We start from the raw sequence: 57,671 nt of genomic DNA, 5'->3' as shown, positions 1-57,671 counted from the left end.
AACATACGAGTACGGACAACAGCTTTCCTGTTTTCCAGTTCCGCCATAGGTAATTTAGAAATCTCGTCTTCGGTAAGCCCCAATTCATTACTACCCAGAATAACACCCACCGTCCACACCTTCGAATTAATACCTTCTTTAATATCCGCTATCGTATCACCATATTTTAATACGCAGTCGACCGAAGAGACAGCCAAATCTATCATGTTTTGGTAAACCATATACGGGTAAGGACGCCCAGCAGGTAACCGATCTGAGGTTACACAATTGTCTATCACATAACCTTTCCGAGCCGCAGCAGGGACTACCACGTCCATCATCGCTTGGGTATATCCGGTTGTCGAACCAACCTTGATGCCCTGACTCCGCAACTGCATAATGGTTTCGACGATGCCGGGAATAGGTTCCGAATAATCTTCCAAAGTAGCAAACAATACACGCTGAAAATCATTATAACGACCTTGTACATCACTGTCGTCATAATCTCGTCCAAACTTCAAGCGAAAATCCTCGGCCACTCGTTCTATCGCAAATAAAGCTCGAATTTCTTCTATTTTCGTCAACCCCATAAATGCCCGCGTTTCTTCCGGGGTGACCTCCAAACCAATATTTTTGAAACTTTCGACAAAAGCAGCAACGGGAGCCATGCAACCATAATCGACGGAGGTCCCTGCCCAATCCATGATAATACACTCTACTTTCTTCATGATTCTTAGTGATTTATGATTGTTTTTATTTATTTTACCTGTTGAGTATTCGCAATCTTAGGTGATAGTCCGAAACAGTTTTGCGTAATAAATAATCTGTTCTTTCCAACACAAACTGTACGTTCACGGCGATAACGTGCCAGCAAATAGACGAGTGCCCCCATAAACGCCATAGCACAAATAACTCCTACATATCCCGACATCAGATTATAGAAATGCAACCAATCGATATTTGGCTTAAAACACTCTTTCAACACCAATACCAATACCGTACCCATATAACCGATAAAGTCAAGTGTTATAATAAAAAAACCTACGTTTCCTCTAATACGGAAACAAGCGATGAAACGTTCGAAAAAGAGCGTTTGAAAACTGAGATATACCGTATAAAGGGACAAACTTTGCAGGAACAGCCATGTAGTAGTAGACAATTCGAGCGTATTGTAATTGAAGGCTATGAAACTAAGTGTCAATGTACCGCAAGTAACTAATACAAGCAGTGCACACAATACTTTCATATCGTTCTTTACCAATGACATTATACCAAAAACACAAAGAATAACAAGTGTCACTGTCGCATCTATTTTGGCAAAAGCCCACGAAGATAAACCGCTGGCCTCCACATTAATGATCTTTACTAAAAAATCTTCTTTGATATCCTGTAAAACAGTGATAAACAAGTTCGCGAAAAATAGCAGTAACAATACCGGCATAAAACTTTTGAAAATATGCATGCGCCCCTCCCGGTTCAACGTCACTCGCTCAATTCGTAACTTCTTGTCTTCCTCTGTCGGTTGAGGAAGACGTGTCATCAACCAACCCAATAACGATAACAAAGGAAAAGCAAAAGCACCAATGAAAGCAGGCATCCAAAACTCACTAATATGCAGATTTTCCATAACAAACAAACCAATGGATTTTGCCGTACCCGAACTAATAGCGATACTCAATCCCATAAGACTGGCCAACAGGTCGGTGACACGGCGACCTTCCAAAAAACTGAATATCACACCCCACATGCAACCCAATGAGAGTCCATTAAAAAAGAGAGCAAATACATTGAACGGCCGGGGAAGCAAACCAAACAACACAAGAGATAATTCGGCAACGGCTACCGACAAAATGATAAATCGTAACCGGTTTTCTTTTTTCAATTCCGAAATTACCTTAATACCTATTAATTTCGATAGAAAGTAACCAAAAATCTGTACAATGCTTGTTACGGTTTTATAGTCCATGCCAAAAAAATCGAGTCCATCGAATGTTGCCGCCGTAAACGGTTTACGTAAAGCATATACTAACGAATAAGACAACAAAGCCGCACCGCCCGCCCAAAAGATAAAAAGTACATCGGATAACTTTCGGTTAGAAGAAATACCTTTTTTTAGTTCATTTATATTCATCAGATCTCTTATATTCTTGATTTCATCGACAAATGTAACGCAACTTCAAAAGCCTAAAAATGATTTTTTATTATTTATAAACACCATATTTTCAGAGTTTTATAACGTAACATTAATGAAATATTTATGCAATGAAAACATAATAGAAGTTTAGTTTCTTTGTATAATTATTTTAAGGTTCGATAGAAATTTAATGCTTATGAACGATTTGCTTGACATATATAAACGAATAGAGTATTTACGGAATCAAGGTGTAAAAATGAAGGAAATCGCCGACTATACCAACATGGCAGCCAGCGTATTGTCTTCTTTATATTCCAGCGTATTACCCACCTATTTGAGTGGTGTCAATAAAGGAGAAAATGAAGAAGATGCATTGGATTATGCCCTTTCACAAGTGAACAATATATCAAAAAAGAGGTTGTTAGGCAATTTACAAGAACTGAAAACACAACTTTTCCGATTGGAACCCAATACCGGTGTAGAAGAAAAAGCAAATCCTTTTTTAAACATGCTAACCGAAGAAATGCAAAACTCGGTGCAAGAGGTATATAATTACAGCGGAATTTATATCAGTTACAGTTTATCGTCCTCATCGCATTCATTGAAAGTAGAGCCTTATCTAATCTCTGCTTCCGAAAACAACTCTTACGTAAGAGTAATGCACATGAACACATATAATACGACTCATTGCGGCATAGGTATGTTCAGCAATCATCAAAATGCCTACATTATGTTCAATGAACGGGAAATGCCGCAAATGGCTTTATTTACCATTTATCTACAATTACCTATGTATGATTTTCCCCATATGCTGAAAGGTCTCTACCTATGTTTAGATTATAACCGCAATCCTATTGCACGGCGCATCCTTTTCATCAAGCATTCCGACAGTACTAACATCGACGATTTCCTACTTTTAAAAGGTCGCCTCGTATCACCCGAAGAATTAACCGACGAGATACGTCCTTATTACGATTATACTTGCCAGCCGGGAGACTACATCAAAACATGCAATGTCCCTTCTCCATTACTGAATGCAAAAGATCTGGACAGAGAAAAAAGAATGTTGGAAATTTAGTATCCGGTACACACGAAAAAAAGTTTTTATCTCTCTGTTCCATTGCTTCGAAGAGTGATTAAAAACAAAAAGTTTAAGAAAACCGGTTGATAATCCTCGCAATTTCAAGCACATCGGATTCGTTTAGATAAGCCGACATCGGCAGACTCAATACCTCATCGGCAAGCTGTTCGGCAATAGGCAGAGGCAATCGATTGTATTCTCGATAACACTGTTGTTTGTGTGGAGGTATGGGATAATGAATGAGAGTGCCCACCCCTTCCGATTCCAAATAGTTTTTCAGCCGGTCCCGCTCAGAACATCGTACGACATACTGATGCCAAATGTGTTCTCCCTCACCTCCCGGTTCGGGAAGTACGATTTCCTTGCCATGTATATGTTCGGAATATGCCTTTGCGACAGCGACCCTACGGCGATTATCCTCATCGAGATATTTCAATTTCACCGATAAGAATGCAGCTTGCAAATCGTCCATGCGGCTGTTCACCCCCTTATAAAGATTCACATACCGCTCTGCCGAGCCGTAATTACCTAATGCTCGAACCACTTCGGCCAGTTCCCCGTCATCGGTCGTCACTGCTCCCGCATCGCCCAATGCGCCCAAATTTTTGGTCGGATAGAAACTCAATCCGGCGGCATTGCCCAAAGCTCCGGTGTGAAACGAGCCCTGCAATCCCGCCACCGGCGAAACCGCACCGAAAGCCTGAGCGTTATCCTCTACAATTTTCAACCCGTAACGGGCAGCTACGTCTTTCAGACATTCGTCCCAACAAACCCGACCGTACAGATGGACGACCATAATCGCCCGCGTGCGAGCTGTTACAGCCCGCTCCACCAAAGAAGTATCGAGATTGTAAGTGTGTACCGACGGCTCGACGAACACAGGTACGAGCCCGTTGTCGGTAATAGCGAGAACCGAAGCCACATAGGTATTCGAGGGCACGATCACCTCGTCGCCCGGCTGCATGACACCCATCTCGATGTATGCACGTAACATTAATCGCAAGGCATCCAACCCATTTCCCGTAGCTACCGCATAGCGACAACCCAGATATACACATAATTGTTCTTCCAACCGGGACACGTACTTCCCCCGGATATACCACCCGCCCTCGATAACTTCGGCGGCGATGGTCTTCATCTCCTCCATATAAGGAGCATTGGTTTCTCGTAGGGATAATTGGGGATATTTCATCTATCGGCTAATTTCTTTAAACTCTTGATAATCGCGAATATAATCCGACTCTTCGTAATAATCGGAAGTCAGCACCAAACAGACCGACCCCGACGAGAAATTATTGAGTACCCGCCAGATACCCGGCACGATAAGCAGCCCGTAGGAGGGTCGGTTCAAAGTCACCGTACGGGTGGAGATACCGTCGTCGAGAATTACATCGAACGATCCACCGGCCGCCACCAACAACTGGTAAAGTTGCTTGTGTGAATGACCGCCCCGTTCCTCTCCGCCCGGCACATCATACAGATAGTACACCCGTTTCACGGCAAAAGGCAGGTCGATGTCATTCTCCACCACAGTGATGTTTCCGTTCTCTCGCTCGTGCTTGGGCAATCGTATCAGTCGGCAATCGTCCACCGAAGCTCTTTTACTCATCATTCCTTCCTTTCAATAAAGTGCGGTACTCTTCAAAATCTTCTATATAATCGCCGGCATCGTACAAGGTCGACGACAATACCAATGCCAGCGAATTGGTCGAGAAGTTATCCAGCTCGCGCCACATCATGCGGGGCACATACAAGCCGTAATACGAACGCGCCATGTGATAGCGCCGGGTCTCCGTGCCGTCATTCAACACGATATCGAAGCTGCCCGACAAGGCTACGATAAACTCCTCCTGTTCTTTGAAAGCGTGGCCGTTGCGATGCTCGTCACCCGGCACATCGTACAGCCAGTAAGTACGCGCTATCTCGAACGGAATATGCCGTGCACTCTCGATGAACGACAGGTTTCCCCGCTTGTCTGCCACTTTGGGCAACTCGATCCATCTCACCCGGTCAAAGCTCATCATTCGCCAGTCTTATCAAATATTGCCCATACTGGTTTTTCTTCATCGGCTCGGCGAGTCCGAGCAAATGTTCCTTGTCGATCCACCCCATGCGATAAGCGATTTCTTCCAAAGAGGCCACTTTCAGTCCTTGTCGGTGTTCGATGGTCTCGATAAAGTTCGATGCCTCGTACAGAGATTCATGCGTACCGGTATCGAGCCAAGCGAAACCTCGTCCCATTAACTGTACGCCAAGAGCCTGCGATTGGAGAAAGGCTTGATTCACCGAAGTTATTTCCAATTCTCCCCGTGCAGACGGTTTCACCTGCTTGGCAACCTCCACGACGCGGTTGGGATAAAAATAGAGTCCGACCACGGCATAGTTGGAACGAGGCTTTTCCGGTTTCTCCTCGATACTGATCGCCCGTCCGCTTTCGTCGAACTCGACTACACCGTAACGTTCGGGATCGCCCACCCGGTAACCGAACACCGTTGCCATTCCTTTATCGGCATCGGCAACGGCCTGTCTCAACATGCGGGTAAAGCTCTGCCCGTAAAAGATGTTGTCGCCCAACACCAAGCACACGGTGTCGTTCCCCACGAACTTCTCCCCGATGATAAACGCCTGCGCCAGTCCATCGGGCGATGGCTGCTCGGCATACTCGAAACGCACGCCGAACTGTCCGCCGTCCCCCAACAACCTCTTGAATCCGGGCAAATCGGTAGGAGTGCTGATAATAAGTATCTCACGAATACCAGACAACATCAATACCGATATGGGGTAATAAATCATAGGTTTGTCATACACCGGAAGCATCTGCTTCGATACTCCCCGAGTAATGGGATACAATCTCGTGCCGGAGCCTCCGGCCAATACTATGCCTTTCATCGTTCGTATCTTATTAGGGCAATCAACGATTGCCGTACATTTGTTCGTAATATTTCTGGTAATCGCCGCTGACTACTTCGTCCACCCAATCTTGATGATCGAGATACCAACGCACAGTTTTCTCTATCCCCACGGTAAAGGGGGTCTCGGGATACCAGCCCAATTCACGGGCAATCTTCGACGGATCGATGGCATAACGCATGTCGTGCCCCGGACGGTCGCCCACGAAAGTAATCAAATCCTCGTTAATATTCTTCACATCGGTCTTCAATACCCTACGATATTCCGGTTCTTCCCGCATGATACGGGCAATAATATCGATGATGAGCTTCACGATATTGATATTCTGTTCTTCGTTGAATCCGCCCACATTATAGACTTCGCCGATACGGCCGCGTTCCAATACGGCATCGATAGCCTTAGCGTGGTCTTCCACATAGAGCCAGTCGCGCACATTGTCGCCCTTACCATAGACCGGGAGTTTCTGACCGGCCAATATATTCTTGATAATCAGAGGTATCAATTTTTCCGGGAAATGATAGGGACCGTAATTGTTGGAACACCGGGTAATATTCACCGGCATGCCGTAGGTTTCGTGGTAAGCCCTCACGAACATATCGGCACTCGTCTTCGAAGCCGAATAAGGAGAACGGGGATCGAGCGGCGTCGTCTCCGTAAAGAACCGCTTGCCATAAGTATGCAGGTCGGTACGTCCGGTCACCACTTTGCGCACATCGGCATCGGTGATTTCCAACGGCTGCGGGTCGGTATAGTCCTTAGACAACGAACCGTAGACCTCGTCGGTCGATACTTGCAAGAATTTCTTTCCCTCGGCATAGAGAGGCTTCCCTTCGGAATCTTTTCCCCTATACCAAGCCTTACGGGCGCAATCGAGCATATTCTGCGTGCCCAATATATTCGTTTCCAAGAAGAGCTGCGGATTGGCTATACTGCGGTCTACGTGCGATTCGGCCGCAAAATTGACCACATAATCTATATCGGTTTCGGCAAAGATGTTCGCCACCAATTCGGCATTGCGTATGTCCCCCTTCACGAACCGCACTCTCGAATCGGCTATTTCGTCTTTAATAGTACCCAGATTCCCGGCATACGTAAGTTTGTCCAAAACGACCACATATATATCTTCTTCGTACTTTTTCAACAAATATTTCAAAAAGTTCGCCCCAATAAATCCGGCCGCACCGGTGACCAAATATCTTTTCATAACCTGAAATTTAAAATTCGCTGCAATTTACAACTTTTTTAAGAAATAATCCAATACGAAATATTTAGAAACTGTTTTAATTTTTTTCAAGCGACATTCGAGAACCTCTTCGAGGGTATTCACTCAGACTTCCCCCTCCAATATAGTAATACTTTTAGCAGTCGATGGGAGAAATTCACCTTATAAATATATAATTAATTATAGTATAATATTACTATTTATGGGGTAAATCATAAAAAACCAATTTTCTCACTAGGGATTAAACCTTCATATTAGTTATAAAATATATAAGCGATTACATACCGTTAGAAATAACCCATAATAAAATTATATAAAAGACAACCGTTCGTTACTAATATCATTAAAAAAATAAACAAACACATTTAATTACCCATTAAAAACACTTTATGTATGAAAAAATCTTTATTTAATCCGTTACTGCTTTTAGCAGGTCTACTTGTTTCAAATCTATCCGTAGCACAGGTTACTCCTATTTCAGGGGTCGTCGAACCCGAAATAAGCACAGCGGAATCCCCCAAATGGTATACAATGATGTCGTCCCACCTCACGGCTTCCGATCGACAAAACCGATTTATGAAATGGGACGGTTCGAATTTATGTACCGACCAGCTAACCACACCGCCAACCGATGCTGCTTACATCTGGCGTTTGGAAAAGGCGGACGGAGGCGACAATTACTGCGTACTGGTTCATTCGAGCGGTATGCGCATTGTTGTTCCAGTAGAAGCTACCGCTATCAACAATACGATGTTAGAGATGAGTGCAGACGAGGGTGCTGTTTGGGTACTGGCCACATCTGCTTCCACGGGACAACAGCAGTGTGCCGATAAACAATACTGTCTGGATTACACCGGGATTTCGGAAGCCGCTTATCTGAACGCCGCAGATACGTCATGGGATTACGGTGTAACCGTTTATGAAATGGGAACACACCAAGCCTCGGGCTGGTTTTTCTATCCGGCTCAATACACCCCTCCAACGGCTACCAAAACCGTCTCAGTAAAATCGGCAGACTCGGCAAAAGGAGCGGTATCCATAGAAGGAAAAGAGTCGACAAGTGTAGAGGTTCCTGAAACGGAAGCTCTTATCGTAAAAGCGGCCGCAGCCGACAACTATATGTTTTACAGATGGGTGGAAGAGGGAACTGAAACTGTTATAAGTTACAGACACACTTATTCTTACGAAGGAACAGAAGATAAAACTCTCGTCGCCGAATTCGTCGAAAAGGATTATCCCATCATGACCCGTTTCTACGTCACGGACCTTAATCAACAGAACCGTTATTTAGGCTCTGTTTCTTATACCGCAGGCGATAAAACCAAGACTCTGTTTACCTGCGCAACCCAAGAAGAACTCCCCTTCACCGAATATAAAAAACTACATACACCACAAGTAGAAGGAGCTGTTATCGACAAGACCGAAAATCCGATCCGCCTCGAAGAGGGTGTTGAAAACTTCTCCATGAATTTCAAGCAGTATAACGAGGATATCACCTATAACAACGGATATAGAGACATCGTATGCGAGCCTGAAATCGTCTGGTCTTACCAAACACTCTACATAGACTGGAACAACGATAAAGAATTCAGCGGCGAAAACGAGATTTACGCTGCCGTAGGCAATAACTCAGGCGACAATACTTTCGACGATCCTGACGGCAATGTTACAGAAGGTTGGGACAGAACGATAACCGTTCCGGCCGAAACCGCTCCCGGAACCTATCGCATGCGCGTCGTTTACATGGGGCCCGATCCCTGGTCCAACGACTGGCCCTCGAAAGTCTTTACCGAATTCTATAACGAGATAAGAAACGGTATTGCCTATGATTTCGAAATCGCCATCTCTCCGGCATCGGGAATCGAAGGAATAGCTTCCGGTAAGGTTTATTACGATGCTCACGCCGGACTCTTGATTTCCCCCAATCCCACCCAAACCACCGTTTATAATTTGTCGGGACAGATTGTCTTGCAAGTAAACAATGCAACAGAAATCTCTGTATCGGCCCTCGAAAAAGGTGTGTATATCGCAAATGTAGGCGGAGAAATGATCAAATTCATTAAATAACTTTGATATAAAAGCATAGAATAAAATTATATTGTCCTATGCTTTTGTATTTATATCCAATAGATAAGACATGAATATATTCTTTAAATTTCTGGCAGCGGCCACCGTTGCTACAATGACAATACCGGCAATAGCCGCCGACGATTCGAGTAACGACTACATTTCATCGAACCCTTTCGAAACCATGATACGGCTGGGGCGTATCAGCGAAAAAAGCCCCATATACCAAATGCCGGCCGGATCTGCCAACGGAGGCTATATCTCTTCGGCAACGACCTCGGGCGATGCTGTCATCTACCCGTTGGGATATGCAAAACCGAACTCTCCCGGCAGTTATTTCGCCATAGTGTCGAAAGAGACTTCCTTATTGATCGCGGGCGAAACTTTCGAGTTCAATGCGACTATGACCGTCGATCCGTCGAACTATACCCTCTCGACTTACACCGACTGGAACCGCGACGGTGTATTCGAAAAGGAATCACGACCCGCCCAAGTAGCAGCCTCCACCAAAAGTTTCGTACAGACCATAGCGATACCCGAAAACGCAGAACTCGGAAAAACTCGCATACGCATAAGAATCGAATCGACAACCCCCTCCTCGGCCGATGCCTCGATTAGCGGACGGGTATATGATTTCGTAGTGTATGTTTTGGAAGCATCGGATAGAACCGACCGCTTTATAAGCGTATCATCGAACAACGACGAACTGGGAACTGCCATTATCGAAACACCGGCAAACGACGCCGGCCGTTACGAAATAGGGACACAAGTCACCGTAAAAGCTATTATCAATGAAAATTCGGAGTCTGCCATAGAATTCAAAGGTTGGCAAGAGGGAAACGAAATCGTGAGTGAAGAATCGGTCTACACATTTACCGTAACGAAAAGTACGAGCCTGATAGCCGTATTCGAAGCCGCTGTTCCCGTATTAGCCTCCCCCGAAATAAGCACAGCCGAAGACCCGATTTGGTATCAAATCATGAATGCTCACACCGACGCCAACCGAAAAGAGAGATATATCGCCTATGATACGAACACAGGTGGGGATTATTCCACCGCACTGAGGGTGGAAAAACCGGCGAACCAAACAGACAAATTTCTCTGGCGGTTGGAAGATGCCGGAAATAATCGGGTATATATCGTAAACAAAGGGACGAACTTGCAAATATCCGGGTCGAAAGTCTTAGAAAAAGAATATTTTACCGCTTCTACTCTCGGGAGTCAATTCACAATCGAATCCAGCGGTCATGAAAACGGGAGCTACTCTATCAAGTACGAAGGCGACAATTCCTATCTGTTAAACGCCCAAGACGGTACATGGGGAGTCGTTCTATACAACGCCGGTATAGGAACAGGTTCGGGGTGGTATTTTTATCGAGTGCCTTTAAAAACCCCCACAGGAATTGAAAACGGAGACAGAAGCGTAGCACCCAAAGCTCACCTCTACGACGGACGACTGAGCATAACCGGACTGTACGGACGCAACACGATCAAAGCAGTGAGCCTCTCCGGCCAACTGTTAGGAAATTACTTTTCTGCCGACACCGTCTTCGAAGGGGAATTGAAATATCCCGAAAGATTTATCGTCTTAGTCATCGAACCGGAAAACGGGAAAACGACCACACTCAAACTTCTCGATAGCAAACTTTAAACACCTTTATAAAACGTATGAATACCAATAAATTTATATACCCTGCAAGCAGCCTGCTCCTTACTTCGGGTTTGTGCTTCGCCCAAGAGAGAGATGCTGTCGCCACAACAGAACGCCCCAATGTCATTTACTTGCTTTGCGACGACATGGGATACAGCGATATAGAGGCCTACGGCCAACAAATGATATCGACTCCCAATCTGAACAGGCTCGTAAATAAAGGCATGAGTTTCACTCAATTTTATGCAAGTACAGCTGTAAGCGCTCCATCAAGAGCTTCGTTGATGACCGGGCAACACACCGGACATACCAAAATACGGGGAAATAAAGAAATACAACCCGAAGGACAAGAGCCTCTCGATCCGAACGTAGAAACGTTGGGACATCTGTTTCAACAAAACGGATATGTGACAGGTTGTTTCGGTAAATGGGGTATGGGTTATCCCGGTTCGGGCGGAGAAGCTAACAAGATGGGATTCGACGTATTTTACGGATACAACTGTCAGCGTAAAGCGCACTCTTACTACCCGGAGTATTTGTGGAATAACCAAGAAAAAGAGTATCAAAACGGACGTTATTCGCAAGATGCCATACACGAACATGCGATGAAATTCATCGAAGACAATAAGGACAAGGCATTTTTCGGTTATTTCACATATACGATTCCCCATGCCGAACTGTGCCAACCGCAAGACAGTATCGTCGATATGTATAAAGGTAAATTTCAAGAACCCCACCCGTGGTACGACAACGGAGATTATGGTACAGCAACTAATCCCCGCTCACAATTTGCGGCTATGATTACCCGATTGGACACGTATGTGGGACAAATCATCGATAAACTGGAAGAGCTGGGTATCTCCGAAAAAACTTTATTTATATTCACGAGCGATAACGGCCCTCATAACGAGGGAGGAGCAGATCCGACTTTCTTCAACACAGAGGAACGACTGAGAGGATTGAAACGAGCTTTGTACGAGGGCGGTATGCGCGTGCCTTATATCGCCTATTGGCCGGGGACTATCGAAGCCGGCTCTATAAGCGACTTGATGGCAGCCGGCTGGGATATGATGCCTACTTTCGTAGAATTGTTGGGTGAAGATACGAATTGGCGCGAAGAGGCGATGGACGGGTTGTCTATACTCCCTACTCTGACCGGAAAGGGGGAACAACGGCAACATGACTTCTTGTATTGGGAGTTCCACGAGGAAAACGGTCGCCAAGCCGTAAGAGCCGGAGATTGGAAACTGATTCGACAAAATATCAAAAACGGAAACCCGACTCATGAGTTGTACAACATTGCCGAAGACCCGCATGAAGACAATAATTTAGCTAATACTTATCCCGACAAAGTGGAAGAGTTGAAAGTCATTATGGATCGGGAGCATATACACTCCGACATATTTAACTTCGGACGTTGATTTACCGGTTCCCGTATAATATAAAGATAAAAATAGCGGCTTCTCGTAAGAAGTCGCTATTTTTATAACAGGATTCCACAGGTTCGACAACGCTGTTTATTCGATATTTTTATTCAGTTTATTCCATTCCGAAACCGGGGGAATGATTCCCATCGCTATCACCTCATCACGCAAATCGCACAAATGCTTATAACTGCGCTCCAATTCTTTATCTTCTTCCGGCGTACCATAAACCGGGTTGTAATGTACTCCCGAACGATCGAGAATTGTCTCCATCGCCATAAGTATGTGGTTGAATTTCCCGTCAGACAAATAAACACCAGCCGGCCACGTGAAAGGATTTCCACCCATTGCCGCAGCAATCATCTCGATAGAAAGATAGGCCGGGCTCTGAAAAGAAGAGCGTCCTCGCAAATCGATAATGTGTTTGCCTCCTTGAACGACTTGCTGGCGTATCTTCTCCCAGTCTTCGGCCGGTAATTTTTCCGTTCCGATAAGCTCGGCGAGCGGAGTTCCTTTTACTTTTGTCGTCGAAGCAAAAACCGCCATTTGTTCTCCATGCCCTCCATAGGTACGACAATTCTCGATTTCATCGGCTACCGCATGGAAATATTTTGCCAACTCGCTCTGCAAACGCGTACTATCGAGCGCCGCAAGCGTGGATACCTGAGACGGTTTCAAACCCGAATAAAGCAATACGATCAACCCCGTAATATCGGCCGGATTGAAAACGACGACCACATGTTTCACATCGGGACAATAGCTGCGTATATCCTTACCGAATTGAGCGGCAATTTCGGCATTTCCTTTCAATAAATCCTCTCTTGTCATTCCTGCTTTGCGAGCAGCCCCTCCGGAAGATACGATATACGAGGCTCCCGTAAGAGCTTCTTTCACGTCGCTCGTGAAGGTTATATCTACCCCTTTAAATGCACAATGACGTAATTCCTCGGCAACACCTTCCAATGCCGGAGCATAAGGGTCATACAAACATAAATGAGGTGTCAAACGCATCATCAATGCAGTCTGTGCCATATTCGAACCGATCATACCGGCAGCACCCACGATCGTGAGTTTTTCATTCGTCAAAAATTCCATATTTGTTATATTTAAATGATGAGTTTTCTTTATTCCGTTACAAATATAACAAGCGAAACCTGATTTTGATTATCATTCTTTTTTACCATTCATAACAAAAAGTTATCGGCATAAATAGCCCTGCGGTTAAAACCGAACACAATACATTCATTATAAATCTATTAAATATTTTCAAATACTTTCCATTATTATAAATTAACTATTAAATCTGTTCCTCATCAAAGAGACTAAATATATTTTTTATCTTTTCGTCTTTTGTTGATCCCGAAACAAAATATAAATCTTCTAAATTCAAATTGTTAAACATATCATTATCCACCATAAGATGTATAACATCTCTATTCGATTTTGAACTGACTGCATTAAAGAATAATAAAACTAGTTCCTCCCTTGACAATTGAGCTCTAAAAATCTTTACTAATGTTTCTCTCTCATCAAAAGAACGAATCAAATTAAGCAAATAATAAATAGTCCTCAGATAAGCACCCAAACCAGATTTATTGCTTTCATAAACTAAATCCATAGCCCTTCTTACTGCTTTATATTGCTCTTCCTTTGTTGTATATAATAGCACTTGCTGATATTGTTCAATTGTTAAATTCCCTTCAATAGAAAAAGTAATTGCATTCTTATAAGTGTCTAAACACCTCCTTACTATTTCCCTATTTTCCTCTGGATCTCCATTATTATCCACTTTAAAATCTCTATACGTATTGACTTGACTAAAAATCGATTTAACTAAAACATCAAATTTTTCAAAATCACATACTTTTAACTTATGTAAAAACACATCTAAGATAATATCAGTACAAACGTTTTTTTCCATGAGTTGTACGCACTTCTTAAAGCCCTTCAAGCCAATAAAATGTTCATAATCAGATAAAAACGATATATAGTTTAATTTAAATGTATCTCTATTCTGCCTATATAAATCCAACATTCTAAAAAACATATCTCTATCATCTCTCATTTGATTACGTTCTTCTGATTCACCTACCCTGTTATCTGTTTTATAAGATGTATATATTACTCCCAAAAAAGCTAATAAGCCCGTTACAGACGCAAAATAACTACCAAATTCACCCCATCGACGATGGTCATTTGAAAGATTACCTCCAAATTGGAAAAAATAGACCAATAACATAACGATTGCCAAAACAGCAACAGACCATAAAACACAACCAATCGAAATAAAATTTTTCTTTCGTTTCATTTGACTCTTATTCTTTCTTCAAAGTTATAAAATTTTTAACACCAAACATTTAAAATAGAATCTTTTATATCATAATAAAAATTCCTATTTACACATTTATTAGTTTGGAAAATCGACTATATTTTCCTATATTCGCATATCGTTATCTCGAATACACGATTGAAGATATCATAATAAAAGAATACCATGACTTATTACAGCGAAACACCGAGAGAGGGTATCAGCCTCCCGGACGGTACATTCAAAGGAGTTCTCAAAGATGGTAAACCCAGTTGGGGCACACTTACCGACCTCTACGGGATTATATACGAAGGAGAGTTTCAAGACGGAAAAATACAAGGCAAAGGTATAATGACATTCCCGGAAGGACAACGATATGAAGGAGATTTCGTCAATGAAAAGTTCGAGGGATCCGGTATGTATACTTGGCCAAACGGAAACCGATACGAAGGCCAATTTGCAAACGGCAAATTCGAAGGTCGCGGTATCTACACGTGGGCAAACGGAGAACGCTACGAAGGTGATTTCGTAAACGGGGAACAACATGGGAAAGGCGTTTTTACATGGTCGGACGGCTGTTGCTACGAAGGAGATTACGATCACGGGAAACAGACCGGGAAAGGGGTCTATACCCAGAGAGACGGAGAATATTACAGAGGAGACTTTGTCGACGGCTTACCCTCTGGAAGAGGTTTCTTTTTCTGGGCCGACGGAGATCGCTATGAAGGAGATTTTATCGAAGGAAAACGTACCGGAAAAGGTGTTTTCATTCACAAAGGCGGGGACTGTTACTACGGCGATTTCGTAGAAGGGATAAGTCATGGAAAAGGAATCTATATATGGACTGACGGAGAGCGATACGAAGGAGACTTCGTAAACGGGCAATGTACCGGAAAGGGTGTATTCTTCTACAAAAACGGGAACCGATACGAAGGTGATTTCGTCAATGGCTGTAAAGAAGGCTATGGAACCATGTACTACCCGGACGGTCGATATGACACCGGTCGATGGCATGACGACAACTTCATGGGATAAAAACAGAACCCAAGAACTTGTTTTAGTTACCCGCCTTGCTCTCCGCAGAATACCCGAATCTTTCAAAAACATGAATAATTTAATACACTTTTTTTACTCGGTTTGCTAAATAATCTGTACTTTTGTACAAAAATTAGGAAATGGGAAAAGAAACATCTGAAAGAATACAGACTTCCGTGCTCAATGCAGCAGAGAAAAAAGTTTTGGTTTGGCTGGCTCAACGACAACCGGCATGGGTTACTTCGGACTTCCTCACATACACCGGCGTAGTAGGAGCTCTCGTATGCGCAGTGGGATTCGTATTGGCTCATATAGATAAAAACTACCTGTGGATTTCTTCTCTCGGGTTGGTAATTAACTGGTATGGCGACAGCCTCGACGGCACTCTTGCCAGAGTAAGGAATGCACAAAGACCCGTTTATGGATTTTTTATCGACCATACGCTCGATGCCGTCACCATTTGTATCATGTGTATCGGAGCCGGTCTTTCGCCCATGTTTAGGCTCGATGTAGCGATGCTGGTATTAGTGGGCTATTTGGTTCTTTCGATTTATACGTATATCTCGACAATCCTAAGCGGTAAGTTCCTGCTCACTTACGGCAGCCTCGGGCCAACTGAATTCCGATTGATCGTTATTCTCATCAACACGGTGTTTATGTATACTTCCCTCTCGGAAATAAAGTGGACCATCGAAGGGCAAACATTGGGCATATTCGATGTAGCCGGATTGTTCATTGCCTGCTTCTTGTTCGTGGCATGGTTGGTTCAATTCATCACCGACCGTCGCGTTTTGTCCAAACAAGATCCATTGAAACCCTATTCCCCTAAAAAATAATAATAAAGATACGGTGTTAAAGCTGCGTATTTACCTACAATTCGTAGTCAGTCGGCTATTGGGCACGGGTGTCGATACCTTGATACTGTGGATATGCTCGACTTTTATATTCAGCAGCTATTGGGAGGTATATGTCCTTTCACCTATCATCAGTTTTGAATTTGCCGTATTGAGCAATTTCCTATGTTCTTATTTTTGGATATGGAAAAGTAGAATCGGCCGTCGTTCGACGTCTGATTTCTGTATTCGTTTTCTCATGTTCAATCTTTCATCGGGAGCCGGCTTCTTAATGAAAATGTTTTTTCTACTCATTTTCCAAAAGATATTCGGCTGGGACGTTATCTATTGTAATCTTGCCGCCCTGCTTATTTCGGGATTGTTCAACTATTTCGTAGCGGATATGCTGGTATTCAAATCGCGCAAACGGGTGAAAGTCGAAAGTTTCGACAGCAACGATTGCTGAATATAGCTCCACTATATAAACCCATAAAGCTTTTCCTTTTCAGTGAATTAAGCCTAAATCCCCCTACAAAATTCGCCTTCAAAAAGAATCTTATTTCTATTTCAAGCCCGTCTCGACTTGTTGCTAAGCAGGAGTAGTTTTTGTATGTTTTATTTCTCTCTCGTCCTGTGGTACACTCCACCTCATTTATGATAAACAAAAGGAGGACGAGACTTAACTCCACTGCCGGCATTTTCCAACCTCTCCGCCCTTCGTACATCTACCCTATCGTACATACATGCGCAGAAGAGGGAGACACATTTCTTATTTCGTTACAGTCTAACGAGGTTTTTATACAACAAAACAAAACATTCTAACCTTCTCCCCTGTGTTTTTGCAACGCAAAATATAGGGGAGGAGGGTGAGTTGTAGCCTTCTCCCTTGCCGTGTCCTGTAATGCCACGGGGCACGGCAAGGGAGGAATATGAAATTTTAGTAGATGGGAAGAGAATTAATAAAGTCGTATAAAAACGAAAGGGAAGCAAATTTTTTGCTTCCCTTTCGAGTGATTGAGTTGGGATTCGAACCCAAGACCCACAGCTTAGAAGGCTGTTGCTCTATCCAGCTGAGCTACTCAACCGACCTTTTATGAAAAAGTGCTGCAAAGTTAGGGATATTTCGGGATATTCCAAATATATGTATCCTATTTTTTGTAGACCTCATATAAAATAGAAGTATCAGAAAGGATACCCCACCGTGAAATGAAACGCAGAATCTCTTTTGAAGTTTTGCGAAGCGATTGCCCAATGGTCTTGTCCGGCCGCCGGATTATAGGCTTTCATTCCCATGTCGAAGCGAAGTAAGAAATAGCTGAAATCCAGACGGATTCCCAATCCATAGGCCAACGCGATTTCCTTATAAAACGAATCCAGTCGGAACTGACCGCCGGGCTGCGATTCGTAATCACGGATCGTCCAAATATTACCGGCATCGATAAAAGCCCCCAACTCTACTTTCCAAAATAGTTTGGTACGATATTCAAGATTTATATCGAGGCGTATATCTCCACACTGATTGATAAATTCGGATACAGAATTATTGCCGTTATAACTACCGGGACCGAGCGTTCTTACCGACCACCCCCGCACACTGTTGGCTCCACCCGAATAGTAGCGTTTCTCAAAAGGTAAAATATCGGAATTCCCATAGGGTATGCCTATTCCTCCGCCTACATGAAAAGCAATAGAGTTTCGCTCGTCAATTAAATGGGTAAAACTATAATCGAAATCGAATTTAGCATACTGGGAATATCGAATACCAAAAATCTTGTATCCCCCATCGGGCTCTTTCGAGGTAAGTTTGGAAAAGGCATTGAGCACGTTGCCCGCTATTTCTCCCGCAGCCCTCAACGTATAGACATTGGTGCGACGCTGCACCGGATTGGAGGGATTGAGATTGGAGCAATAAAAGGTATATCCCATACGCATGATGAAGTGATCCTCGTAACTGTATCGTAAAAGCGGATTATCGGGGGCTATGTTTTCGAGAAATCCGTCGGTCTTACGGGGCAAATAGACATAATTTATATCCAACAGGTCGTAGTTGTGACGGTAGAATCCCCGGTTGGTCGTCCACTTATATTTCCAAGCTGCTCCCCAAATGACTCGCGTATACTCGGGACGTTGCTGGAAATTAAGGTTTATACTATATTCGGTGCTGGCCTTCATACGCCGCCGAAAATCGGTACGCAAAAACGGGAAAAGAAATTTGGGATAAGTAACTCCTATCTCCCCTCCCAACTCGGTATATCGGTCATTGATGAGTCCGCTCAAATCGCCCGACAAACTTTCATAAGCACCGCGCACCTTAGCCGAAAAAGTTTCGGAACCCTTGAAGATATTACGATGTTGATAAGTAGCTCCCACGGCAAAACCTAAATCGCCCTCGGAATTAGTACCTTCCAATTCGAGCGAGACAGACTGCGGCTTATCCTTGCTGAGCAAGATATAACAATCCAATTGATTTACACCTTCGTCGTTCCGACCGGCCGGCTCGAAGCGAATATTGACATATTTGACAATACGCAATCTCCCGAATGCCGTATAGGTATTGTCCACATCTCGACTACTGAACAACAACCCCGGACGAATGAAACAATTCTCCACCAATGTTTCCCGTCGAATATAAGGGCGATCGCCTTCCACGAAATAATAATTCTTATATGTACCGGCATTGGCAACATCGATTTGGTCGGTCGCCGTCGGGTCATAAGACAACACAAAATAGATTTTCCTCATATAATACCGTTCGTACGGACGATACCCCGAAGCATTGGCAACAGACTCAGGAACGAGATTCATAGTGAGATCGACTGCTTTCGAACGGTCGGCGGTATCTGCCGTATAGGTAATCAGTTCTTTATTAAAAGCATAAAAGCCATCGCGCCGCAACATATCGGAAATACGTTGCCTTTCCTCGTCCAACACATTTCTATCGAAATTCGATCCTTTCTTCAAAAGCGAATGAGAGGCATATTGCCGCTCGACAAGCCGGGAAATCGTATCGTTTGAAATACGATAGTCTATATCGTCTATGTAATGCGGCGTATTTGCCGAGACTCGATAGAACACGTCCATACGTTTACCTTTCGAAACCGTATCGACATCGACCCGAGCAGCCATGTACCCCTTATTATTCATGGCCTTCTCCATTTGCATACGAGAATTTTCTATCAAAACCGGGTCGTAAATTATCGGGGGTGTGCCGGCATTCCTTACCCAACGGTTATACCATTTGGTCGAATCGTTTCCCGACAAATTATATAGCCCGAGCGTAAAGCGGAACAACCCGAACATACGGTGATTAGGCTCCTGACGCAAATAGGATTTCAAATCGGAAGGTTTCACCGACTTATCATCGGTCTCTATCTTTACATGGTCGAGCAAATAGCTACCGTCCGGGACATGGCGGGTAGGACTACACGCAACCAGAACAATACCGACGATCGCTCCTAAACTTGCCTTTATAACTCGACGAATTTTCAACGCTTCTCCGATAACTTGATTTTTCTCGATGGATAAAACCTTGCAAATATACACTTTATTTTTTTCAATTCCAGCCATTCCTTAGGCAGAAGCAAGAAGACAAAAATTAACCGGGTTTCAATCACACAGTTATACGATGTTTTTTACTTTCATTTATTACAATGAACTCTGCGAATACAAGCAATTTAAAATAGCAAGTACATATTTTCTTTCAAATTATTTGTTTATATCACAAAATAGTTATACATTTGCAACATCATAAACAATATTTATGTGATAATTATGTTACTACACGTCATTTCTCTATCGGTCATTAGCGAGCTTCTTGTCGTGAGTCGGTAAGGTGGAAAGGCGTATGTAGTTACTTCTCATAGAATGTTAAATTAGAGTAATTGTAAAAACCTTTCCACACTGCGGAAAGGTTTTTCTTTTAATGAGTACAGATTATGAAACATCAATTGCGGAGTGCGACGAGCACTGGCGGAAGGAGAATGGCAGGAGCGAGAGCTCTATGGAGAGCCAACGGCATGAAAGAAACGGAGATGGGAAACCCCATCATCGCAATCGTCAATTCGTTCACCCAATTCGTTCCCGGCCATGTACATCTGCATGAAATAGGGCAAACGGTAAAAAAAGAAATCGAGAAATTAGGATGCTTTGCCGCCGAATTCAACACGATCGCTATCGACGACGGCATAGCTATGGGACATGACGGCATGCTTTATTCCCTTCCCTCCCGCGACCTCATCGCCGACAGCGTCGAATATATGGTCAATGCACACAAGGCCGATGCCATGATCTGTATCAGTAATTGCGATAAAATCACACCGGGCATGCTCATGGCGGCCATGCGGCTCAACATTCCTACCATCTTCGTATCGGGAGGTCCTATGGAAGCGGGGCAGCTCGATGGGAAAGGACTCGATTTAATCGATGCCATGGTCGAATCGGCCGACGAAACCATAAGCGACGAACAAGTACGCCGAGTAGAACATGCCGCATGCCCTACCTGCGGTTCCTGCTCGGGCATGTTTACCGCCAACTCCATGAACTGCCTCAACGAAGCCATCGGTCTAGCTCTTCCCGGAAACGGTACTGTCGTAGCGACCCACCGCAACAGGGAACAATTATTCATACAAGCTGCCCGACAAATCGTGGAGAACTGCCGGGCTTATTACCAAGACGGCGATGAAAGCGTATTGCCCCGTAACATCGCTACTCGCGCGGCATTCCTCAATGCGATGACTCTCGATATTGCCATGGGGGGCTCTACCAACACGGTATTGCACCTGCTCGCCATAGCCCAAGAGGCCGGAGTAGACTTTACGATACAAGACATAGACACCCTGTCCCGCAAGTCGCCGGTGCTTTGTAAAGTAGCACCCAATTCGCACTATCACATACAAGACGTGAACCGTGCGGGAGGTATTCTCTCGATTCTCGCCATACTCGAAAAAGAGGGGCTGATAGACACATCTGTCCGTCGAGTAGATCGACTGTCCTTAACCGAAGCCATCGAACTGTATGCGATACGAAACGGAACATGTCCCCCCGAAGCGGAAAGGCTTTGGAAAAGCGCACCGGGCAACCGGTTCAACCTCGTGATGGGCTCTCAGGAAAACTATTACGACAAGCTCGATACCGACCGTTCGAAAGGGTGTATTCGCGATTTCGAACACGCTTATGTCAAAGACGGTGGACTGGCCGTACTTTTCGGTAATATCGCCCAAGACGGCTGTATCGTTAAAACAGCCGGAGTGGACGAAAACATTTTCCGCTTCAAAGGAAGAGCCAAAGTATTCGAATCGCAAGAAGAGGCTTGCGAAGGCATACTCGGCGGGAAAGTGAAGAGCGGAGACGTGGTCGTCATCATCTACGAAGGACCCAAAGGAGGCCCCGGCATGCAAGAGATGCTCTACCCTACCTCGTATATCAAATCGAAACACCTCGGCAAAGCCTGTGCCCTCATTACAGACGGGCGTTTCTCAGGAGGGACATCGGGACTTTCCATCGGACATATCTCGCCCGAAGCAGCTGCCGGCGGAAACATAGGATTAGTGCGGAACGGCGACCTCATCGAAATAGACATTCCCAACCGCAGCATCAACCTGCTTATCGAAGAAACAGAAATGGAACGTCGCAGAGCAGAAGAAAATACCCGGGGAAAAGAGGCATTCACCCCTCGACACAGAACACGAAACATATCGAAAGCCTTGCAAGCCTATGCTGCCTTAGTAAGCTCGGCCGACAAAGGTGCTGTACGAATTATCTAAGAAACAGAGTCCCAATTGTACAAAACGACTATGGCAACAGAGAAAATAAGCGGAGCGGAAGCGCTCATCAAATCGCTCATCGCAGAAAAGACAGAGTATATATTCGGATATCCGGGAGGAGCCATCATGCCCGTATTCGATGTTCTCTACGATTATCGAGACAAATTGAAACATATCCTCGTGAGACACGAACAAGGAGCTACACATGCCGCACAAGGGTACGCACGAGTATCGGGGAAGACCGGAGTCGTCATGGTCACCTCGGGTCCCGCCGCCACCAATATCATCACGGGGCTCTCGGATGCCATGATGGACAGCACGCCGCTCATCGTCATCACCGGGCAGGTCGCCTCTCCCCTATTGGGCTCGGACGCTTTTCAGGAAACCGATGTCGTAGGAATCACCCAGCCGGTGACCAAATGGAGTTACCAGATACGTCACAGCGAAGAAATAGCTTGGGCGGTAGCAAGAGCTTTTTATATCGCCGGGAACGGCCGTCCGGGTCCCGTGGTTCTCGACATTGCCAAAGATGCCCAAGCGGGAATGACCGAATTCGACTACAACCCCTGTCAATTCATTCGCAGCTACAACCCTTATCCCAACATACAACCCGTCGAAATAGAGGAAGCCGCCCGGCTTATCAACCAGTCTCGCAAGCCGTTCATACTCGCCGGTCAGGGGGTAGTTATCTCCCATGCTGAAAAGGAATTGTCGGAACTGGCCGAAAAAGCCGATATACCGGTAGGTTGCACTCTGTTGGGATTATCGGCAATACCGACCGACCACCCCCTATACAAAGGCATGTTAGGCATGCATGGCAGCATAGCCGCCAACATCAAGACCAACGAATGCGACCTGCTCATCGCCATCGGCATGCGGTTCGACGACCGAGTAACGGGCGACTTGAAACAATATGCCCGACAAGCCAAAGTAATTCATATAGACATCGACCCGTCGGAATTCAACAAAAACGTGAAATGCGATGTATCGGTACTGGGAGATGCCCGTGCCGTATTGCAAAAGCTGAATGAAAAAATCGCTCCCGCCGAACACTCCGAATGGATAGAATCTTTCTCGGTGTGTGAAAAGGTGGAAAAAGAAAAGGTCATAGAACCGGAGATACACCCCCGGAAACCATTGATGAATATGGGAGAGGTCGCCCGAAAGGTATCCGAAGCCACGGGCAACGACAGTATTCTCGTGACCGACGTGGGACAAAACCAAATGCTATCGGCCCGATATTACCGGTTCAAAAGATCCCGTAGTATCGTTACCTCCGGCGGATTGGGCACTATGGGGTTCGGCCTTCCCGCCGCTATCGGAGCCAAGATAGGCAATCCCGACCGCACGGTCTGCTTTTTTACCGGAGACGGAGGACTGCAAATGACAATCGAAGAATTGGGTACAATCATGCAATATGGTATCGATGTGAAGATCATTATTCTCAATAATAATTTCTTGGGTATGGTAAAACAATGGCAAGACCTGTTCTTCGACCATCGCTACTCCGAAACCCCAATGCTGAATCCCGATTTTACGGGCGTGGCGGCAGCTTACGGCATAGCCGGCGAAAGGGTCGCCACCCGCGAAGAACTCGACTCTGCCATACGACGTATGCTCGACCACCGCGGAGCTTACCTGCTCGATGTACAAATAGACCCGGATTGCATGGTATTCCCGATGACTCCCGCCGGGAGCTGTGTAACCCATATCATGCTCAACGCCACTGAAAAATATTAAGACCGATATGACTCAACAGACATTATATACCGTAACCGTTTATTCTGAAAACCAAGTAGGATTGCTGAATCAGATTTCGATTATCTTTACACGCCGACAGCTCAATATCGAAAGCCTGTCGGTATCGGGATCAGCTATCGAAGGTGTACACAAATTTACCATCACGACATACAGCGACCGCGAAACGATGGAAAAACTGGTCAAGCAGATAGAAAAACGAATAGACGTATTACGCGCCTTCTTTTATACCGACGACGAAATCATTTTTCAAGAGGTCGCACTTTACAAGGTTCCTACCGACAAACTATTGGACGACAGGAGCATCGAAGATTTGATTCGCAAACACAATGCCCGCATTTTGGAAGTAAACCGCACATATACCGTCATCGAGAAATCGGGCCACCCCGACGAAACTCAATCTCTGTTCGAAGAACTGAGTCGATACGACGTTATGCAATTCGTCCGGTCGGGACGTGTCGCCATAACCAAATCAACCGTCGAGCACGTAAGCATATTCCTACAAGAACAACAATACCGACAAAACCAACTATGAAAGAAAAAGAAGAACAATCCAAACGACAAACAGAACCGGTCTACTCCAAAACTTATACCGTAGAGCCGGCCGAAGGAAACGGTCAACAGGAGTTGCCGCTCACCCTGCTCGCCAAACGAATACTCGAAGTGGCTACGTTACATGCCGAATCGTGGGGCGTGGGATATAGTACGCTCATCAAAAACCGGCAAGTATGGGTACTTTCCCGGCTCACCGTCGAAATGTACCGTTATCCGCTCATCAACGAGCATTATACTTTACAAACATGGATCGAAGGGTATAACAAGCATTTTTCATCGAGAAACTTCGCCATACTGGGAGAGGACGGCTCTCCCTGCGGATATGCCCGCACGATTTGGGTCGTTATCGATTTGGATAGTCGCACATCGGTAGATATAAGTCAATTCGAATATATCGCCGAGAACATATCGGACAAAGCATGTCCCATCGAAAAGCAATCGAGAGTACGCGATGTACATGACGAAAATGCAGTAATCTATCCTGTGACTTATAACGATATAGATTTGAACCGACACGTCAACAGTGTGAAATACATCGAGCACGAACTCGACCTTTTCCCTTTCGAACGGTATGACAAACAACGTATCCGACGATTCGAGATAAGCTATGCCAACGAAGCTCGATACGGTTCTACCCTGCAACTGCTGAAAGAGGAAGAAGCACCGGATCATTTTACCTTAGAAATACGGGACGACCAAACCGTGTACTGCAAAGGAAGAATCATATTTGAAAACAGATAAAACCAATTTAATTAACCTCTAAACAAAAAAGAAAATGGCAATCATGAATTTTGGCGGTGTTGACGAAAATGTAGTCACCCGGGAAGAATTTCCATTGGAAAAGGCAAGGGAAATCCTCAAAGACGAAACCATCGCCGTTATCGGATACGGCGTGCAAGGCCCCGGACAAAGTATGAACTTGCGGGACAACGGATTCAATGTCATCGTCGGACAAAGAAAAGGCTCGAAGACATGGGATAAAGCGGTGGCCGACGGCTGGGTTCCCGGCGAAACGCTTTTCGAAATCGAAGAGGCTTGCCAGCGTGGAACAATTATCGAGTACCTTCTTTCCGATGCAGCTCAAATAGAGGTATGGCCCAAAGTGAAAAAACATCTTACCGCCGGTAAAACGCTCTATTTTTCTCATGGATTCGCCATCACCTACAAAGAGCGCACGGGTATCGTTCCTCCTACCGATGTCGATGTAGTACTGGTTGCGCCCAAAGGTTCGGGAACCAGTTTACGGCGCATGTTCTTGCAAGGTCGGGGACTCAATTCGAGCTATGCTATTTTCCAAGATGCGACCGGGCACGCCAAAGAGAAAGTTATAGCTCTCGGTATCGGAGTCGGTTCGGGATACCTTTTTGAAACTACTTTCAAACGCGAGGTTTATTCCGACCTTACCGGAGAACGGGGAACTCTCATGGGGGCCATTCAAGGCATTTTCGCCGCACAATACGACACACTGCGCGCACACGGACACAGCCCTTCGGAAGCATTCAACGAAACGGTCGAAGAACTTACCCAATCACTGATGCCTCTTGTCGCCGAAAACGGTATGGACTGGATGTATGCCAACTGCTCGACAACAGCCCAGCGAGGAGCTCTCGACTGGTGGAAAAAGTTTCGCGATGCTACCAAACCCGTATTCGAAGAACTGTATGAAGAGGTAGCCAAAGGGAACGAAGCTCAACGTTCTATCGACACGAACAGTAAAGAAGGATATCGCGATGGATTGAACAAAGAGTTGAAAGAGTTGCGAGAAAGCGAGATGTGGCAAGCCGGTGTGACCGTTCGAAAATTACGCCCCGAAAATAACTAACCGGCAAATAGATTACCATATAGAAAAGAGATTATCCCAACGAGTGGGATAATCTCTTTTCTTATACCCGAACGTGTTATCGACTAAATCTGTTTTTGGTATCTTTCCTGTAAAATAAAACAGGAAAAAATCCGAAACTATCATAAATAACGAAGGGGAGCAATGCTCCCCTTCGTTATTTATCGACGACGCTGTTGTTTGTTTCGTTGCTTCTGTTGTTCTCTCAACGCAGCCTGCTGCTGGCGTTGCGCTTCTTCCAACCGAGCCATGAAACCACTCTTCTTGCGAGGTTTCTTTTGATTCTCTTTCAACTCGGCAAGAACCTTCTCCTCGTTGATACATTTACGGAATACATAGGTTTGAATAATCGTAATCAACAACGACAAGAAATAATAATAACTCAACCCGGCCGAATAATTATTGAAGAATACCAAGAACATGACGGGCATTAGATACATCATGAACTTCATACCCGGCATCTGTTGTTGCCCGGCGGTATTCTGCATATTGATTTTGGTGTATATCAAGTTGGTAATAGTCATCAACAAACAGAAAAGGCTGATGTGATTACCAAAATAGGGCGTTATCAACGGTATATAAGTGTCCCAACTTACGATCGCATCATAGGTCGACAAATCTTTCGCCCACAAGAACGATTCACCCCGAAGCTCGATAGAAGACGGGAAGAAGGTGAACATCGCAATAAGAATAGGCATTTGTAAAAGTAACGGCAAACACCCGCCCATAGGATTCACTCCCGCCTTGCTGTACAGATCCATTGTCAAACGCTGACGCTCCATCGCTTTATCCTGCCCCGGATACTTATCATTAATCTCCTTAATTTGAGGGGCTAAAACCCGCATACGAGCCTGCGACTTATAAGATTTATACGTGAAGGGGAATAAAACGAGCTTTATAAATATCGTCAACAACAAAATGATAACGCCATAATTGCTGAAAAATTTACCCAAGAAGGTGAATACCGGTATAACGATGAGTGTATTTATCCAACGGAAAAACTTATATCCCAGTGGAACAAGCTTATCCAAATCGAGTGTCTGGTCTCCCGAAAGATCGTCGTCATAAGAGGACAATAACGGATAAGAATTCGGTCCGAGAAAAATATTGAATCCGGCAACCTGCGGCTCTTTCGAATCATAATCTATCGTACTCTCGGCATGAAACTGTTTCAAATATCTATCTTCTTCCAAAGACCGAGAGGTAAAAATTCCGTCGTTAAATTTTCCATCGGCAATAAAAGCAGTAGAGAAAAACTGGTTTTTAAACCCAATCCATTTGAGGCTCGTAGTCGCTTTCTCTTCATCGTTACCCGACTCGCTCAAATGCTCTACATCGTCTCCTGCAAATTTATAATACAAGGCACTATTTCTCTCCTCAAACATACGTCCTTGTTCTTGACGGCGCATTTTCTGGTCCCAAATAAAATCCCAATAAACAGCGCTCGACGGAATTACCCGATCCATATCTTTCTGCCAGATATCCATTTTCAACATATAGCTGTCTTCCGGCAAAGAATATCGAATGCCCATCTGACTTCCATTGGCAAGCTGCAATGTCATATTTACAGCATTACCATCGATTTCGGGAGTAAAATATAAATCGCGTGTATCGATCACGCGCGCATTCGTACGAATAATGAATCCATAATCGTTTTCGTCTCCGGTAAACAGAGTCACATTCGTGGAATCATAGGCCATGTAATCATTCAAAACAGCCTCATAAAGACGACCTCCTTTATTAGAAAACTTCAATGTCACCTTATTATTGGACAAAGTAGTAAATTCTTCCGAACCTTCGGCACAAGGAGCGAACTCGCCGAAACGCGCTATCAAACCTGCATTTTTTAATGAATCGGCAACTTCTCCCGAAACGGTATCGGTCGAAACGGGTGTTTCTGCCAAAGCGGCCTCGGCCATACGTTCCGCTTCCACAGCGGCAATCGAATCGTTATACCGACGCTGTGCCTCCAATTGTTCGGGTGTAGGCTGCATCCACCAAGAGAAAAGCAGCACAACTACGACCATCAATACAAGACCTAAAATCGTGTTTTTATCCATTCTTCAATTTTGAGATTACTAAATTATTTTTTTGAAATCGCTGCTTTAATAAAGTCAACGAAAAGGGGATTCGGATTAAGAACCGTACTATTGTACTCGGGGTGATATTGTACTCCCACATACCAACGCAAAGACGGGACCTCGACAACTTCGACCAAATGTGTTTCGGGATTCTCGCCCACGCAACGCATTCCAGCATCTTCAAAAGCTTTACGATACTCATTGTTAAATTCGAAACGATGGCGATGCCGTTCGCGAATATGAGTCGTTCCATAAGCCTTAGCAGCAATAGAGTCTTCGGCCAATATACAATCATAAGCGCCTAAACGCATCGTCCCACCCATATTGGTTATGCTCTTCTGCTCCTCCATCAAATCTATTACATTATGCTTGGTCGTCACGTCCATTTCGGTAGAGTTAGCATCGGTATATCCCAACACATCACGGGCATACTCGATCACCATGCATTGCATGCCCAAACATACGCCAAATGTCGGAATATCGTGTTCACGAGCATATTTCAAAGCGATGAATTTTCCTTCGATACCTCTCTGCCCAAATCCCGGAGCGATCAACACGCCATCTAAAGAAGAAAGCATAGCGTCCACATTTCCGCTATTTAATTTCTCGGAATGAATATATTGCAAATCGAGTTTGCGATCGTTATAGGTCGCCGCCTGAAACAACGATTCATTGATAGATTTATAGGCATCGGGAAGTTCTACATATTTGCCGACCAATCCGATACGTACGGTCTTAGTCGCATTTTTCATGCGATGCAAGAAATTCAACCACGGCTCCAAATGAGGTTCTCCGTTTATGGGTAAACCGGTTTTCGTCAATACGATTTCATCTAAATGCTGTTGATGCATTTTCAAAGGGACTTCGTATATAGACGGAACATCTATCGACTGAATCACTGCCGCAGGATCTACATTGCAAAACAATGCCACCTTCTTACGTAAAGCAAGAGATAGCTCATACTCGGTACGCAATACCAATATATCGGGTTGGATACCTACCTCCTGCAATTGTTTTACCGAATGTTGGGTCGGTTTGGTTTTCAATTCCTTAGCGGCAGCAATATAAGGTACATAGGTCAAATGAATACATACACAATTTTTCCCCATTTCCCAACGCAACTGACGTACGCTTTCGAGATAGGGCAAAGATTCGATATCCCCGACCGTTCCCCCAATCTCCGTGATTACGAAATCGAACTGGTTCTTCGATCCTAAAAGTTTAATGTTACGTTTAATTTCATCTGTAATATGCGGAATAATCTGCACCGTCTTTCCCAAATAATCGCCCCGTCGTTCTTTATCTATTACATTTTGATAAATACGCCCTGTTGTAATATTATTGGCGCGAGTCGTAGGAGTATTGGTGAATCGCTCGTAGTGACCCAAGTCAAGGTCGGCTTCGTGTCCATCGACCGTCACATAACATTCTCCATGTTCATAAGGGTTCAATGTTCCGGGATCTATATTGATGTAAGGATCGAACTTTTGGATAGTTACTCTATAACCTCTTGCCAAAAGCAATCGAGCCAACGAAGCCGAAATAATACCTTTACCCAACGACGAGGTTACCCCCCCCGTAACGAATATATACTTAGTCTCCACGATAAAATATGGTTTATGTGTTACATTTACAAGGCGCAAAATTAGGAAAAATAATCCACAATCTATCGCAACATTCAACAGAATTATCACTTTTCATTTGCTATGAAGAGAAAAGCCCATAACAGATAGAAACACTTTACAATTTTTACCCAAAAGAAAGACTATCGGTAAACAATTTGTATCAAATAATCATTATCTTTGCAAACAGATGCGAAAATAGGCTGCATTCGGCAAAGTCAAGCAAGCTTGCTTTTGCCCTCATTGGCACTATCTTTGCAAACAGATGCGAAAATAGGCTACGCCTTGCCATAATCGAATAAACCTATTTCTACTCTCTACTTGTTGCACTATCTTAAAAAATACAAACATATACTCTTATGAACTCACGAATTACAGCTATTCTCATAAGTCTTCTTTCTGTAACCGGAGTATTCGCAACGACTGTCATAGAACAGAACGATAGTATAACGAACGAAATCGTATCTGACAGTATAACAATGGCCATGCCATCAGATTCTATAACCATACAGGTTACCGATACCGACTCGATCGCTCGCCAGCAAGAGGCCGACAAGAATTTACTTTCATTATTGGAAACAGACTCAACCGAACAGATTTTACCGGTTATCAAAATGTTGCGTATGCTCGAATATGCCGACAGCATAAGAGCTATGCAAGGGTCGGGCGAAATACCTGTCAACCCACTTTTCTTACCTATCGTGTTCGAAAAACAGATGTCTACTCCTTTTCAACATTTACCCTCGGCCGAAAAATGCCCATTCAAACCAAAGTCTCTTTCGGTGGACGATAAATGGTTACAAGACGAGATTCAAGCCGAAAAGACCCGAAATCTAGCACAGAACTATGTAATCGTCAATTACCCGAAACTTATACATTACAATACAGACAATCTACCGGAAGTGCCTAAACAATACGTGATCGAAAACGATCCGGCCAAACATATTCTCTCTATCAAAGAAAAGCCGCTGATTATAAAAAATGACGTGGGAAAAGAAAAAATCAAACTAAAACGATGGATAATCAATTTCCAATCGTCCATACAATTTTCCCAAGTCTATGTTTCGGAGAATTGGTATCAAGGAGGGACGAGCAATGTCAATCTGCTAAGCGATCAACAATTCTCTATCAAATATAACGATCCCAAAGAGCAACGCATCTTATTCGAGAATTTAGTACAATGGAGATTGAACATCAACAGTGCCCCGGAAGACACATTGCATTCTGTAAAAATCAGTGAAGATTTATTCCAGATAAACTCGAAATTCGGTCTTAAAGCCTACAACAAATGGTACTACACTGCTACCATGAATTTCAAGACACAATTTTTCACTAGTTATGCCACTAATTCCAACAACAAGGTGGCTGCATTTCTATCTCCTGCCGAGTTGAATTTGGGTTTAGGTATGTCTTATCAATATAAAAACGATAAAAAACATTTCGAGACATCAATATCGCTCTCTCCGCTTTCCTACAACTTGCAATTCATCGTTAACGACGACATGGATGCGGCCAGCTTTGGAATCAAATCGGGAAAAAGCATGAATCAATACGGTTCCTCCTTCGAAGGGCGCATCAAATGGGAATTCTATCACAACATGGTTTGGAGTTGCAGGCTGTTTTATTTCACCAACTATGATCATGTACAAGGGGATATGGAAAATACATTCGACTTTATCCTCAACCGTTTCTTCTCTACTCGTTTGTTTGTTCATCTGCGATATGACGATGCTCGCGCACTGAACAAAGACTTCGGACATTTCCAACTGAAAGAATTACTAAGTTTCGGATTCAACTATAAATTCTAATGAGAATCAAACTCATAGTTTTACTATGCATCGGTATACTCTGTTCCTCATCGATAAAAGATGAAGAAGGGCGTTATGAAAGTAAGCCTCCTTATCGTAGTTTCATTCTTGAAAATTATACCGAAGAAAGTGCCAAACATTATTTCGATACAGCTCCAATCGACAGTTGGGAAGGTATTTGGCTCCTGACAGAAAATGGAGAAAGAGTCGCTATCGAACGGTTTAAAGACATTCGATTTTCCGAAATCTTTACACACCGAATCGTTAAATTGGATTCGTCGGTACGCAGTGAAATTCCCGTCGGAACTATTTTAGGGTACTTAACTCGCGGAGTAAATCCTAACACTTGTTTCATCTGGCTCTATAAACATAAACTGACAGGTGCAATACTTTACGCCCCCAAAAGGTTTTCGGCCAGACTAACTTCTGACCTCAACGGCATTTTATTCTCAGGAAACAGCGCTAAAAAATTAGAAGACTTATTCGATCCCCGGTCGGGATTCATTAAATTATATCCCAAGCAAATCTCGGAGGATTCTGAAAATCGGGAAATCCGATATCTGTAAATTCAGAACTTTCGGAAAACAAAGCGTTCATCTTCACCCCGGGTCAAAATCATTTTGGAAGAGGTAAGTTTCTCGATGTAAAAAGTATATTCTTTGTCCATTTCCAACTTGAAAACAGATAAATCAGGTTTAAATTCAAACCAAGAGGGTTCCATTATTTTAAATTTCAGTATGTCATTTTCACGAACATAACTCCCGAAATAATTTTCTGTTGTATTTTCTATTCCTCCCCGATGAACCAATTGTAACTTTATGACACTACTCTGAAAATTATAGTAAAGGCTATCATGTGGGGTCATTGTACCATTCTCCCACATCTCAATCAATTGCCATTTCCCGAAAAGAGGACCTATATACCCATCATTATGGGTACAAGAGGTGACAACAATCCCCAAAAACAATCCTATTAAAATACGGCGAATCATCATCTTGTTCTTCATTTTCCAATTGTTAAAATTCCACTTTTCCTGATACCGATAGCAACACCCCATTTATCTCCATACAACTCGCCCCAATCTCCGGCCAAAGAAACGGAAAACGACCACCCCGAAAGTTTTATCGGAGAATAAACACATTCTATCAGCCCCGACATATCGTGTTGGGTATCGGCTAACGGGAGAAAAGTCGTTCCCCAAGAGGTTCGATACGACGCTAATATTTTATATTTCCATTCAGGAGCAATATAACCCGACGCTCCTAAATGGACTCCTCGTATTCTGTTATGCTTGTATCTCATATAACCATCTGTATTGTACAACAAGGATTTAGCCATTGCCGTACCATTGGAAAGGCCGTAATGCGCCCAACCGTTATAGAAATAGTTATTGTAGTAATCATCGGCTCCTGTGGCTTCTATATCCAATTTAGGATCATTATAATCACTCGGACACCAATTCAGAGGCCCACTTTGATTGGTCATATCCAAATATTCTAAAACGACATTCGACAGCCAGTTTTTCTTACCGCTCTTATATTCAAGCCCCCATAGACCGTCCCAACCATTGAACTTCCCCATTCCCGATGCATCGTCGTAATACCATTCGAAGTAACCTCTTACAGAAGAATTGTTTTTGAACCTGTATTCCGCCGATAAATTCCATTGTCCCACATGGTTTCCATAGTAGTAGGCCTGATCACCTTTATTGGACTGACCATCACCAGACGACGGAAACAAGATTTTAAAAAAATCTTTCAAGCGGGTCGGACTTTTCATCGTGAGAGAATCTATCAAAACGCCCTCTTTATAATACCGTTTTGTGCCTCCGAACTGTGCTGCCAGTTCGGCTCCGATCGTTACGACAAAGGGTTTGTCGGGATTGGAACGAAACGAAATAGATTTATGGTGATATAAAGCATCGGTCGTAATATACTGATTATAATAATTGTAATGGTCCCTTAAAAAATCGTTGTCCATAAACTTTCCATACGCGAGCTCACCCTTAATCTGTACCCAGCCCTTCGTAAACGGAATATCTACAAAATCGATAAATCCGGCTCTAACTTGGGGTATAGGCCGTGCATTACCCGACCAGACCAACCCGCCGGAACTCAACTCGAAATTTACTACTTCATCGGTAAGCTCCCGACAACCTGCCGATATAAAAATCATGCGGTATTTCATGCCTATATAGGCTTGTTGTATGAGGAAAGACGACACGCCCGGATTATACGTTTTCAGGTTTCCGTCTGAATAATAGGATACCGGAGATGTAGAAGACATCAATCCAACCAAATCGATACCGAACTCATAGGAAAACCGTTTGTTCATCTCCAAGCCTTTAAAAACCGAGGCTCGCAAATATCCGCTTTTACTGTGTGTTACCAACCCATGCTTATTGGCAGACAAATAATACGGTGCAAAAATCCCGTTTCCGGCATTTCCGACCATCGACAAAGAATAGTAATCTGTCGAATGTTGGGCAAAAAGCCCGAATAAATTTCCGATAGATAAACAGAAAACGACTAATAATCCTACTCTCAAACGATGATACATAATGTATGAATATTATTGATAATCGAGACAAAAATAATATATAAAGCACTACGGCACAACTCCCCTCTCTTTATTTAACAAAAAAGGGGGAATAAAGTGTATGAATATACATTTATTCCCCCTTTATACCGAGACTAACCTTTTTAGAAAGAGACCCCTAAACGGAACCCTATATTGTTGCGACCATCGATATCATAGGTCAATACTTTACTCTTATTAGTAGCATAATTATAATACAAAGCTACGTGGAAACCATAACGGACACTCGGATTCGGGAAAATACTTACACCGATTTCGGGAGACACGGTAAAACCCCATGTGTCATCATAAATCTCCCAAGCCTGCAAATAAGAAGACATGCGACTATAATTGGCGCCCAATTTCACCGTTGCATAAGGTTCTAAAATTCCGTCGGTCGTAAAGCGATATTTTGCCAACAGACCAAAGGGTAGCTGAAACAACGAATGTTGCTGGTCGGTCGTAAGAGCCGAATTGCTCTTTAACATCAAAGTCTGCCTGTCTATATATTTATTATTCGTATGATAAGAAATAAAAGCTCCAATAGCCATTTTAGGCATTACATAATAACCACCTTCAAAATTCATACCCCATCCACTGGCTTTATCGGCATAACTGTTCCCAACAGGAGCGTTAAACTGCCAATCGACATTAAAATAAGTACTCGAAACGGCTTGTGCGTTTCCCCGGGTCGACACGGCTACCATACAAGTAGCGACTACCACCCATAACGATATGTGTTTAATAGTTTTCATAATTCGTTTTCTTTTTATTAATATATAAAATGGGGTAGCCCGTTATTTATTCGTCAAGTAAGGAGACTGAACAAACGACTGGTCTATCGCTTGGATTATTAAATTTCTATTTAATCTAGGAGAGCCGCTCTTCAATCCGGCCATATAGGAATCCCAAAGAATCGTTAGCCGTCGATTGCTACTGTTTTTATTCGTTAAGTCAACTAACTCGGCCAAAAATGAATTCACACTATAACTATATACTACGGGATAGGGATAATACCAACTGTTCCAATATGATCCCCAATATCCGGGTCCCCAATATCCGGGATATCCCCACCACCAATAGTCATTGGGATAATCGACGAAATAACGTACGTCTTCAATATAGCTTACCTGTAACCCTAAATCGGCATCTTCTTTCGAATCGACCAATGTGAATCCCCGAGCAGCCATATTATCGGCAAATGTTTCGAGAATATAATCGGCATCTTCATTTGTCCAATAGGTCGCTTTTTCATTATTCGTAATGAGTAAGACACTATCCGGCATATAATAGGTGAGATATTTGCCGAAGTCGGCCGATTTATCATAATCGGTAAACACCACATAATCATCATCCAGCTTGGAAAGGCTGGGCTCTTTTTGGCATGCAGCTAATACCGCTACGACAAAAAGAATTGGGATTAGTTTTTTCATATCAGTTTTGTTTTGATTGTTATGTAATAACACCATTGTTATACTCCAAAAACAAAACCGACAAAAGATAGTTCGAAAATAGCGGAAATTTTTATCGAAGGAATATTTTTTATTATCGGGGTTTCTTAGCTAACCGATATACAGAATCTACCTGAGACGCAATATAGTCCCAATTATAAGGAGATAAATCATAATGACGTTCTTCCATTTCTCCCTCTAATTTACAAGATAATTTCTCTTCCAACGAGCCGATGTTCCCCGTGACGAAAAAATCGGAGGCATCAAGGCAGGCAAGCCTATTTGCCGGAATGTCGCTGACCAATACCGGCAACCGATAACTCAACGCTTCGAGCAGCACAATGGGCAATCCTTCATGAAAAGAAGGAAGGACAAACAAACGCGCATGGGAAAAGAGTTCATTCAATTTAGCACCCCTTACGAAGCCTGTGAGAACGACATGGTGTTCTTCTGCCAGCCGTTTTAAAGAGACAGAATAATGATCTTCATGGTCGGCATCACCAGCTATGACCAATTTGCAGTTCGAACCGGAAATACGAGCAAATGCTTTTATGAGTAAATCGAATCCTTTCTCCTCCACAAAACGTCCTACGGCCAAAACATATCGTCGAGGTGTCAACCCCAACGACCGAATATAACTGTCGTCTTTTGCCGGCACAGGCTTATTCACGCCATTATAAATCAAGTGCGCGTCCGTGCGATCATACTTTTCACGTAAAATATTATCTATCACAGTAGAAATTACAATCACTTCGTTGGCATAATTCGTCCCCATTCGTTCGCCCCATCTGAGCACAGACTTAGCTGTCTTATTCCACTTCTGCCTATCATAATCGGGACCGTGATGGGTCATCACCACTCGTAATCCCAACAACCGGGCCAACGGGGTTAACAGAGCCGGGCCGATAGCATGGATATGTAAAACGTCAGCACCGACCCAACGAGCATAAATAATCGCTAAAAAAGTGTGAACAATGGCTTCTATACTTTTTCTGCGGGGAGCATAAATATCTTTTAAATGAACGCCTTTATACTCCTTAATCTTATTTTGGGGAGTGACGTAACACGAACGACGAACAACCGTCACATCATGTCCCATAGCAGCTAATCGGGGATATAATTCCTCACAGTGTGTTTCCACACCTCCCTGAATATCGGGGATACCACGAGTACCGACTACAACTATCTTCATCGCAACACTCCCCTTCCCCGTTTACTCACGTCCTAAATTTCCCTGCATGGGATCTTGCCCCACGTCGTACCATTTCTTATCCAGACAAACAGGTTTCCCTAAAAGAGAACGTAATTTATTTTTGATAATCCACCCCATGGGGTGACGGGCATAAGCAAATTTCTTCATAACCGGAGAGACCGTGCCGACCATCCAACAATTCTTCGGACATTTGCGTACTAAACTACGCACATGTTGGGCTTGTTCGCTGTTCCAAATATCCGAAAAAGAGTTCGCCTGTCGAATGTTTCCCATACTCTCTTTCCAATACTTAGCTTCCAACCCATTACAAGGATAAACTTCGCCATAAGGATCTATGAAACAATTCATCAAACCTGCTTCACACGGCAACATACGGCGATTTCCTTCGATATAGTTTATCAATCCCATATTAAAAAATGCCCGTGCCCATGATTTGGGGTGTTTTTCCCTCATTTGCATATTGATCAGCTCGGCAAAGTTACCACAAACGGTATCGCGATTGGTAATCACATTGTCATCTTTGTGAAAATAATACGAATTATGAAACGCAGCGGTAGCGAACTCCATATTCAAGGCTTTGGAAAGACGATATAGGGAAAGCATATCTTCGGAATTATTATTCGACACCGTTATACCGAACCCAATATCCTTCACCCCCATTTCCCTAAGTGACAAGAGAGTCCTCAACCCTTTATCAAAACCTCCGGCTCTTCCCCGTAATTCATCATTCTTTTGAGATAAGCCCTCGATACTGATACGTATTCCTATTTTGGGGAATTTTCTCGCCAACTCCAATACTCGCTCCTCGAACCACCCCGACGTGGAAATAACAACTCTGGGGGCTTTTCGAAAAGCGACCTCCACAATCTTATCTAAATCTTCACGAATAAAAGGTTCTCCCCCTGTTATATTGATAAATTTCACATGCGGCAAAATCTCCAATTCTTCCGGTTGAATTTCCAGCCGCGGATCTGTCGGATTTTTCCAGATATTACACATCTTACACTGCATGGGACAGCGATAAGTGGTAATAATGCTTATATCGGTAGGCGCAAAAACTTTCATTTCTTACAAATATCGTGCAAAGATAAACCTTTTTCACCGGTCTATCAAAAATTTTATATATCGAACATCTTGTTTTCACAAGTCATACACATTCCTCAATTCCGCCCAATATCGTTCCTCCGAGAATCGCTTTTGGGCTCGTCGTGCAATACCTTGTGTATCCACGTTGTCCTTAGACATCACAGAAACAATAGCCGAGGCTAATTCTTCCTTATCTCCCATGCGGAACAACATACCATCGCCCTCACGTATCAGTTCCGGTATCCCACCGACTTCGGCTCCGATAACTGGCGTTCCCATACACAAAGATTCTATCACACTTAATGGATTATTTTCATACCAAATGGAAGGAACTACCATCGTCTGCGCATGTTTCACCAATCGTACTATCTCCCTAGACGAAAGGTGTCCTAAAAAAATGACATTTCCCGAACTATATTTTGCCTGTAACTCATTCAGCAACGGCCCATCTCCCGCAATATACAGAGGGAATGGCAAAGACACTGCCACTTCGAGCAACATGCGTACACCTTTTTCCTCGGACAAACGACCTACATAGCAATAGTAGCCCGACTTTTCCCCTTCATTTATCTCTGTCGAATGAAAAAAATCCAATTTATCCTGTTCTATAAAATTACAAATTACGGATAATTTCGTGTAATCATAACCGCAGGCTCTCATCTTCTGTGCCATAAAAGAACTAGGGCAAACAAAAGTATCGACCCAGCGTTGCAGTTTTTTCCGATTCCACCATAAGGCTTCTCCATAAGCCAATGCGCTGGCTATCCGGCTTCCTTTCATACATTTCCGACGAAATACTTGAAAACGATCGGTAAAGCAGGCTTCACAAATTTTCCCTTGACAAAGGCAGTTATACGACGGACATAACAATTTATAATCGTGCAGCGTCCAAACAGTACGACAGCCATAATCTTTCGCCAATTTTACGACAACCGGAGAAAGATAAGAGTGAATATTGTGAAAATGGACTATGTCAGGACGAAAATCATTCAATATCTTCTTAAACGATTTTTTTATATCTCCTAATCCAAAGATACGGCAAGCCGCTCTTGTTTTATTTTTAAGTCCATCGGAAAATGAAATTTCCGATGCAAAATAGCCCGACATTTCACTGGGCAAATTCTGAGAATAAACCATAGAATACACGGCCACTTCATATCCGAGACGACGTAACAAGGCTTCGAGATTGATCATACAAATACAATCTCCTCCTCTCGGATAGTAAAATTTATTTACCAAAAGGATACGCGGCATTCGCTTCATGGGTCGTGTTCAGGTTATTTAAATATTCGGGACGTAAATTTATTTTTTATCCATACCCATTTATACAATAAAATGGGACAGACTATTCCCGTTCCTACTATAAATAACGTAACGAACACAAATTCTATTATATTTCCGCCCGACAATATATGTGTTAAAATTGACTTTACCACACCCATAAATAGAGTATGAAACAAATATATAGTCATGGACATAGTTCCTATATACTTCAACCATTCTACAAATGAGACAGTTAAACGAGATAATGACTTGGATATGCCCAGAATCATAAAACTACCGGTGATACCGAGGAGGACGGCCAAAGTTTCGATCCAAAATTTATCGGAAATAAATTCATATATGATCGAGAAGCCGATCGTAATTACAATCCAAAGAATAGAATACCGGTATATCGCTTGCTCTATCCATGATTTTCGGGCCACCCACATTCCTGATACAAAGAAAATCGAATTCAAACAAAACTGTTCAATACAAAAATATTCGGGAGCCGTATCCCAAAAAGCGAGCCCCAGCGAAAGAAGAGACAATAGTACCAAGCGATTCCCTGCCTTGAAAACCGGGGCAATACAAAATATTAAAAACAAAACATAAACGAACCATAAAAAATACCCGGCTTCCGGCAAATAGAACACTCGATATAAAGCGCTTATCGAAACCGGGTGATCGACTTGCATAAACCCGTCGACCAGTATTTTAATCCCTATAATCGCCCAAGAAAGAATAAAATAGGGAAACATCAATCGCTCGAACTTCGAGCGTACAAACCGCCAATAACCTATCTTTTTTATAGAACGCTCATAAAAAAAACCAGCGATCATGAAAAAAAGAGGCATGTGGAAATGATAGACAAAACTTACAAATCCGATATACCACGAAGGAGCGGTATCTGGGATATAATGCCCAATAACGACCAATACAATCCCTATTCCCTTTGCTATATCGAACGTTATATCCCGAATCTTTCCCATCAGCTATTATATTTCGAAGCCTTCTCAAACGAATCTATAATTCGTCGAGCGACCGCATCGACAGTAATTAAAGAAGCATATTCCCTGCAATTTTCCACATACTCGTCATTTCGCTCTATCATTCGAGCTATATCGTCCTCGTTCCAGTCATTTTTAGAGATTCCTAACTTTCGCTTCTCTACTATCTCACTATCAAACGGCACACGATTCGTAACTACCGGCGTTGTCATCGCCACAGATTCCATAATCGCCAGCATATTCAACTCTCGCAGAGAATCGAACAAAGAAGCCTTCGAATCCCGATAATACCGAAACAATTCTTTATGAGGCAGTTTCCCCAATAGGACGATTTGCCGCTCTCGCCCCATTTCTTTTATTTGTCGGTCATACTCTTCTCTCAACACGCCATCGCCGGCTATATACAATATGTAATCTCTGTATCGAGGATATTTTGAAAGAAAAGCATCGAACTTACGAATAACAGATATGACATTCTTTTCCCAAAATAAACGTCCGACAGTCAAGAACTGGCTCTTTTTATTCGACATCTCTTTCTCCAATGTCACTACTACCCCATGTCCTATGGGGTCGCCGACACGAGGCATATATCGCCGAATGAACCTCTGCGAGACATACGACCGAGGTATAATCCAAGCCTTACGCATAAAACAACGAGCTATTATATTATACCAAATGCGAGAAGGCCAAGTTTTCATCTTGCGATTGTGAGCTCCTAATTCCTGCCAAATTACAGTTTTACGAGGGACAATGAGCGAAGCGAACAACGACGGTATAGAAAAAGTCTCACTTGCTAAAACCATATCGACATCACCTTTTCTTTGCTGTAAATACCTCCATACTCCCGGTAAAAAAGGAAGTACACTCGGTTGAAATATTTTTCGTCCAATCGACTTCAAAAAGACGACTTCAAAATCATACGTCTCCTTTCTCTCAGGTGCATAATCGGCTGCCGCTATCAATGAGACAGCATGCCCGGCTCGATGATAAGCCAAACACAAATCATAGATCATCGTCTCTTTTATAGTAGTTACATGTGGTATAACTCCTTTTTCATGAGTAAAAAGAATGGGATTGATAACTATGATTTTCATACGTAAAGTCTATTTATTACCGCAAAGATAGCACAAACGAAAGCAGAAACAAATAAATTTGTCCCTGCCAAGTGTAATCTATTTTCGCAACATGCTGTAAGTCTTCGTATAAATAAGAGCTGCAACGGCCTCGTTTATTTATACCAAAATTTTATTCAATTAAACAGGGCTTTTATCTTCATTTGTAATTCCTGCCGAATCGATCTCGGTTGAATACAATAGCTAAGAATCACAACCACTGTAATATAAATGATTTGCAATATAATCGAATCTACCCTATAAAATACTATCGCCCCTCCTATCAAGAACAAAATCGGATAAATGATTTCCATCGATACCTTCACCGGAAAAAATTTCCACGTATCGATTATCCGGAAACCAAGCATAAACAGATAAGAAAGAATGGACGAAAGGACAATTCCCCAAATACCCATAAAACGAATGAAGACATAATTCATGATTAAATTCAATCCCGTTGTAGTAATCACTCCCGGCAGATTTCTCACGGTCTGCTTCGAACATTGATAGCCCAAATCGTAAAACGATGCCAATGCAAAACAAATTACCGAGATAAACATCGGATATAAATATTGCAAGCTCTCTAAATAACGAGAATCCACCAGCCATGAATAGTTGATTTTCAGCACGAAAACAAAAATCAGCGCTAAAACGGACAATATGAGAATATATGTATTGAATATTCTGGAAAAGAACTTCGACCGGTCTGCCGCCCCGTACTGTTTAATAGCAGTCTCTTGCCATGCTTGATATACGATCACCGAAAATGTCTCTAATATAGTAGAAAACTTCATGGCTACCGCAAATATACCATTGGCCTCCAAACCTAAGAAATGTTCTATAAACAATCGACTGGAACTTCCCAAAAGCCACCAGCAAACAGCATTCGGCAACAAAGGCAAAGAATATTTCAACAGAGCTCTATTCAGAGACTTATCTCTAAAACTAACGATAAAATAGCGTTTAAATACTCGTGCCCGAAATTCTATAATAACCATTGTCACCAAACGGGACAATATATTGGAACAAAATATGCCCGCAATTCCCATTCGTAGCCAAGCAACAAAAATCAAACTGTACAATCCTATCTGAAAGGCGGTCAATATACCGGCCAAGACAAAAGATTTATTTTGTCCCAAGCCTCTTACGATTTGGACTTCTACCTCATACAACGAAAGCGTGATTACAAATGCGACAATCCAACCCCAATCCCGTATATCGTAAAAGAAAGAAAAAACAATCCCCACCAACAATACCACCAAAGAGGATTGGGCCATCAATTTATAGGAAAACGAAACGACTCCTTTACGAGTATATTCGTCTTCATTATCGAGCAAAAAACGAAAAGTACCGTCTCGCAATTGAAACGTTATAAACCCCATTGCCAAAAACGTAAGAGTCAGGACAATATCATAATATCCAAAATCATCGGGGGATATATAATATGTATATAGAGGAACCAAAAGAAATGTGATCAATTTGGACCCGAGGTTTCCTATGGCATAAATAAAAATATCGTTTATAAATTTCGTACTTCTATTCATTTCTTCACCATCGCTTCTTTTGATACCCTTGTTTCTTTCTCTCTTATCACAGAAATATCTCTTACGACAAAGCCCAACAGAATCATTACAATAATACCGGAACCTTGCAAGAAAGCACTACCCGCAACCGACTCAATGAAAATAAACAAAATGATCATCAAGCCTATTTTATGGAGGTGCACCGCATAAGGAGAACCTGTAATAATTTTCAGTTTCTTATATACCCATATCCAAAAATAAAAGAACAATACAATCCCTACCATTCCAAATTGTACCAACTCCGGGAAATAGGTATCGGATACAAACGGACAATCGCCTTCCAACAGTCCCCAAACCTCATCTAAATTGTATTCTTTATACAAAAGCGAATAGCCTATTATTCCCGAAGAATAGGTGGCATACGATGCCAATCCAGAACCCAGAAAGAAATGGTCCATCAAAGCCTGAGGAGCCCTGATATATAGTGCAGCCCGAGCAAAGGATTCGTCCATATTCTCCTCCCCGGAAAACAAACCGGAAGAAATAAAATAATAATTGATTTTATCCCAAGCTACATATAAGACGCCACAGAAAACCAAAGCCATCATTACCCACTGCTTTAACTTTACTTTCGACAATTGTCCCGGTTTGTACCACAAAAAGAGATACAGAGCGGCCACATAAAATCCATAAAATTTGGAGCGTGTACTAAAAAAACCCACAGACAAGATAAACAGCATGATAATCTTGTCCTTACGGCTCATATCCTGGCAAGAGCAATAATAATATATCAAAAATAAAACCGTACTGATAAGGCCATAGTACGCTACATGAAAGAAGAAAGCCTCTCCTAAGCCTACAAGTATTATTCCCAACATCGCCACACTGAGAACAACGCATAGTTTTTTCAAAAAAAGTTTTTGAGCTCCCGTAAACCTTACCCCCATGGCATAAGCTACATAAAAAGCGATGAAGGGCTTGATTTGAATAAAAAAATCATAGAATATCGCCTTAGGGGTATTATAATGAACGCCAACGAACGAATACAACAGGTAAAACGTCATTATCCCTACGATCCAAAAAAGACCTTTATAACGGCGATGGTTCTTATTACTTAATATATCCAGTACACATAAAAGAGCTAAAAGCAATGTAATCAACTCGTCGGAACTTTTAAACCACATCAATTGATAGGTATAAATCCCCGCCACAAGCATCAGAATAAACAGCCCATAGAATATTTTATTCAAGGAAATCATCGCTTATCCCCTTGTATGTTTCACCGAATACCCATAAGTCTTTTTTATTTCCGTATCGTTCAAGACGAACATTACATTTTTCAAAGAACCCTCTGCTACAAAATCCTCGACATTGAATACACTATTTTTATGCGTATAATCAGCCCGACAAACATATAACGTGGCATCGACAAAACGAGTCAACGAGAACGTATCAGAAACTCTCTCCACAGGAGCTGTATCGACAATTACATAATCATATTTTTCTCGAAGACGAGCCATTAAACTATCCAATTTTTCGGACAATAAAAGCTCGGAAGGATTCGGTGGAACGGGGCCGGCCGTTATGACATCAAGAAAGCCTTCTTGTGCCACATGATGAATCAAATCGTTCTCTCCACCTTCTTTATTCGAAACCAAATAATTCGTCAACCCAGTAGTCACCGAAAGCCCCAAATAATCAGCAATTTTCGGATTCCGCAAATCCAAATCGATCAAAACCGTACGCTTCCTCATTAAAGCTATCGAGTAAGCCAGATTAAGACTGACGAACGATTTTCCTTCTCCCGGTTCTGACGAGGTTACCAACAGAATACTCTTTCCTCCACCCGGCAACATAAATTGTAAATTAGACCGTAATAAACGGAACATTTCAGCGGCAGGAGAAACACTGTTTTCTCTCAAAACGACATAGCCCGAAGTAGAACTATGACAAATTTCACCAGCAATAGGCAAATCTGTCAATCTGCGCAAATCATTTTTGTTATTGAACTTAACAGAGAAAACAGTCTTTCCATACAAGTAGACAACAGGCAGTACCAATCCGATTCCACAAGCGATCAATAAAAGAATCAAAGATTGCGGTGCAACCGGTTTATTTTTACTATAAGCCGGATTGACAATCCTACATTTAGGCGAAGTCGCCGCCAATGTCATAGCGTTCTCCTCCCGCCTCTTCATCAAGAAAGTATATAATTCATTCTTAATAAGCTGATTCCTTTTTATATCCATATACTCTCTCTCTTGCTCAGGGAATCCCCGCAACCTAGACCGAAAATCCGCCTCTTGTTTCTTCAAATCGGTACGAGCTATATCCGAACTTTCTTTCGCTTTCGACACCGTATTCAATATATTCTCACGCATGACATCTATTTGAGCGGTAAGTGTACGTAAAGCCAAGTTCGAATCCTTTGCTGTACGAAGCAAACGCATTCTCTCCAATAGCAATTTATTATATTCATTAATCGCCTCGGCCGCGCCCCGATCGGGCAAACCGGTCGTAACAGGAACCAAAGAATATTTGTTTTCCGGCTTATTCAGGAAACTATCTACCATCGAAATAATCGAATATTGTGTTTCGGCTTCCAACAGTAATTTGCGGTATTGACTGTTTGCTTCAAGAATGATTTTGGCTTCGGCATCTATATCGGACAAATCGTTTTCTCTTTTATACCGTTCTACAATCCTCTCGGCTTCATGGAGTTCTTCTTCTACCGTTATCAAACGCTCGTCGATAAACGAAAGCATGTTTTGCGCCTTCAAGTTTTTATTCAGCACAGCATCCTCGTTATAACATTCTATCAACGTATTGAGTATATCTTTTCCTCTTTGCTTATTCGATTCCCTTATTTTTAATGAAATGCCATTGGCTTTTTTATCCGACAAATCGATATCCAGCCTTTTCTCCAATATTTCAGCTTCGCCGTCATACCCGTTAACATGAGCGACAAACTTCAACTTCTTACCCGGCTTATAAAATTCGGTCTTATCGATAACAATCCCCTCTCCATAATCTACCTTTATCGGGAACGATGTCGCTTCCATTTCGGCCAAAGTCGTAAAGAATCCTTTCTTCAACAAGACTTTGATTTTATCATCAGAACCGCCCGTTTGAACTTTAACTACAAATCCACTCGATAATGTATCCACCATCGATTCGGGAATATCTACGGTAAAGGGTGAATTACGATAATACTCTTTCTTTTTGAAAAAGTTTTTTTTGCTCGTATATGATATATTCAAATCGAGTCTTTGAACCATTTCGCGAATTAAAGAATGCGACGAAATAACCAGTATCTCGTCATTCACCGAGCCACCACCTATCATACCGTCTAACGAAAATCCACCACCAGAGATTCCTCCCATCAGCGAAGACAAGCCTCCACCGCCTTTTTTCTCATCTTCATTGACAAGAATATCGGCAGAAACTTCATATACAGGCTTGGCAATCTTCAAATAACAAACTACCAACGCTACACAAACGACAACCGACCCTGCGAAGAGATACCATTTTCTACATGCGGCACGCCATAAAGCGACTATATCGATATTATCATTTTTTCTTTCCGAGGTATATTTTTCTTCCATAAACAAAATCTTTTCATTACTTAATGAACAACGCTATCGCCAACGATGCCAACACCGAGATGGCACTCACAACAGTACCCACCACAGATATGCGATATTGTGCCAATTGATTGTAATTCGAATTATTTCGCTGTGCTTTATTCGGCATAACGTAAACGACATCGTTCTGTCTTAAATAAAAATAGGGCGATTCAAATAGAGATTGATCGGTCAAATCGAAACGATGAAAAATCCGCTTACCATTTTCTTCCCGCATCAACAATACATTTTTCCGTTCACCATAGATAGTCAAATCTCCTGCCGCACCTATGGCATCGAGTATCGACATACGCTCTGTTTGTACCGATATCTGCCCCGGGGTTTTCACTTCGCCCAGTACAACGACTTTAAAATTCATGAATTGTACCAATACAAAAGGATCTTTCAGCTCAGGACGAATTTTATCCTCTATAAACTTCGACAGTTCATTGCGGGTCATTCCTTCGGCTCGAATACGCCCTACTATCGGGAAATAGATATAGCCATTTTTATCTACCGTATAGACTTGTAAATTAGGCACAATCGTCAGCTCTTGCTTCCCCGGCTCAGAATAGGAAACAGCCGGTAAATTATAAGGAGCGGCTGCATCGGGAACAACCGACGAAACCGTTATCGATAGCATATCGTCGGGAGCTATTCGCAATTCATAATTGCCTACATCCATCTTTCCGCTCATCTCTTCGATATCCAAATTTTCAAAATAAGCAGTCTTACTGGTTGAACAGGAAGAAACCACAAGCAATAAGACAATAGCACTTAACACATTTATTTTCATTACATTATTCTTTTCCGTCCGGATTAGCCCGGTATAATTCTATTTTATAACGTTGTACCAAGCCCTTTTATTATACATATCTCAACATCTTTTTGAACCTTTATTACAATTTTTTTCTTACAATTTTTCACCATTCACGAAAAGTTCTTACATACAGCTTCTTAATATACTATTTTCTATCGGTCTTCGATAAAAAAGAATATTAAAATCATTTCAAACGGTCTGTTTGAAAAAGTTTATGTACGTTTGTAATTCATTTTATCACACGTTATGGATTTAAACTTTTCTTGGGATTTTTCTACCCCAGAAATATATTGCTTGGGGATACTGATTCTGATTTGGATTATCGAAATAATCTATCAATTTTATCTTTTCAATCGCCCCTTTCACTTTTATCAAAAAGAAAAAAACGGAAAAATAGAATATACCCACCAATATCCTGCGGTATCGGTAATCGTTTATGCCCAAAACGATGCCGAAAACCTCGTTAAATACATGCCCAAAATTCTAAATCAGGCATACCCCGAATTCGAAGTCATCGTAGTCAATGACGATTCAACCGACGATTCCAAAGACATACTCTCCGTTTTGGAGACGCAATATAAAAATCTATACCACACCTACGTACCGGAAGGATCGCGCAACCTAAGCCATAAAAAACTGGCTCTGACCCTCGGTATAAAAGCCGCTCGATACGATATAGTCGTATTCACAAACGCCAATTGCGATCCAAGAAACAACGAATGGTTGGCCACTATCGCCCGAAACTTCGTTCCCGGAATCGACATTGTTTTAGGCTATACGGCCATTGAACGAAAGGAAAAAGAAAAATTCTCTTTCTGGTATTGCTCTTATGACCAACTGTTATTTTCTATCCGATATTTGTCTTTCGCCCTCATCAATCGGCCTTATATGGGAGTAAGTTCCAACATGGCATACCGTAAAGAATTATTCTTCAAAAATAAAGGGTTTTCCAAATTTCTACATCTGCACTACGGAGACGACGACCTGTTCATCAACGAGATAGCCAACCGAACCAACACCCGTGTAGAAATATCCGAAGCGGGACAAATGACCGCGACTTATCAGGATAACTACGAAGCATGGAAAGAATTGAAGCTACAATACGACTTTACTTCCAAATACCTTCATACCACAGCCAAATCGATATTCGGCATAGCTAAGTTCTTTGATTATGCTTTCGATATTCTGTTCGTTTGTCTATGGGTAGAGGGCATCATACATAATTGGACAACCGCTGTTTTGGCCTCGATACTGGCCTTGTCTTTATTCTCGATCAAAGTCATCGTCTATCGACGGGCTGCAAAAATACTCCGCAAACCGAGACTTTTTTTCTCCTTACCGTTCTTTTCCTTCATACAACCATGTATAAACCTTTATTTCAAGGTAATAGGTTCTGTAACGAGAAAAAAGAATTTCACGTGGCGATAATACATAAAAGAGAGGGCCGCAAATTGCAGCCCTCTCTTTTATGTATGCTATCCATGCAGAAAAAGTTTATTTTACCATAATTTTCTTTTTTTCTGCCATCATAGGAGTTTGCTTTTTCGGAATCATCACTGTCAATACACCGTTGTTCTGATGTGCTTCAATGGCATCCGTATTGACATTATCCGGTAAAATCAAAGTCTGTTGAAATTGCGAATACGAAAATTCTCGGCGCAAATAACGTCCTTTTTTATCCTTTTCGCTTTCCTCTTGTTTGTGCTCTACCGTAACGACCAAATGATTTTCTTTGTCGACCGTTATATCGAAGTCGTCTTTGGTAATACCCGGTGCTGCAATTTGGACCTCATATTCCTTTTCCGTTTCTACAATATTAATGGCCGGAGCCGCACTGCTAGTTTTAGCGATCCATTCATTTCCGAAGAAATCGTTAAAAATTCCGGGGAGCCAGTTTTGTTGATGCTTTGCAGGTGTCATAATTATACCTCCTAAATAAGTTTATAAATTAACGTTGCCGGGTTATTCCGACAATCACTCTTAAAACAAGGAGATACCCCTTTTGGGTCAACCGTAAGGCGTTAAAGTTGACGAGAAGTTATAAAAAAGAGTTACGGCTCTATCACAATATCATATCTCAATAGCAGGAAACTCACTTTGAACGGACGTCCAGACACACGAGACGGGGGAGAATCGACATGATAATAATTTTTCGAACGGTCGAAACTCTCGATTTCACACTTGCGAGTCGAACGAGGCAAAAGATCACAATCCACCATGCGAGTACGATAATCGATCATTTGACCGTCTGGGGTACGATAAATCATTTTCAAGACTACCCGAGACAACCGATAAGGTGTATTGTTTCGCAAAAGGAAACTTTCTTTCGTATCGCTCATACGTTTATCGAACCCTAACATATCGACAGCTACCGGAGAAAACAGCAACGCCCGAGATATCGTATCGGATAATGTCGATACCGGTTCCCGACTTACCAACTCGGGGTCGGCTTCGGTTATTTTCTCCATTGTTTCCTGACTCGGAATTTTTATAGAAGAACTTCGGCGCGGCATAATACCCGACTGCCCCCACAATGGCACAGCCAACCAAAATGCGGCAATGAATAAAATCGTCCTGCTCATAATCCTAATCCTTTACATATCCACACCACAGAAACCAAAATCGTAAAAACGAGTAGATTCCGAGCCGTCGCTCCCAGCAGGGGATTCAATGCCTCACCCACCCGCTGCTTAATCGCCAACCCTGTCTTTATATGAAGAAACAGATATACAATGGCTGGTAAAAATATATACACGATTCCGAAATCTGCCAAACAAGGTAAAAGCAACAAAACGGCGATCACCCCGTTCACAAAATACCACCACAAAGCAAAACGCCTCCCGAACAGCACCACCGTCGTTCGTTTATTCGCCGCAGCGTCTTCTTCCATGTCCCGATAATTATTCACCAACAGAATATTTATAGACAACAATCCCATAGCGATCGACAGCAGAAACACATCTGCATCGAACTGTAAAGCCTGTACATAATAGGTCATGTTCACAGCAACCAGACCGAAAAACAAAAACACGGTTACATCGCCCAATCCGTGATAGGCCAACGGATAAGGACCTGCCGTATAGGCCAATGCAAACACCGCTATAATCACACCTATCGGTATCAACTGCCAACCGGCAAAAAAAACAAGTCCCAATCCTACCGCACAAGCCACTCCTAAAACGCAGAATGTACCCATAAGCATGGCTCGCGGAGTTATATCGCCCGAAGCGACGGCTCGACGAGGTCCTACCCTACCGGCTTTATCGCTCCCCTTCACATAATCGAAGTAGTCGTTCGCCATATTAGAGGCGACTTGTGCCAATAAAGCGAACAACAAACACAACACGGCGGGAACCCAACGAAATGTACCGGCATAAAAGGCATAAGCCGAAGCGGCGATCACCGGGCTGGCCGATGCCGGCAGCGTGCGCGGACGAGCCGCCGAAATCCAATCCTTAACCATGAGACTCTTCTTTATCCAATCCGAAACAGGCCCGTATCGTAGAGCGTATGCCCTCGGCTTCCGGTCTATCTTCCCGCAATATGGAAAGTATCACCCTCAAATATTTATCTTTATTCGCCAATCCGCACAGGTTACAGACATTACTGTTCGTCAACATCGACTTCTGATTGTAAACCTTCAATATCGACCGGTAATCTCTGTTCTTGACAAATGTACGGAATTGACTGCAAATCATATTATAAAGTCCGCGTACATCGGTATCGTCCGTCAAATGGTCGATATGGTCCTCGAACGAACCGATATCGTTGAACCTCCGGTCGATTTTATATTCCAAATCACGCCGTATGCGGTGACGGGTATGTAACAATGCCTGCGACTCTATCTCTTGTGCGAACAACTGAATGACATTGTTTTTTACTATTTCGAATACTTTGTTCTCGTTTCGTTTCATACGTCGGGCAACCGAGCGAATCACCCCTTCGAGCATTAACAGATTCTCCACTTCCGCTACTTCGGGCACATACACATGACGACTGCGCAAATACTCGACTTCTCGCTCCGTCCGCCGATCCCTGTCGACAATTCCCCTAGATTCGAGATGGTGTATCTCCTTCAAATCGGCAAAAGCCCTTGTCGCTTCTATTACCTTATTACAACCACCCAACGGCTTCACGGTGTATTCAGGGAAAATATAGGGATAGAGTTTCACATCGATACTTCCGGTAGCTGCTCCCTCGATAAACAATACCGGTTTGCGGCTGCCCAATATATCCAAATACATGCCTTCGGGAAAAGAGTCGTCGTTACGGATAAACTCATAGTCCCAACTCATGCGGTCGGCATCGAACGAACGGACCCAAATACAAGTACTCTCGACACGCGAAGCCGCGAAATCCAAATCGTGCGTCAGATAAACAAAAGTACAATCCTTGCGCAAGTTCTCAATCGAATCCCACAGCGATTTCATAATGGAATGGTGCAGATAGAATTCAGGATCTTCCACCAAAATCACAGCATTGGGCATAGCAAACAGCACACCTGCTATATAATAGAGCACCGCCTTCTCCCCCGAACTCAGTCGCAAAGGATTGAAAGGCTCCGAATTCTCGCTTTGAATCAACAAACGCCCCTCGGCCCGCAACATTTTATTTCTCGGGAAAACCCGTTCCCACAGCTTTTGAACTCTATCCAAACGAGTCTCGGGGAAGTCGATATGCCCCCCCTTTGGCGTTTTGAATTTATACTCGAACAGATTGCGGCACTCCTCGCTCAACAGCAAGAAAAGCAACTGGTCGAATTCGGTAGGGGTATCCTTCGATACATAGTAAGAATACTCCATAAACTCCTGATACATGGCTTCGATAGACCCCGGCCAAACTTCGTGAGGCGGCATAATGCACAATGCCTTTTGAGCCGAAAGCCAAAAAGCATGGTCTTGTATCCGTCGAGCTATTTCCACTCCGAACCGGCTTTTTCCGGCTCCATTCGCGCCAACGACCGTTACCGTCCGCGACAACAGTTTTTCGGTTTGTGCGCTATCGTTTCTTTTCGGGAGCAATATTTCCATAGTAGCACTTTTTAACATGAAAGGAAATCCTTTCTCAAAAATAACTATTTTCGGGAATAAACGGCATAACAATCCGAACAATTTTCGTATTTTTGACTTTGTCTATTTATAACCCCTAATTCATTAAATTATGTTTTCAGGAATTGTCGAAGAAGCCGCTCCCATCGTTGCCTTGAAACGGGATAACGGGAATTTGCACCTTACGCTCAAAAGTTCGTTCGCTCACGAATTGAAAATCGACCAAAGCGTCGCTCACAACGGCGTGTGCCTCACGGTCGTAAACATCGAAGGAGATCACTATACGGTCACTGCCATACAAGAAACCCTCGAACGCAGCAACTTAGGGACTCTCTCTGTCGGAGACAAAGTGAATCTCGAACGTAGCATGCTCATGAACGGCCGCCTCGACGGACACATCGTGCAAGGCCATGTGGACCAGACAGCCCGCTGCACAAAAATCGATCTTGTCGACGGAAGCCGATACTATACCTTCACCTACGACCTCAATCCCGAAATGGCTGCCAAAGGCTATATGACCGTAGAGAAAGGATCGGTTACCGTGAACGGGGTAAGCCTCACCGTATGCAACTCGCAAGACAACAGTTTCCAAGTGGCGATCATTCCCTACACCTACGAGCATACCAATTTCCACCAAATCAAGGAAGGCAGTATAGTGAACCTCGAATTCGACATTATCGGCAAATACATCAGCCGTATCATGCACTTCGAAAAAGATTAGAACAAAATGGATATCTACGAAATTATCAACCACCGGCAAAGCGACCGCCAGTACGATCCCGAACGTCCGGTCGAACCCGAAAAAATACGGCGTATTCTCGAAGCCGCCCGTATAGCACCCTCGGCCTGCAATGCGCAACCGTGGCACTTCATCGTAGTGGACGAACCCGAGTTGCGAAACCAAGTGGCCGATGCCGTGGCCAGCCGCATATTGGGCATGAACCACTTCACCAAACAGGCTCCCGTGCATATCCTTGTCGTGGAGGAGCGACCCAATTTCACATCGGGCATAGGCGGGCTCATCAAGGACAAACAATTTCCGCTGCTCGACATCGGTATAGCTGCCGCACACATCACCCTCGCCGCCACTGCCGAAGGATTGGGCAGTTGCATACTCGGTTGGTTCGACGAGAAAGCCGTGCGTAAACTACTGCATATTCCCGATAAGAAACGAGTCATTCTCGACATCGTAGTGGGATACTCCACCCAACCGCTTCGGGAGAAAAAACGAAAATCTGCCGACGAGGTGATTTCGTATAATAAGTATTGAATACTTATACAATAATAAAACAGACGGAATTGTTTTTTTTACAATTCCGTCTGTTTTATTATCGGCTATATTCTTCGCCACAATTTTCGCATTTCAATCCAGATTTATACTCATAAATAAAATAACCACCAACACTGGCATCATACCCATTATGCTCTACCGTACACTTCACCCTCACCGATCTTCCATTATCGTAGCTTTTAACAGTTCCGGAGCCTTTACAATTAGGACACTTCTTCTTTCCTTTTATCACTGCACTTTTTAATTTACCTCCACATCGATGACAAGATTTTTCTACTTCCACTGTATTACAATAACAGCCTATCTTCTCTTGTTCTATATCCTTTTGGGCAAACAGAATTGATGTGTTACAACATAAAACATAGAATAAAACAATCAATTTCAAATATATCTTCCTCATAATCAAAATCATATTTACTCCTACTCTATAAAATTTCTAATCTCATAATGCGGTTCAACACAGTCTTTTTCACATCTGTCATCTCGTTAATTAGCTTATTCTTAGAGCTGAACTCTCACAAATAGACTAAAAAAACGAAACAATAAAGGCACAACCGAATAACAACTCATCGTCCTACATGTCTCTGTTTACCAGTTCCATTACAACAGGTACATATACGTTCTCCTTTTTTGCAATATCCACACTTAAATTGCCCTTTTCCATTGCAATTAGCACATGTTTCTTTCCCATTTCCTCGATCAATAGTTCCTTCACCACCACAAAAAGAGCATATACGCCACCCAGTACCGTCACACATTGTACACTCAGTACGCCCCTTACCATCACAACATTTACAAGGAGGATTGGAATAGCCTCCACACCGTTCTTTTTGCATTTCTTCCACGTCGGTTCCAGAATATTGCACTGCAAATACAAAAGGTACAACAACCAGCATTCCTAATAAAAACAACTTTCTCATAATAAATAATTTATATTAATGCCTACTCTATAAGGTTTTCGGCTTGTCCTTATCTATTTATTTAGAACTCTGGATCACAATATTAAAGATTAAAACTAAATCCTAATGTAACCCCATAGATCCAACCTTTGAAAGGGGTACAGGGCTTTTCATACCTATTGTAATAAGTGTCCTCTGCATCTGTAAAAACATTACTAAGTGTTTCGCCCCACCAATCGGAATTTCCATATCCATAGGAATACTCTCCATAAGCAGTTATAGAAAACTTTTTTATATAAACCGTAGCGGCTAAACCAAAAGCTCCGGTAATAAGTATTTTTTCTTTCTGCCATTTGGATAATCTTAATAAACTCCAATAGGGCTGTAACTCAAAATTTTTCCCAATGGGAATATACAATCCCATACTTTCTGCGGCCATACAAAACAATACAGTCCGAATCCAACTATCCATCTCTGACGACACTGTATACCCCAAGAATGTTAATAATGTTGCTGTCGCACCCAACGGACTGATACTATAATAATCCTTAGTCTTTGTAAAATTGGCATTCCACCCAATCCCACAAGAATTTATTTCAAATGGAATATACGATACATTTACAGTCCCCCCTATATTATCCTTATAACGCAAATGAGAGCCTGTGAATCCAGCCCTTATAATAAACTCATTATCCTCATGATAAGCACCTTCACCCATACACATACACGGAAACAAAACACTTATCAATAGTAGTTTGAATTTTCTCATTTCCTCTTTATTATTTTATTATGCAAATAAAATCCCAAAAAGAGAAATTAAGAACAATCTCATATCATCTATAAATTGACACTACTGTCGCAAATAAGTAGAAATTGAACACCGATTGGAAACCCCTTCACAGCCCTCTATGTAAAACATTTATCCCATCAAAAAGTCAAACAGACGGCTTACTTCTCTTTCAAGTGTTCCGAGAAATATTGAAAAAAATCATAATTCAAGATTCGAGAAATACGGGTGAGCAACTCGGTATCGATATACTCTTTGCAGAATATCTTGTACACATTGACCCGGCTGCAAGAGAGTTTGCGGGCAAACCAAGCGACACTGCGCTCCTCGGCTTTCAATCGCTCTTTAATGAGTTCCCCTATCGGTTTCATAGCGAAAAGATTCTTTTTACCGTCCCCATAAGAAGGTTTAATATAACAACGAAGCGTGGAACTGAACACTCACACCACAGTTTGAAGGTCGTAGGAAACCCGAGATACAGATATGAGATAGCAGCCCACGCCCGTGATGCGTGAGAACCACCATGCCTAACCTTGTATCTCGTTTCGAAAATTTCCTACGTTTTCAAACTACAAGACAAGCATAACGCTTCTTTTTAATTTAATATGTATTGGAAAGGACTGCCCCTCTCCTCTGCAAAAATAACGAAAGACAAACACAGAATTTTATTCCGCCAAGTCACACTTCATTTTCACATACTTTACAAAAGTAGTGAAAGGTAAGTGCAAAAAAAAGAGTTTTGCTTATTTTTTCTGTTGAACCGCACCTTATATCCAAACATAAAGAAACGTCACAAGAAAGCGAGATCCATCTCCATAATTCTTTATTCGAACCATTTTTTAATAAAAAAGCCCCGAAGAATCACTCCGGGGCTAAAAAACAAGACGTTAAAATTTATTCTTCGTCTTCATTCACTTCGAATAGACCATCGAGTAATCCGGATGCCTGTTGCATGGCATCATTGAAATTTTTTTCGATAAATTTAGCACCTCTTGTCATCGAAGCTTTCATAAAACGTCCCTGCAAGCGTCCAATCTCCACTAAATCTTCTTCGGTCAGTTTATCTTTATACTCTTCATAATACGTTGTGGTAAACCGCTCGTACTCTTTCAATGCCTCATTCCAATCCGCCTCGGTTTCGAAATCGGTATTCTCCACCTTATCCACAAACGATTTGAACTCTTTCAAATACGAATTTTTACTGTGCACGCCGCACGATACGAACGATAATACTGAAATCACCGCAACAATTAAACCCATTTGATAAAAACGTTTCATATATCTTCATACTTTGCATTTCATACAAAAATAATACAAGTAAAAATACTACACTCCAAAATAGAAAGTATATTTGTATATAAAAAAAACAATCTACGAAAATGAAGCCCATCAAATTATTCTATCAAGCTCGTTGCCCATTTTGTAAACGGGCATTCAATTACATCGACGAATTGAAAAAACGTCCCGTATATAAAGACATTGTCATCGAAACCATTGAAGAAACCGAACACCCCGATATTGCAGACCAATATGATTACTATTACGTTCCAACGTTTTACATCGCAGACGAAAAGGTGCACGAGGGCGGTATCTATCCCAATGAAGTCGAAGCTATTTTCAAAAAGGCTTTGGTACAAGAGTAACGAAAAATTTCTGCACTCGTTACCGAGGGGCTTAGCACTTCTCTCCTGTTCGGCATTCCGGTACAGGGGAGAGGGATAATCATGGAAACGATGTGACTTTAGGGGCGTTCATGTGTCTCTCCTGCCTTGCCTCGTTGTGAGTCCTATATACAAAAAGAGAGAAAGCCGAAGGGGTTCTCCCTCTCCGGCTCTCTCTCCTATAAGTTGGCGGCTACCTACTCTCCCACTTGCGCAGTACCATCGGCGTGGCGGGGCTTA

General features: G+C 42.8%; 52 protein-coding genes and 1 tRNA gene (1 of these 53 running past the window's edge). 18 read left to right on the top strand and 35 right to left on the bottom strand.

Annotated features, from left to right (window positions below; translation table 11 throughout):
* Both phnX and HMPREF9448_RS05005 read right to left on the bottom strand, forming a co-directional pair.
* Nucleotides 1-707, bottom strand: partial view of a phosphonoacetaldehyde hydrolase gene (gene phnX, locus HMPREF9448_RS05010; RefSeq protein WP_008861511.1) — the 5' portion only. It extends 97 nt beyond the left edge of the window; 707 of the gene's 804 nt are visible here — the first part of the coding sequence; its start codon is at nucleotides 705-707; the stop codon falls past the left edge of the window.
* 29 nt (nucleotides 708-736) lie between these two features.
* The gene (locus tag HMPREF9448_RS05005; RefSeq protein WP_008861510.1) at nucleotides 737-2,110 is read right to left on the bottom strand and encodes a DUF5690 family protein; all 1,374 of its coding nucleotides are present in this window, start codon (nucleotides 2,108-2,110) and stop codon (nucleotides 737-739) included.
* 199 nt (nucleotides 2,111-2,309) lie between these two features.
* Between HMPREF9448_RS05005 and HMPREF9448_RS05000 the strand changes: the two genes are divergently transcribed.
* Nucleotides 2,310-3,191: a hypothetical protein gene (locus HMPREF9448_RS05000; protein WP_040295987.1), complete on the top strand. Its 882-nt coding sequence runs from the start codon at nucleotides 2,310-2,312 to the stop codon at nucleotides 3,189-3,191.
* A 73-nt stretch (nucleotides 3,192-3,264) separates the two neighbouring features.
* Here HMPREF9448_RS05000 and HMPREF9448_RS04995 read toward each other — a convergent pair whose 3' ends face one another.
* Genes HMPREF9448_RS04995 through HMPREF9448_RS04975 form a run of 5 tightly spaced genes read right to left on the bottom strand, consistent with a single transcriptional unit; the run spans nucleotide 3,265 to nucleotide 7,308 of the window.
* A complete protein-coding gene (locus HMPREF9448_RS04995) occupies nucleotides 3,265-4,386 on the bottom strand; it encodes a DegT/DnrJ/EryC1/StrS family aminotransferase (protein ID WP_008861508.1) in 1,122 nt (373 codons plus the stop codon).
* On the bottom strand, nucleotides 4,387-4,803 hold the full coding sequence (locus tag HMPREF9448_RS04990) for a sugar 3,4-ketoisomerase (RefSeq protein ID WP_008861507.1): 417 nt from the start codon (nucleotides 4,801-4,803) through the stop codon (nucleotides 4,387-4,389).
* The gene (locus HMPREF9448_RS04985) at nucleotides 4,796-5,215 is read right to left on the bottom strand and encodes a sugar 3,4-ketoisomerase (protein ID WP_008861506.1); all 420 of its coding nucleotides are present in this window, start codon (nucleotides 5,213-5,215) and stop codon (nucleotides 4,796-4,798) included. Before HMPREF9448_RS04985 ends, HMPREF9448_RS04990 begins: the two co-directional genes overlap by 8 nt.
* Nucleotides 5,205-6,083 (bottom strand): glucose-1-phosphate thymidylyltransferase RfbA, encoded by an 879-nt coding sequence (rfbA, locus tag HMPREF9448_RS04980; RefSeq protein WP_008861505.1) that lies wholly within the window; start codon nucleotides 6,081-6,083, stop codon nucleotides 5,205-5,207. The genes HMPREF9448_RS04985 and rfbA overlap by 11 nt, the downstream gene beginning before the upstream one ends.
* Before the next feature lie 22 nt (nucleotides 6,084-6,105).
* A complete protein-coding gene (locus tag HMPREF9448_RS04975) occupies nucleotides 6,106-7,308 on the bottom strand; it encodes a dTDP-glucose 4,6-dehydratase (RefSeq protein ID WP_008861504.1) in 1,203 nt (400 codons plus the stop codon).
* Nucleotides 7,309-7,719: 411 nt separating this feature from the next.
* Here HMPREF9448_RS04975 and HMPREF9448_RS04970 point away from each other — a divergent pair, with 411 nt between their 5' ends.
* From HMPREF9448_RS04970 to HMPREF9448_RS04960, 3 genes are all read left to right on the top strand, one after another.
* The gene (locus HMPREF9448_RS04970; RefSeq protein WP_008861503.1) at nucleotides 7,720-9,393 is read left to right on the top strand and encodes a T9SS type A sorting domain-containing protein; all 1,674 of its coding nucleotides are present in this window, start codon (nucleotides 7,720-7,722) and stop codon (nucleotides 9,391-9,393) included.
* Nucleotides 9,394-9,463: 70 nt separating this feature from the next.
* On the top strand, nucleotides 9,464-11,044 hold the full coding sequence (locus tag HMPREF9448_RS04965; protein WP_008861502.1) for a GEVED domain-containing protein: 1,581 nt from the start codon (nucleotides 9,464-9,466) through the stop codon (nucleotides 11,042-11,044).
* Nucleotides 11,045-11,061: 17 nt separating this feature from the next.
* Nucleotides 11,062-12,465 (top strand): arylsulfatase, encoded by a 1,404-nt coding sequence (locus HMPREF9448_RS04960; protein ID WP_008861501.1) that lies wholly within the window; start codon nucleotides 11,062-11,064, stop codon nucleotides 12,463-12,465.
* 96 nt (nucleotides 12,466-12,561) lie between these two features.
* On the opposite strand, the gene HMPREF9448_RS04955 is transcribed toward HMPREF9448_RS04960, so the two are convergent.
* Nucleotides 12,562-13,563 (bottom strand): malate dehydrogenase, encoded by a 1,002-nt coding sequence (locus tag HMPREF9448_RS04955; protein WP_008861500.1) that lies wholly within the window; start codon nucleotides 13,561-13,563, stop codon nucleotides 12,562-12,564.
* Between the two features lie 202 nt (nucleotides 13,564-13,765).
* Nucleotides 13,766-14,776: a putative phage abortive infection protein gene (locus HMPREF9448_RS04950; RefSeq protein ID WP_008861499.1), complete on the bottom strand. Its 1,011-nt coding sequence runs from the start codon at nucleotides 14,774-14,776 to the stop codon at nucleotides 13,766-13,768.
* Between the two features lie 186 nt (nucleotides 14,777-14,962).
* Between HMPREF9448_RS04950 and HMPREF9448_RS04945 the strand changes: the two genes are divergently transcribed.
* The 3 genes from HMPREF9448_RS04945 (at nucleotide 14,963) to HMPREF9448_RS04935 (ending at nucleotide 17,110) form a co-directional block, all read left to right on the top strand.
* Nucleotides 14,963-15,811, top strand: a complete 849-nt coding sequence (locus tag HMPREF9448_RS04945; protein WP_008861498.1) for an MORN repeat-containing protein — start codon at nucleotides 14,963-14,965, stop codon at nucleotides 15,809-15,811.
* Nucleotides 15,812-15,951: 140 nt separating this feature from the next.
* The gene (locus HMPREF9448_RS04940; RefSeq protein ID WP_008861497.1) at nucleotides 15,952-16,647 is read left to right on the top strand and encodes a CDP-alcohol phosphatidyltransferase family protein; all 696 of its coding nucleotides are present in this window, start codon (nucleotides 15,952-15,954) and stop codon (nucleotides 16,645-16,647) included.
* 13 nt (nucleotides 16,648-16,660) lie between these two features.
* A complete protein-coding gene (locus tag HMPREF9448_RS04935; protein ID WP_008861496.1) occupies nucleotides 16,661-17,110 on the top strand; it encodes a GtrA family protein in 450 nt (149 codons plus the stop codon).
* Between the two features lie 545 nt (nucleotides 17,111-17,655).
* Here HMPREF9448_RS04935 and HMPREF9448_RS04930 read toward each other — a convergent pair.
* Both HMPREF9448_RS04930 and tamL read right to left on the bottom strand, forming a co-directional pair.
* Nucleotides 17,656-17,729, bottom strand: a tRNA-Arg gene (locus tag HMPREF9448_RS04930).
* A 97-nt stretch (nucleotides 17,730-17,826) separates the two neighbouring features.
* Nucleotides 17,827-20,211 (bottom strand): translocation and assembly module lipoprotein TamL, encoded by a 2,385-nt coding sequence (tamL, locus tag HMPREF9448_RS04925; protein ID WP_008861495.1) that lies wholly within the window; start codon nucleotides 20,209-20,211, stop codon nucleotides 17,827-17,829.
* 368 nt (nucleotides 20,212-20,579) lie between these two features.
* On the opposite strand from tamL, the gene ilvD reads away from it, so the two are divergent.
* Genes ilvD through ilvC form a run of 5 tightly spaced genes read left to right on the top strand, consistent with a single transcriptional unit; the run spans nucleotide 20,580 to nucleotide 26,541 of the window.
* Nucleotides 20,580-22,406, top strand: coding sequence for a dihydroxy-acid dehydratase (gene ilvD / locus HMPREF9448_RS04920; RefSeq protein WP_008861494.1), 1,827 nt, complete (start codon nucleotides 20,580-20,582; stop codon nucleotides 22,404-22,406).
* Nucleotides 22,407-22,436: 30 nt separating this feature from the next.
* Nucleotides 22,437-24,146: a biosynthetic-type acetolactate synthase large subunit gene (gene ilvB, locus HMPREF9448_RS04915; protein WP_008861493.1), complete on the top strand. Its 1,710-nt coding sequence runs from the start codon at nucleotides 22,437-22,439 to the stop codon at nucleotides 24,144-24,146.
* A gap of 7 nt (nucleotides 24,147-24,153) precedes the next feature.
* Nucleotides 24,154-24,699 (top strand): acetolactate synthase small subunit, encoded by a 546-nt coding sequence (ilvN, locus tag HMPREF9448_RS04910; RefSeq protein WP_008861492.1) that lies wholly within the window; start codon nucleotides 24,154-24,156, stop codon nucleotides 24,697-24,699.
* A complete protein-coding gene (locus HMPREF9448_RS04905) occupies nucleotides 24,696-25,460 on the top strand; it encodes an acyl-[acyl-carrier-protein] thioesterase (protein ID WP_008861491.1) in 765 nt (254 codons plus the stop codon). Before ilvN ends, HMPREF9448_RS04905 begins: the two co-directional genes overlap by 4 nt.
* A 34-nt stretch (nucleotides 25,461-25,494) precedes the next feature.
* Nucleotides 25,495-26,541: a ketol-acid reductoisomerase gene (gene ilvC, locus HMPREF9448_RS04900; protein WP_008861490.1), complete on the top strand. Its 1,047-nt coding sequence runs from the start codon at nucleotides 25,495-25,497 to the stop codon at nucleotides 26,539-26,541.
* Between the two features lie 179 nt (nucleotides 26,542-26,720).
* Here the strand turns inward: ilvC and yidC are convergent, their stop codons facing one another.
* Nucleotides 26,721-28,619 carry a membrane protein insertase YidC gene (yidC, locus tag HMPREF9448_RS04895; protein WP_008861489.1) on the bottom strand — a complete coding sequence of 633 codons (1,899 nt, stop codon included), beginning with the start codon at nucleotides 28,617-28,619 and terminating at the stop codon, nucleotides 26,721-26,723.
* Between the two features lie 23 nt (nucleotides 28,620-28,642).
* Nucleotides 28,643-30,247 carry a CTP synthase gene (locus HMPREF9448_RS04890; RefSeq protein WP_040296059.1) on the bottom strand — a complete coding sequence of 535 codons (1,605 nt, stop codon included), beginning with the start codon at nucleotides 30,245-30,247 and terminating at the stop codon, nucleotides 28,643-28,645.
* Nucleotides 30,248-30,621: 374 nt separating this feature from the next.
* Between HMPREF9448_RS04890 and HMPREF9448_RS04885 the strand changes: the two genes are divergently transcribed.
* Nucleotides 30,622-32,070, top strand: a complete 1,449-nt coding sequence (locus HMPREF9448_RS04885; protein ID WP_008861487.1) for a DUF3078 domain-containing protein — start codon at nucleotides 30,622-30,624, stop codon at nucleotides 32,068-32,070.
* Nucleotides 32,070-32,636: a hypothetical protein gene (locus HMPREF9448_RS04880; RefSeq protein ID WP_008861486.1), complete on the top strand. Its 567-nt coding sequence runs from the start codon at nucleotides 32,070-32,072 to the stop codon at nucleotides 32,634-32,636. Before HMPREF9448_RS04885 ends, HMPREF9448_RS04880 begins: the two co-directional genes overlap by 1 nt.
* A gap of 2 nt (nucleotides 32,637-32,638) precedes the next feature.
* On the opposite strand, the gene HMPREF9448_RS04875 is transcribed toward HMPREF9448_RS04880, so the two are convergent.
* The 13 genes from HMPREF9448_RS04875 to HMPREF9448_RS04815 form a co-directional block, all read right to left on the bottom strand.
* Nucleotides 32,639-33,076 (bottom strand): lipocalin-like domain-containing protein, encoded by a 438-nt coding sequence (locus HMPREF9448_RS04875; RefSeq protein ID WP_040295986.1) that lies wholly within the window; start codon nucleotides 33,074-33,076, stop codon nucleotides 32,639-32,641.
* Nucleotides 33,073-34,629: a capsule assembly Wzi family protein gene (locus HMPREF9448_RS04870; protein ID WP_008861484.1), complete on the bottom strand. Its 1,557-nt coding sequence runs from the start codon at nucleotides 34,627-34,629 to the stop codon at nucleotides 33,073-33,075. Before HMPREF9448_RS04870 ends, HMPREF9448_RS04875 begins: the two co-directional genes overlap by 4 nt.
* 143 nt (nucleotides 34,630-34,772) lie before the next feature.
* Nucleotides 34,773-35,402 carry an outer membrane beta-barrel protein gene (locus HMPREF9448_RS04865; RefSeq protein WP_008861483.1) on the bottom strand — a complete coding sequence of 210 codons (630 nt, stop codon included), beginning with the start codon at nucleotides 35,400-35,402 and terminating at the stop codon, nucleotides 34,773-34,775.
* A gap of 42 nt (nucleotides 35,403-35,444) precedes the next feature.
* Nucleotides 35,445-36,080 carry a DUF4136 domain-containing protein gene (locus tag HMPREF9448_RS04860; RefSeq protein WP_008861482.1) on the bottom strand — a complete coding sequence of 212 codons (636 nt, stop codon included), beginning with the start codon at nucleotides 36,078-36,080 and terminating at the stop codon, nucleotides 35,445-35,447.
* 112 nt (nucleotides 36,081-36,192) lie between these two features.
* Nucleotides 36,193-37,290 (bottom strand): glycosyltransferase family 4 protein, encoded by a 1,098-nt coding sequence (locus tag HMPREF9448_RS04855; RefSeq protein ID WP_008861481.1) that lies wholly within the window; start codon nucleotides 37,288-37,290, stop codon nucleotides 36,193-36,195.
* A 21-nt stretch (nucleotides 37,291-37,311) separates the two neighbouring features.
* Nucleotides 37,312-38,376, bottom strand: a complete 1,065-nt coding sequence (locus HMPREF9448_RS04850) for a radical SAM protein (RefSeq protein WP_008861480.1) — start codon at nucleotides 38,374-38,376, stop codon at nucleotides 37,312-37,314.
* Nucleotides 38,377-38,451: 75 nt separating this feature from the next.
* Nucleotides 38,452-39,660 (bottom strand): glycosyltransferase, encoded by a 1,209-nt coding sequence (locus HMPREF9448_RS04845; RefSeq protein ID WP_008861479.1) that lies wholly within the window; start codon nucleotides 39,658-39,660, stop codon nucleotides 38,452-38,454.
* A 14-nt stretch (nucleotides 39,661-39,674) separates the two neighbouring features.
* On the bottom strand, nucleotides 39,675-40,649 hold the full coding sequence (locus tag HMPREF9448_RS14140) for an acyltransferase family protein (RefSeq protein WP_008861478.1): 975 nt from the start codon (nucleotides 40,647-40,649) through the stop codon (nucleotides 39,675-39,677).
* On the bottom strand, nucleotides 40,649-41,761 hold the full coding sequence (locus HMPREF9448_RS04835; RefSeq protein WP_008861477.1) for a glycosyltransferase family 4 protein: 1,113 nt from the start codon (nucleotides 41,759-41,761) through the stop codon (nucleotides 40,649-40,651). The genes HMPREF9448_RS14140 and HMPREF9448_RS04835 overlap by 1 nt, the downstream gene beginning before the upstream one ends.
* A 155-nt stretch (nucleotides 41,762-41,916) precedes the next feature.
* Nucleotides 41,917-43,323 (bottom strand): lipopolysaccharide biosynthesis protein, encoded by a 1,407-nt coding sequence (locus HMPREF9448_RS04830; RefSeq protein WP_008861476.1) that lies wholly within the window; start codon nucleotides 43,321-43,323, stop codon nucleotides 41,917-41,919.
* Nucleotides 43,320-44,561 (bottom strand): hypothetical protein, encoded by a 1,242-nt coding sequence (locus tag HMPREF9448_RS04825; protein WP_008861475.1) that lies wholly within the window; start codon nucleotides 44,559-44,561, stop codon nucleotides 43,320-43,322. Before HMPREF9448_RS04825 ends, HMPREF9448_RS04830 begins: the two co-directional genes overlap by 4 nt.
* A gap of 3 nt (nucleotides 44,562-44,564) precedes the next feature.
* The gene (locus HMPREF9448_RS04820; protein WP_008861474.1) at nucleotides 44,565-46,907 is read right to left on the bottom strand and encodes a polysaccharide biosynthesis tyrosine autokinase; all 2,343 of its coding nucleotides are present in this window, start codon (nucleotides 46,905-46,907) and stop codon (nucleotides 44,565-44,567) included.
* Between the two features lie 16 nt (nucleotides 46,908-46,923).
* Entirely contained in the window at nucleotides 46,924-47,721 is a 798-nt protein-coding gene (locus HMPREF9448_RS04815) for a polysaccharide biosynthesis/export family protein (RefSeq protein WP_008861473.1), read from the bottom strand.
* A 270-nt stretch (nucleotides 47,722-47,991) separates the two neighbouring features.
* Here HMPREF9448_RS04815 and HMPREF9448_RS04810 point away from each other — a divergent pair, with 270 nt between their 5' ends.
* Entirely contained in the window at nucleotides 47,992-49,173 is a 1,182-nt protein-coding gene (locus HMPREF9448_RS04810; protein WP_008861472.1) for a glycosyltransferase, read from the top strand.
* Nucleotides 49,174-49,239: 66 nt separating this feature from the next.
* Here HMPREF9448_RS04810 and HMPREF9448_RS04805 read toward each other — a convergent pair whose 3' ends face one another.
* The 4 genes from HMPREF9448_RS04805 to HMPREF9448_RS04790 all read right to left on the bottom strand — a co-directional run bounded on the left by HMPREF9448_RS04805 (nucleotide 49,240) and on the right by HMPREF9448_RS04790 (nucleotide 52,775).
* Nucleotides 49,240-49,665 (bottom strand): Hsp20/alpha crystallin family protein, encoded by a 426-nt coding sequence (locus HMPREF9448_RS04805; protein ID WP_008861471.1) that lies wholly within the window; start codon nucleotides 49,663-49,665, stop codon nucleotides 49,240-49,242.
* Nucleotides 49,666-49,796: 131 nt separating this feature from the next.
* Nucleotides 49,797-50,327, bottom strand: coding sequence for a hypothetical protein (locus HMPREF9448_RS04800; protein WP_008861470.1), 531 nt, complete (start codon nucleotides 50,325-50,327; stop codon nucleotides 49,797-49,799).
* The gene (locus HMPREF9448_RS04795) at nucleotides 50,324-51,208 is read right to left on the bottom strand and encodes a 1,4-dihydroxy-2-naphthoate polyprenyltransferase (RefSeq protein WP_008861469.1); all 885 of its coding nucleotides are present in this window, start codon (nucleotides 51,206-51,208) and stop codon (nucleotides 50,324-50,326) included. The genes HMPREF9448_RS04800 and HMPREF9448_RS04795 overlap by 4 nt, the downstream gene beginning before the upstream one ends.
* The gene (locus HMPREF9448_RS04790) at nucleotides 51,201-52,775 is read right to left on the bottom strand and encodes a DUF4435 domain-containing protein (RefSeq protein ID WP_008861468.1); all 1,575 of its coding nucleotides are present in this window, start codon (nucleotides 52,773-52,775) and stop codon (nucleotides 51,201-51,203) included. Before HMPREF9448_RS04790 ends, HMPREF9448_RS04795 begins: the two co-directional genes overlap by 8 nt.
* A gap of 130 nt (nucleotides 52,776-52,905) precedes the next feature.
* On the opposite strand from HMPREF9448_RS04790, the gene HMPREF9448_RS04785 reads away from it, so the two are divergent.
* Nucleotides 52,906-53,514 (top strand): riboflavin synthase, encoded by a 609-nt coding sequence (locus HMPREF9448_RS04785; RefSeq protein ID WP_008861467.1) that lies wholly within the window; start codon nucleotides 52,906-52,908, stop codon nucleotides 53,512-53,514.
* A gap of 6 nt (nucleotides 53,515-53,520) precedes the next feature.
* Nucleotides 53,521-54,063 carry a nitroreductase family protein gene (locus HMPREF9448_RS04780; RefSeq protein ID WP_008861466.1) on the top strand — a complete coding sequence of 181 codons (543 nt, stop codon included), beginning with the start codon at nucleotides 53,521-53,523 and terminating at the stop codon, nucleotides 54,061-54,063.
* Between the two features lie 58 nt (nucleotides 54,064-54,121).
* Here HMPREF9448_RS04780 and HMPREF9448_RS04775 read toward each other — a convergent pair whose 3' ends face one another.
* From HMPREF9448_RS04775 to HMPREF9448_RS04755, 5 genes are all read right to left on the bottom strand, one after another.
* On the bottom strand, nucleotides 54,122-54,484 hold the full coding sequence (locus HMPREF9448_RS04775; protein ID WP_008861465.1) for a hypothetical protein: 363 nt from the start codon (nucleotides 54,482-54,484) through the stop codon (nucleotides 54,122-54,124).
* A gap of 174 nt (nucleotides 54,485-54,658) precedes the next feature.
* Nucleotides 54,659-54,871, bottom strand: coding sequence for a hypothetical protein (locus tag HMPREF9448_RS04770; RefSeq protein ID WP_147401594.1), 213 nt, complete (start codon nucleotides 54,869-54,871; stop codon nucleotides 54,659-54,661).
* 215 nt (nucleotides 54,872-55,086) lie between these two features.
* Nucleotides 55,087-55,752, bottom strand: coding sequence for a hypothetical protein (locus HMPREF9448_RS04765; protein ID WP_008861463.1), 666 nt, complete (start codon nucleotides 55,750-55,752; stop codon nucleotides 55,087-55,089).
* Nucleotides 55,753-55,931: 179 nt separating this feature from the next.
* Nucleotides 55,932-56,141, bottom strand: a complete 210-nt coding sequence (locus HMPREF9448_RS04760; protein ID WP_008861462.1) for a hypothetical protein — start codon at nucleotides 56,139-56,141, stop codon at nucleotides 55,932-55,934.
* 523 nt (nucleotides 56,142-56,664) lie between these two features.
* Complete coding sequence (locus HMPREF9448_RS04755; protein ID WP_008861461.1) at nucleotides 56,665-57,048, bottom strand: DUF6565 domain-containing protein; 384 nt, start codon at nucleotides 57,046-57,048, stop codon at nucleotides 56,665-56,667.
* Between the two features lie 101 nt (nucleotides 57,049-57,149).
* On the opposite strand from HMPREF9448_RS04755, the gene HMPREF9448_RS04750 reads away from it, so the two are divergent.
* The gene (locus HMPREF9448_RS04750; RefSeq protein WP_008861460.1) at nucleotides 57,150-57,413 is read left to right on the top strand and encodes a glutaredoxin family protein; all 264 of its coding nucleotides are present in this window, start codon (nucleotides 57,150-57,152) and stop codon (nucleotides 57,411-57,413) included.
* Nucleotides 57,414-57,671 lie beyond the last annotated feature (258 nt).

The sequence above is a fragment of the Barnesiella intestinihominis YIT 11860 genome (assembly GCF_000296465.1).
Lineage (GTDB): Bacteria > Bacteroidota > Bacteroidia > Bacteroidales > Barnesiellaceae > Barnesiella > Barnesiella intestinihominis.
The sequence above is the reverse complement of the archived record's forward strand: the minus strand, read 5'-3'. Positions and strand labels throughout refer to the sequence as shown.

Bases quoted from the DNA above. Each gene is read 5' to 3' on its own strand.
- HMPREF9448_RS05005 (WP_008861510.1), bottom strand. From the start codon at position 2,110: ATGAATATAAATGAACTAAAAAAAGGTATTTCTTCTAACCGAAAGTTA.
- HMPREF9448_RS05000 (WP_040295987.1), top strand. From the start codon at position 2,310: ATGAACGATTTGCTTGACATATATAAACGAATAGAGTATTTACGGAAT.
- HMPREF9448_RS04995 (WP_008861508.1), bottom strand. From the start codon at position 4,386: ATGAAATATCCCCAATTATCCCTACGAGAAACCAATGCTCCTTATATG.
- HMPREF9448_RS04990 (WP_008861507.1), bottom strand. From the start codon at position 4,803: ATGAGTAAAAGAGCTTCGGTGGACGATTGCCGACTGATACGATTGCCC.
- HMPREF9448_RS04985 (WP_008861506.1), bottom strand. From the start codon at position 5,215: ATGAGCTTTGACCGGGTGAGATGGATCGAGTTGCCCAAAGTGGCAGAC.
- rfbA (WP_008861505.1), bottom strand. From the start codon at position 6,083: ATGAAAGGCATAGTATTGGCCGGAGGCTCCGGCACGAGATTGTATCCC.
- HMPREF9448_RS04975 (WP_008861504.1), bottom strand. From the start codon at position 7,308: ATGAAAAGATATTTGGTCACCGGTGCGGCCGGATTTATTGGGGCGAAC.
- HMPREF9448_RS04970 (WP_008861503.1), top strand. From the start codon at position 7,720: ATGAAAAAATCTTTATTTAATCCGTTACTGCTTTTAGCAGGTCTACTT.
- HMPREF9448_RS04965 (WP_008861502.1), top strand. From the start codon at position 9,464: ATGAATATATTCTTTAAATTTCTGGCAGCGGCCACCGTTGCTACAATG.
- HMPREF9448_RS04960 (WP_008861501.1), top strand. From the start codon at position 11,062: ATGAATACCAATAAATTTATATACCCTGCAAGCAGCCTGCTCCTTACT.
- HMPREF9448_RS04955 (WP_008861500.1), bottom strand. From the start codon at position 13,563: ATGGAATTTTTGACGAATGAAAAACTCACGATCGTGGGTGCTGCCGGT.
- HMPREF9448_RS04950 (WP_008861499.1), bottom strand. From the start codon at position 14,776: ATGAAACGAAAGAAAAATTTTATTTCGATTGGTTGTGTTTTATGGTCT.
- HMPREF9448_RS04945 (WP_008861498.1), top strand. From the start codon at position 14,963: ATGACTTATTACAGCGAAACACCGAGAGAGGGTATCAGCCTCCCGGAC.
- HMPREF9448_RS04940 (WP_008861497.1), top strand. From the start codon at position 15,952: ATGGGAAAAGAAACATCTGAAAGAATACAGACTTCCGTGCTCAATGCA.
- tamL (WP_008861495.1), bottom strand. From the start codon at position 20,211: ATGGCTGGAATTGAAAAAAATAAAGTGTATATTTGCAAGGTTTTATCC.
- ilvD (WP_008861494.1), top strand. From the start codon at position 20,580: ATGAAACATCAATTGCGGAGTGCGACGAGCACTGGCGGAAGGAGAATG.
- ilvB (WP_008861493.1), top strand. From the start codon at position 22,437: ATGGCAACAGAGAAAATAAGCGGAGCGGAAGCGCTCATCAAATCGCTC.
- ilvN (WP_008861492.1), top strand. From the start codon at position 24,154: ATGACTCAACAGACATTATATACCGTAACCGTTTATTCTGAAAACCAA.
- HMPREF9448_RS04905 (WP_008861491.1), top strand. From the start codon at position 24,696: ATGAAAGAAAAAGAAGAACAATCCAAACGACAAACAGAACCGGTCTAC.
- ilvC (WP_008861490.1), top strand. From the start codon at position 25,495: ATGGCAATCATGAATTTTGGCGGTGTTGACGAAAATGTAGTCACCCGG.
- yidC (WP_008861489.1), bottom strand. From the start codon at position 28,619: ATGGATAAAAACACGATTTTAGGTCTTGTATTGATGGTCGTAGTTGTG.
- HMPREF9448_RS04885 (WP_008861487.1), top strand. From the start codon at position 30,622: ATGAACTCACGAATTACAGCTATTCTCATAAGTCTTCTTTCTGTAACC.
- HMPREF9448_RS04880 (WP_008861486.1), top strand. From the start codon at position 32,070: ATGAGAATCAAACTCATAGTTTTACTATGCATCGGTATACTCTGTTCC.
- HMPREF9448_RS04875 (WP_040295986.1), bottom strand. From the start codon at position 33,076: ATGAAGAACAAGATGATGATTCGCCGTATTTTAATAGGATTGTTTTTG.
- HMPREF9448_RS04870 (WP_008861484.1), bottom strand. From the start codon at position 34,629: ATGTATCATCGTTTGAGAGTAGGATTATTAGTCGTTTTCTGTTTATCT.
- HMPREF9448_RS04865 (WP_008861483.1), bottom strand. From the start codon at position 35,402: ATGAAAACTATTAAACACATATCGTTATGGGTGGTAGTCGCTACTTGT.
- HMPREF9448_RS04860 (WP_008861482.1), bottom strand. From the start codon at position 36,080: ATGAAAAAACTAATCCCAATTCTTTTTGTCGTAGCGGTATTAGCTGCA.
- HMPREF9448_RS04855 (WP_008861481.1), bottom strand. From the start codon at position 37,290: ATGAAGATAGTTGTAGTCGGTACTCGTGGTATCCCCGATATTCAGGGA.
- HMPREF9448_RS04850 (WP_008861480.1), bottom strand. From the start codon at position 38,376: ATGAAAGTTTTTGCGCCTACCGATATAAGCATTATTACCACTTATCGC.
- HMPREF9448_RS04845 (WP_008861479.1), bottom strand. From the start codon at position 39,660: ATGAAGCGAATGCCGCGTATCCTTTTGGTAAATAAATTTTACTATCCG.
- HMPREF9448_RS14140 (WP_008861478.1), bottom strand. From the start codon at position 40,649: ATGGGAAAGATTCGGGATATAACGTTCGATATAGCAAAGGGAATAGGG.
- HMPREF9448_RS04835 (WP_008861477.1), bottom strand. From the start codon at position 41,761: ATGAAAATCATAGTTATCAATCCCATTCTTTTTACTCATGAAAAAGGA.
- HMPREF9448_RS04830 (WP_008861476.1), bottom strand. From the start codon at position 43,323: ATGAATAGAAGTACGAAATTTATAAACGATATTTTTATTTATGCCATA.
- HMPREF9448_RS04825 (WP_008861475.1), bottom strand. From the start codon at position 44,561: ATGATTTCCTTGAATAAAATATTCTATGGGCTGTTTATTCTGATGCTT.
- HMPREF9448_RS04820 (WP_008861474.1), bottom strand. From the start codon at position 46,907: ATGGAAGAAAAATATACCTCGGAAAGAAAAAATGATAATATCGATATA.
- HMPREF9448_RS04815 (WP_008861473.1), bottom strand. From the start codon at position 47,721: ATGAAAATAAATGTGTTAAGTGCTATTGTCTTATTGCTTGTGGTTTCT.
- HMPREF9448_RS04810 (WP_008861472.1), top strand. From the start codon at position 47,992: ATGGATTTAAACTTTTCTTGGGATTTTTCTACCCCAGAAATATATTGC.
- HMPREF9448_RS04805 (WP_008861471.1), bottom strand. From the start codon at position 49,665: ATGACACCTGCAAAGCATCAACAAAACTGGCTCCCCGGAATTTTTAAC.
- HMPREF9448_RS04800 (WP_008861470.1), bottom strand. From the start codon at position 50,327: ATGAGCAGGACGATTTTATTCATTGCCGCATTTTGGTTGGCTGTGCCA.
- HMPREF9448_RS04795 (WP_008861469.1), bottom strand. From the start codon at position 51,208: ATGGTTAAGGATTGGATTTCGGCGGCTCGTCCGCGCACGCTGCCGGCA.
- HMPREF9448_RS04790 (WP_008861468.1), bottom strand. From the start codon at position 52,775: ATGGAAATATTGCTCCCGAAAAGAAACGATAGCGCACAAACCGAAAAA.
- HMPREF9448_RS04785 (WP_008861467.1), top strand. From the start codon at position 52,906: ATGTTTTCAGGAATTGTCGAAGAAGCCGCTCCCATCGTTGCCTTGAAA.
- HMPREF9448_RS04780 (WP_008861466.1), top strand. From the start codon at position 53,521: ATGGATATCTACGAAATTATCAACCACCGGCAAAGCGACCGCCAGTAC.
- HMPREF9448_RS04775 (WP_008861465.1), bottom strand. From the start codon at position 54,484: ATGAGGAAGATATATTTGAAATTGATTGTTTTATTCTATGTTTTATGT.
- HMPREF9448_RS04765 (WP_008861463.1), bottom strand. From the start codon at position 55,752: ATGAGAAAATTCAAACTACTATTGATAAGTGTTTTGTTTCCGTGTATG.
- HMPREF9448_RS04760 (WP_008861462.1), bottom strand. From the start codon at position 56,141: ATGAAACCGATAGGGGAACTCATTAAAGAGCGATTGAAAGCCGAGGAG.
- HMPREF9448_RS04755 (WP_008861461.1), bottom strand. From the start codon at position 57,048: ATGAAACGTTTTTATCAAATGGGTTTAATTGTTGCGGTGATTTCAGTA.
- HMPREF9448_RS04750 (WP_008861460.1), top strand. From the start codon at position 57,150: ATGAAGCCCATCAAATTATTCTATCAAGCTCGTTGCCCATTTTGTAAA.